Below are 54,623 nucleotides of genomic sequence, written 5' to 3'. Positions count from 1 at the left end.
GGCGCGCAGCTGGTGCGTCCGGCCGGTGAAGGGGCGCAGAGCCATCCAGGCGGCGCGGTGCGAGGCGCGGCTGATGGTGCTGAACGCCGTCTCGGCGGGTTCGGCGCGCGGGTCCTTGCGCTCGGCCGGACGCATCATCTCGAAGTCGTTGATGCCGGTCTTCTTCAGCGGCATGTCGATCTGGCCCGAATAGGGTTTCGGGTTGCCGATGACGATGGCCCAATAGGTCTTCTTGGCCTGACGCCGGGCGAAGGCGCCCGCCAGTCGCTTGGCCGCTTCCGGCCCCTTGCCCAGCAGCAGGACGCCAGACGTGTCGCGGTCCAGGCGGTGAACCAGGCGCGGGCGTTCCAGTCCTTCACCCCAGGCCGACAGCAGGCGGTCGACGTGGCGGCTGGTCTTGGTGCCGCCCTGAACGGCCAGGCCGTGCGGCTTGTTGATGGCGATGACCATGTCGTCTTCGTACAGCACCAGCGACTTGGCGAAGGCGATGTCCTTTTCAGACAGCGTGTGCACGTCCCCGGCTTGGCGCGAGGTGTCGTCGGGGATCGGCGGCACGCGCACGGCGGCCCCGGCGGTCAGACGGCCTTCGGGCTTGATGCGGGCGCCGTCCACGCGGATCTGACCGCTGCGGGCCATCTTCTGCACCTGGATGTTCGACAGGTGCGGCCAGCGCCGACGGAACCAGCGGTCCAGGCGGATGCCGTCTTCGTCCTCAGCGACATAGATGGTGAGAACTTCTCGCTTGGGGGCTTCTGCGGGCGGTTGGTCAGTCAAAGGGGAGCTCCAAAGGCGCGGCGGGCGATCATCAGGCCGACAAACAGGGCGACGATGGCCAGTACGACTGAGCCGACGACATAACAGGCCGCTAAGGCCAACTGACGGCGCTCGATCATCTGCGCCGCCTCAAGCGAATAGGAAGAAAAGGTCGTGAACCCGCCCAGCACGCCGACGGCGGCGAACAAACGGATCATTTCCTGATGCGCGCCGCCGCGGAAGGCCAGCCAACCGACCAGCAGCCCCATCAGCAGGCCGCCGATGATATTGGCTCCGAACGTCCCCAGCGGCCAGACGGCGTTGGGCGCCAGCCGACCAACGGCGACGCCCAGGCCATAGCGCGCCATGGAGCCGATGGCCCCACCCGCTGCAACGAGAAGAAAACGCGTCATTATGCGGCGCTATATACGCCGCTGGCGACGAAAGCGAAGGGCGGCTGTGATCAGCGCGGGATCGAACCCTGCACCGAGCGCGCATCATAGGCGTTTGGACGGTCAGGCTTTGGCCCGCGGCCCAGCACGATCTCCAGCGTGGTCGAGGTCGGCTGCGGTCCCGAGAAGTTCAGCCCCAGCCCGACGCCGACGCCCGATGCGGAATAGCCGCCGTAACGTCCCGTGCTGCCGCCGACCGAGACGCTGGGGCTGACGCCGCCTGCCCCGCCCGGTCGCCCATCAGTCCAGCTCTGGGTGATTTCGAACCAGTCGTAGCCCTGTTCGGTCGTCACGTCCGCAGCGCGCACCAGCGCCCAGTCCGCCACGCGGCCCGCAGCCCCCACGCCATTATAGGTGACGCGGTATCGGTTGTTTTCGATACGCTGTTCAGAATAGCCCTGTCCGCCTGCTCCGCGCTGCGCGCCATAGGGCGCCAGACTGGCGCAGGCCGTCAAGGCCAGCGCCGAAAGACCGGTCATCAAAATCGCCAAGCGTTTCATCACAGGCATCCTTTCATCGACATAGCGTCGCAGCGCCCCCGCTGTTCCCTACCTTAGACACCTGCCAGCAACGCGATCAAAGCCAATGCGGCCGGCAGGGCCTGAATGAACAATATCTTCCGGCTGGCCGTCGCCGCGCCAAACAGGCCCGCGATCACCACACAGGCCAGGAAGAAGACCTTGATCTGAAAACCGCCCGCGCCCAGCCACAGTCCCCAGATCAGACCCGCGACCAGAAACCCGTTATAGAGCCCCTGATTGGCGGCCAGAACCTTGGTGCGCTGAGCGTCCTCGACACTCATGCCGAAGGCCTTGCGACCGCGCGGCGTGGTCCACAGCACCATCTCCAGCACGACGATATAGACGTGGATCAGCGCCACCAGGGCGATCAGAATTGTCGCGACCATCAAGGCGCTCCAAAAAAGCTTCGACCGTCAGTCGATCACGCCGCGTCCACGTCGGCAAGCAGCGTGTTCTACAGACCCAATGCGGTTCGCAGCCTGGCGAAGTCTTCAGGCGGCGGCGCCTCGACCGTCGTGGTTCCCCCCTCTGGATGGGGGAAACTGAGCTTGGACGCGTGCAACATCAGGCGTGGCGCAGGACCGACTTCGGTCGTCAGGGCGCCGCCGTAACGCACGTCGCCGATCAGGGGCCGGCCCAGATGCGCCATATGCACCCGCAACTGGTGCATCCGCCCGGTCAGCGGCTCCAGTTCGACCACCGCACCCTGATCATTGGCCGCCAGCGTCCGGTATCGGCTCTGCGAGCCTTGGGCGCCTGGGGCGTCAAAGGCGACGACCCGCATATAGGATTCACGCCCGATCTCTTCGCGACGCAGGGGCGCGTCGATCGTGCCAGACGCCGGTTCGGGCGCGGCGGACAGCAGGGCCAGATACTGTTTCCTGAACCGTCGCATCTGCAGCGCCTTGCCCAGAAACCCGGCCGCAGGCTTGGTCTTGGCCGCCAGGATCACGCCCGACGTGTCGCGGTCCAGACGATGCACCAACTCCGGCCGCTTGCCGTTCGAGCGTGCAAACGCCCACAGCAGGTCGTCCAGAGTATGCGCCTTGATCCGACCGCCCTGACTGGACAGGCCCGAGGGCTTGGAGAAGGCGATGACGTGGGCATCCTCATGGATCACCCACGAACGGACGGCGGCGATCTCTTCTTCGGACAGGGCGACGGGCTGGCGGGTGGTCATCCGCCGCTTCTTAGACAGGCCCGCCGCCTTGGCCAGCGAAATAATGGCTTCAGGCGATCAGGTCGCGCGTGATCCCGGCGATGGTTTTGGCGCCCGTCAGGGTCATGGCCACGCGCATCTCCTTCTCGAACAGATCCAGCAGGTTCTCCACCCCCGCCTGCCCGCCCGCCGCCAGAGCATAGACGAAGGCCCGCCCCAGCATGACCGCATCCGCGCCCAGAGCAATCGCCCGCACCACGTCCAGACCATTGCGGACGCCTGAATCGGCCAGAATGCGGATGTCGCCCTTCACCGCATCAGCGATGGCGGGCAAGGCGCGGGCCGATGACAGAACCCCGTCCAACTGCCGTCCGCCGTGGTTCGACACCACGATGCCGTCGGCGCCGAAACTGACGGCGTCGCGAGCGTCCTGCGGATCAAGCACGCCCTTGATGATCATCGGCCCGTCCCAGAAGTCGCGGATCCATTGCAGGTCTTTCCACGAGATCGACGGATCGAAGTTGGCGCCCAGCCAGCCGATATAGTCGGCCAGCCCCGTCGGCTTGCCCAGATAGCGCGAGACATTGCCCAGATCGTGCGGCACGCCACGCAGCCCAACATCATACGCCCACATCGGATGGGTCATGGCCTGCACCATGCGGCGCAAGGGGGCGTTCGGACCGCTCATGCCCGAGTGGGCGTCGCGGTAACGGGCGCCGGGCGTGGGCATGTCGACGGTGAAGACCAGCGTCTTCACGCCCGCCGACCTGGCCCGCTCCAAAGCGTTCTTCATGAAGCCGCGGTCGCGCAACACATAGAGCTGGAACCACATGGGTCGGTCGATGGCGGGCGCCACCTCCTCGATCGGGCAGACCGACACAGTGGACAGGGTGAAGGGCACGCCGCGCGACGCTGCCGCCCTGGCCGCCTGCACCTCGCCGCGCCGTGCGTACATGCCGGTCAGACCGACCGGCGCCAGCACCACGGGCAGACGCAGCGTCTCGTCGAACAGCTTCGTCTCAAGGCTGAGGCTGGTCATGTCCTGCAGCACGCGCTGGCGCAGGGCGATGGCCTGATAGTCCTCGACGTTCCGTTTCAGCGTCTGCTCGGCGTAGGCGCCGCCGTCGATATAATGGAACAGGAAGGGCGGCAGCTTGCGGCGCGCGGCCTCGCGATAATCGCCGGGCGAGGAAATGATCACCGTCGCGTCCTATTGGAAGTTGGCGAAGGCGCCGCCGTCGACCAGCACGGCCGCCCCCGACATATAGCTGGCCATGTCCGACGCCAGGAAGGCGACCACCGAGGCGATGTCCTCTGGTCGGCCCAGACGGCCCAGCGGGATGCGCCCTTCCATATATTCGCGCTTGGCCGGATCGGCCAGGTCGTCCTTGTTGATGTCGGTGGCGATGGTGCCGGGCAGGACCGAGTTGCAGCGGATGCCGTGGCGGCCCAGCGCAACGGCGCACGACTGCATCAGGCTGTGCACCCCCGCCTTGGTCGGGGTGTAATGGGTCTGCATCTCGCCGCCGACCAAAGCCGAGATCGAGCTGATGGCGACAATCGAACCGCCGTCCCCTTGCTTGACCATCTGGTTGGCCGCCGCCTGCACCATGAAATAGGCGCCGTGCAGATTGACCTCCATCGTGCGGCGCAGCGTCTCGACCGGCATGTCGAGAAAGGCGTGGAACGGACAGATGCCCGCGTTGGACACGAACACATCCACCCGCCCCAGTGCGTCCACCGCAGCCTGCACGAACCCCGTCGCGCTATCTGGCTGGGCCACGTCAGCGTCGAACACCACGGCCTTGCGGCCCAGCGCCTCGATCTCGGCGACCACTTCGGCTGCGACCGCATCATCACGGAAGGTGTTGATGGCGACGTCGGCGCCCTGACGCGCGGCCTCGATCGCCGTCGCCCGTCCAATACCCCGCGATGCGCCCGTAATCAGGACGACCTTGTTTTCAAGCAGCATGGGGGCTCCGGTACTTTCAGGTTCAGTTCTTGGGCAGCCAGCCGAGGTCGGCGCTGATGGCGTTGGCGGCGTTGGTGACGGTCTTGGTCAGGTCCGACATGCGGGCGTCTGACATATATTGTGCGGCGGACGAGACGCTGAGGGCGGCGACGATATGGCCGTCCACCGAACGGATCGGTGCGGCGACGCAGCGGATCTGGTCCTCGTTCTCTTCCAGATCGAAGGCGTAGCCGTTGCGGGCATAGCCGCGCATCCGCTCCAGCCAGACTGTGCGCGCCGTCGAATCAAAGGCTGCGCCTTCGGGGGCGTAGAAGTCGATCCACTCGGCCTCGGTCTTGTCCAGGATCAGCGCCTTGCCCAGTCCGGTCGAGGCGATGGGGTGCCGTTCCCCCAGACGCGAGCCGATATTGATGCGCCGACGGCCCGCGACCTTGTCCAGATAAAGGGCCTGCCGACCATCCAGCACGCCCAGATGCACGGTGTCGTCAGTCTGAGCCGACAGTTGCTCCAGCCAGGGTCGGGCGATGCGCGGCAGATGCATCTGCTGGCTGGCGGCATGGCCCAACTCCAGCAGTTTCGGGCCAAGGCTGTAGCCTTCGCGTGGGCGGAACGACAGCAGGCGCCGCTCGACCAGGGCTGAAGCCAGACGGTGGGTCGTGCTGCGCGTAAGCTCCAGCTTTTCCGACAGTTCCGCCAGCGGCAGCGAGCCTTCCATCAGGGCGTCGATGACGTCCAGACCACGCAGCAGGGTTTGGCTGCCGGACGCCTTGGCGCCGACATCTTCTTCCCCATCGACCTGTGCGGTCTTGATTGACGGCGTTCGTCCCATTTCGTAGTCCTCATTCTCAGAATGTAGCAAAACGCGCAAGTCGCTCGGCCACACTGACCCGACTTTGCCGCTTCGCCCGGAGGAAAGCCAGTGAAATCCCGCATGATGGGAACCGATCACCAAATGCCGGTGATCGCCCAATGAGCCGCCTGCCGAAGATCAAGCACGTCCGCGCTTATGTTGTGAAAAACGACGGGACGGGCGGCGGGGCCGATTATCACGATCAGGGCGACGGGCACTGGATCGACGACCATATCGCCACCCCGATGGCGAAATATCCTGAATACCGCCAGAGCCGCCGCAGCTTCGGCATCAATGTGCTGGGCACGCTGGTGGTGGAGATCGAAGCCGAGAACGGCGTCATCGGTTTTGCGGTGACCACGGGCGGCGAACCCGCCGCCTATATCGTCGAGAAGCATCTGGCCCGCTTCCTGGAAGGCCGCGATCCGTCCGAGGTCGAGAAGATCTGGGACCAGATGTATTTCTCCACCCAGTATTATGGCCGCAAGGGTCTGGTGGTGAACGCCATCTCCGGCGTCGATCTGGCGCTGTGGGACCTGCTGGGCCGTCTGCGTCAGGAACCGGTCTTCGCCATGCTGGGCGGCGCGGTTCGCGATGAACTGACCTTCTACGCCACAGGCGCACGTCCCGACAAAGCCAAGGAGCTTGGCTTCATCGGCGGCAAGATGCCCCTGCATCACGGCCCCGCCGAGGGCGAGGAAGGCCTGCATAAAAACATCGCCGAACTGGAGGCCATGCGAAACGCCTGCGGCGACGACTTCTGGCTGATGTTCGACTGCTGGATGGCGTTGGACCTGAACTACGCCACCCGTCTGGCCCATGAGGCCCACAAGCTGGGCCTGAAGTGGATCGAGGAGGCGCTCAGCCCCGACGACTACTGGGGCTATCAGGCGCTGAAGAAACGAGCCCCTCCCGGCATGTTGGTGACGACCGGCGAGCATGAGGCCACCCGCTGGGGCTTCCGCATGCTGCTGGAGATGGAATGCTGCGACATCATCCAGCCGGACGTAGGCTGGTGCGGCGGCGTGACCGAACTGATCAAGATCTCCGCCATGGCCGACGCCAAGGGCGTGCTGATGATCCCGCACGGCTCATCGGTCTATTCCTACCACTTCGTCGTGACCCGCCATAACAGCCCGTTCGCGGAGTTCCTGATGATGGCCCCCGGCGCCGACGAGGTCGTGCCGATGTTCCATCCGCAGCTGATCGGCGAACCCGTCCCCGTGAACGGCCGCCTGAAGGTGCCGGATGCGCCCGGCTTCGGCGTCGAGCTGAACCGCGACATCGCCCTGCACCGCCCCTACGCGCGTTAAGACCGAAAGACCCCAATGAAACTGTTGCGTTACGGCCCCAAGGGCCAGGAAAAGCCAGGCACGCTGGATGCTGAGGGCCGCATTCGCGACCTGTCGGGCGTCATCGCCGACATCACCCCGGACCAGTTGCACGGCCCGGCGCTTGACGCCTTGAAGGCCATTGACCCGACGACCCTGCCGGTGGTCGAGGGTCACCCCCGCTATGGCGTGCCGGTCAACGGCGTGCGCAAATTCCTGGCCATCGGCCTGAACTATGCCGACCACGCGGCGGAATCGAACCTGCCCGTTCCGGCTGAACCGATCCTGTTCACCAAGGCCACATCGTGCCTGACCGGCCCCGACGACGAAGTCATGATCCCGCGCGGCTCGCAGAAGTCGGACTGGGAAGTCGAACTGGGCGTCGTCATCGGCGCCCGCGCCCGCTACGTCTCGGTCGAAAACGCCCTGGACCACGTCGCCGGCTATGTTCTGGTCAATGACGTTTCCGAGCGCGCCTTCCAGAAGGAAATGGGCACCCAGTGGGACAAGGGCAAAGGCTGCGACACCTTCGGCCCTGTCGGCCCGTGGCTGGTGACCTCTGACGAACTGGGCGATCCGCAGGACCTGGACATGTGGCTGGACCTGAACGGCCAGCGCATGCAGACCGGCAACACCCGCACCATGATCTTCGATGTGAAGACCCTGGTCAGCTACGTCAGCGAGTTCATCACCCTTGAGCCGGGCGACATCCTGACCACTGGCACGCCCCCAGGCGTGGGCGAAGGCAAGAAGCCGCAGGTCTTCCTCAAGGCCGGGGACGTCATGACCCTGGGCATTCAGAAGCTGGGCCAGCAGCGTCAGGTCGTCGTCGGCTGGACGCAGGAAGGTGCGGCATGAGCGCCTATCAGGGTCGTTTCGCGGGCCGCACCGCCGTCGTCACTGGCGGCGCATCGGGTCTGGGCAAGGCGTCCGCCGCGCGCATCGTCGCCGAGGGCGGCAAGGTCGTGCTGTGGGACCTGAACCCCGACGCGCTGAAGGCTGCGGCTGAAGACGTCGGCGCAACCCACGTCGTGGCGCTGGACGTGTCCGACGCCGACGCCGTCGCGGCCGCTGCGGAAGAATCGAACAAGGCGCTGGGTCGGATCGACATCCTCGTCGCCTCGGCCGGCATCACCGGCGCCACCACGCCCGTGCATGAGTTCCCGATCGACAGCTGGAAGCGGGTCGTCGACATCAATCTGAACGGCGTCTTCTACTGCTCGCGCGCCATCGTCCCCTATATGCTGGCCAACAGCTATGGCCGCATCGTCAACGTCGCCTCGGTCGCAGGCAAGGAAGGCAATCCCAACGCCAGCGCCTATTCAGCCTCCAAGGCGGGCGTCATCGGTTTCACCAAGTCGCTGGGCAAGGAACTGGCCGGCAAGGGCGTCATCGCCAACAGCCTGACCCCCGCCACCTTCGAAAGCCCGATCCTGGCTCAACTGCCGCAAAGCCAGGTCGACTACATGCGCTCCAAGATCCCGATGGGTCGTCTGGGCGAAGTCGATGAAAGCGCCGCCATGGTCTGTTTCATGGCGTCCGAGGAATGCAGCTTCACCACCGCATCGACGTTCGACACGTCGGGCGGGCGCACCACCTACTAGGGGCTGCCCGTGGGCTCCGACCTCCGCATCGTCGACAGCCACGTCCACCTGTGGGACCTGTCGCGGGCCCGCTACGGCTGGCTGCAGGATGATCCCCTGCCGAACAATCCGGCGGGGGACATGTCCCCTATCGCCCACAGGAACTATCTGCTGGACGACTATCTGGCGGACACCGCTGGCTGGCGCGTGGACAAGATCGTCCATGTCGAGGCCGGTCAGCCCATAGGCCAGCAACTGGCCGAGACCGACTGGCTGCAATCCATCGCCGACCAGCGCGGCTATCCCCACGGCGTCGTCGCGGGCGCCGACCTGCTGGACCCCGATCTGGACGCCCTGCTGGAGGCGCACGCCGCCCGCCCCAACGTGCGCGGCGTGCGCCAGATCGTCTGCTGGCATGAAGACCCGCTGAAGACCTACACCGACCGCGACCTGCTGCGTGACCCGCAATGGGTCGAGGGGTTCGGCAAGCTGGCCAAGCACGGCCTGTCGTTCGACCTGCAGCTCTATCCGTCGCAGATGGCCACCGCCGCCATTATCGCCGCGCGGCATCCCGACATCCCGATGATCGTCAATCACGCGGGCCTGCCGACGGACCGCAACGACATCGGCATGGAGCGCTGGCGCATCGTGCTGCGCCTGCTGGCCGCCCAGCCGCACGTCTCGATCAAGATTTCCGGCCTCGGCATCACCGACCGCAACTGGACGCAGGAAAGCCTCCGCCCCGTCGTTCTGGAGTGCATCGACGCCTTCGGGACCGAGCGCGCCATGTTCGCCTCCGACTTCCCGGTCGAGCGCGTCCACGGAAGCTTTGACGCCTTCTATTCCGCCTTCGACGCCATCACGGCGGGCTTCTCCGCCGACGAGCGCGACCGCCTGTTCGCAGGCAATGCCGAGACGATCTACCGCATCTGATCCTTCAACCGCCCAGACCGCATCAAGACGGCCGGGTCCATCCCAGGAATGACAACATGGCTATCGAGACCGACGCCGCCCACACGCCCGGCGGCCTTGCGAAACCCGGCGGGTCGCTGAAAGGCCCGCTGTCCTTCGCCATCGCCTGCTTCCTGATCTGGGGTCTGGCCTATGGACTGCTGGACGTGCTGAACAAGCATTTCCAGGAGACGCTGAGCATCAGCCAGGCCGACAGCGCCTGGCTGCAGATCGCCTATTTCGGGGCCTATCTGCTGCTGTCGATTCCGGCGGGCATGCTGCTGCACGCGCGGGGGTACAAGTTCGGCATCGTCACCGGCCTGGCCGTCACCGCCGTCGGCGCCCTGTTGTTCATTCCGGCGGCGGGCGCAGGCGCCTTCCTGCCCTTCGTCGGCTCCATGTTCGTCCTGGCCGCGGGTCTGTGCGTGCTGGAGACCAGCGCCGACACCTATGTCAACGTTCTGGGCGATCCCGCCAAGGCGTCACAGCGCCTGAACCTGGCCCAGTCGTTCAATGCGCTGGGCGTCTTCTTCGGACCCTTGATCGGCGGCGCGGTCTTCTTCAGCCCGACCACGACCGAGGCTCTGGGCGGGCCGACCCGTTCGATCCAGATCGTCTATGGCCTGATCGCCGTCGGCGTCGTGCTGTTCGCCATCGCCGTTTGGCGCGCGCGCCTGCCGGAAACCGGCCTGTCCGACCACGGCGGCGCCGTCGAAGGCGACGCGCCCGCCCTGCCCCTGTCCAAACAGCCCCACTTCGTCGCGGGCGTCATCACCCAGGCCCTCTACATCGGCGCCCAGGTCGGCATCGGCGCCTATTTCATCAATCTGGTGACCCATAACTGGGAAGGCCTGTCCTCGCAGAAGGGCGCCTTCATGCTGTCCCTGGCCGCAATCGGCTATCTGGTCGGTCGTTTCGCCGCCACCGCCCTGCTGCTGAAGGTCCGGCCGCGCGTGCTCCTGACCACCTATGGCGTCATCAACGTCATCCTGACCCTGATCGTGGCGGCGGGCGTCAACATCATCTCGCCGGTCGCCCTGATCGCCGTCTTCTTCTTCATGTCGACCATGTTCGCGACCATCTTCGCCCTGGGGACCACGGGCCTGGGCGCGGCGACCAAGAAAGCGTCTTCGCTGATGGTCATGGCCATCGGCGGCGGGGTTCTGCTGCCCTGGCCGATGGGCAAGATCGCCGACACCTATGGCGCCAACATCGCCTTCCTGCTCCCCGCCGCCTGCTTCGTCGTCGTCGCCTGGTACGGCTGGAAGGGCGCAGGCCTGGGGCAGAAGACGACCGCCATCTGAGCAAACTGCTTCAAAGCCGGGCTTCGACAAAAAAGAAGCCCGGCGGGGCCGCCGGGCGAAACTAAGGTTCGGTGATGGTGTTGTCCCGAAAAGGAACAATCCAGTCTATTTGCCGAATTGGTTACGCAGGCATTAACGAACCGGATCCGGCAGCCACGTCGACTGACGCCCGCCCGCCGCCACCGGCCAGGACAGACGCCAGCCCGCCTCGATCCGCTCCACCGAAAAGCCCGCCCCGCCTCCCGCGCCCGGATAGGCATAGGCGCGGCCATCAACCATGATCGTCGTCGCGGCCCCGCCGGACGCCATGGCCCGCCAGGTTCCCTTGCCTGCAAGAGGACGCACGGCTTCGCCGCCGATCTTCACATCGGGCGCGGCCTCTCCTCGGTGACCGGAGGCAATGATGGCGCTTCCGTCCGCATCCACGGCGTCCAGCGCATTCTGACTGTCCAGACGCAATGTCGGCTCTCCCGCCGCGATCAGAACCACCGGCCCCGCCCCGCCCTGAATGACCACCAGCGTCTCTGGAGAAACCGCCGTATCCTGCCCCAGTTGAACCTCTGGCGTGAACTGCACATCACCCGCCACCGGCGGCAGGCGCAGTTCGAACCGCCCCGCCGCATCAGCGCTGGCGGCGATGGCGCTGCCGTCCTGTCCGCGCAGGACCACGCGCGCGCTGGGCGCCGTTCCGCCACGCACCACCAGGCCGCCAGAATCCCTGACCACCCCGTCGATATGGGGCGGCTGGACCCAGGCCAGGGGCGCCGAACCGTTTTCCGCCGCCGCATCCTGTCTGACCGGGCTGGAGCAGGCCGAAGCCATCCCGGCCAGGGCGACCATGATGATGATCCGGCGTTTCATCCTGCGGCTCGACACTATATGGCTAGCGCCCCAATCGGCGCGGAAACTGTTTGCCTCGCCGACGCGTGTTTGGCCATGGTTGACCGCGTATTCGTTCTGTTAGAGGCCCCATGTCCCTGCCCCCGGTTTCGATCCTGCCTTTCGACGGCCCCTCCGTCTGCCTGTTCTGCGGCGCATCCGATGCGGCGGATCCCGCCTACACCCAGGCCGCGCGAGACTTTGGCAAGGCGACGGCCGAGGACGGCTGGCGTCTGGTCTATGGCGGCGGCGGCGTCGGCCTGATGGGCGCGGCGGCCCGTTCAGCCCATGCGGCCGGCGGCCGTGTCGTCGGCATCATGCCGGCCTTCCTGCGCAGCCGTGAACGTCTGTTCGACGACGTTGAAACCGTGGTCGTCACCTCGATGCACGAACGCAAGCAACTGATGTATGATCAGTCCGACGCCTTCGTGGTCGCGCCCGGCGGCATCGGCACGCTGGAGGAAGTGGTCGAACTGCTGTCGTGGAAGCGTCTGGACCTGCACCACAAGCCGGTCGTTTTTTTGAATCTGAATGGTTTCTGGAACGGCTTCTTTGAGCTGATGAAGCACAGCGTCGCCGAAGGCATGACGCCCGCATCCTTCCTGCAGGCCTGGACGGTGGCCGATACGGTCGAGGACGCCATGGCCCAGATCAAGGCCAGCGACGATGCGCCTCAGTTGCAACATGATCGTAGGTAAGTGATCAACTTTCACCAACGCAACCTGCGGCACGTGCTCCGCACTTGACAGTTTTCATAGAAAACTGACAGTGGCGAGAACGGCACGACGCCGTTCTCGCATTTTCGGAGAGTATCCATGCGCGCACTGCTTCTCGCCGCAGTTCTTTTTGCGGCTCCGGCTGTCGCTCAGACGCCTGCCGCAACCAGCCTGACCCTTGCCGACGCCTCCAAGGCCCCTGCCCGTCCGACCATCGTCGATGGCGCGCGCTGGTCGTGTGAAGGCGCCGTCTGCACCGCCTCGGGCGGTTCGGAACAGCCCGCACACCGCGCCTGCCGCCGCGTGGTTCAGAAGTTCGGTCCCGTGACCGCCTTCTCCTACAAGGGTGAAGCCCTGTCGGCCGAACAGCTCGCCGTCTGCAACGCCTGATCAGATTATAGGTTTTAGCGAGAGCCTGATCCCTCAGGCTCTCGCAACGGCCTTCAGGCCGCTTCGCCTTTCAGGCGCCGCACGATGGTCTCACGGCCGATCAACGGCGCCATGGCCGCCATGTCAGGCCCATGCGGTTGTCCGGTCAGCGCCAGACGCAGCGGCATGAACAGCCCCTTGCCCTTGGCGCCCGTCTCCGCCTTGACGGTGTTGGTCCAGGCCGACCAGGCGTTCTCGTCGATCACATCCGGAAGCAGACGCAGCGCCGCTTCCGCGAAGGCGGCGTCCTCGATCACCGGCGTGATCGGCCCCTTTACGATCTTCGCCATATCAACGACATCGGCGAACTTGTTCAGGTTACCCCTGACCGTGTTCCAGAAGCCTTCGCCCAGGTCTGCATCCGCTGCGGCCAGACGCGGCTGGGCCGTTTCATAGCTCATGACATGCAAAGCCTGCGCATTCAGACGGTCCAGGTCGGCGGTGTCGTAGCGCGCTGGCGAGCGGCCCATCTTGGAAAAGGCGAAACTGGCGCCCAGGGTCTGAACCGACTCAGCGACTTCGAGTGCGTCAGAGGTGCCGATCTTGCCCAGGTGGCTGGTGATGGCGATGGGCTCATAGCCCTGGTCGCGCATGTCGCTGATCGACAGCGACCCCAGACGCTTGGACAGGGCGGCGCCATCTGCGCCGACCAGCAGGGGCATATGGGCGAACCCCGGAACAGTCGCGCCCAGAGCTTCGAAGATTTCGATCTGCGCGCCGGTGTTGGTGACGTGGTCTTCGCCCCGGATGATGTGGGTGATCGCCATGTCGATGTCATCGACGACCGACGGCAGGGTGTAGAGGAACAGGCCGTCCTCGCGGATCAGCACCGGGTCCGACATGGACGCCGTGTCCACCTCGGCATGACCGCGCGCCAGGTCTTCCCAGGAGACGCGCTTGCCTTCCAGTTTGAAGCGCCAGTGCGGGCGACGGCCTTCCGCCTCGTAAGCGGCCTTCTGTTCGTCGGTCAGTTCCAGAGCGGCGCGATCATAGATCGGCGGCAGGCCGCGCGACAACTGCACCTTGCGGCGGCGATCCAGTTCGTCCGCCGTCTCATAGGCGGGATACAGACGACCCGAGGCCTTCAGGCGCGCCGCAGCTTCTTCATAACGGTCGAACCGCTTGGACTGGTTGTCGCGCTCGTCCCAGGTCAGGCCCAACCAGGTCAGATCGTCTTCGATCCCCTGCTCGAACTCGGGCGTCGAACGGGCCAGGTCCGTGTCGTCGATACGCAGCACGAACGAACCGCCCTGCCCTTTGGCGAACAGCCAGTTCACCAGAGCCGTGCGGACATTGCCGACGTGCAGCTTGCCGGTGGGCGACGGAGCGAAACGAACCTTGACGGACATGGGGGATCAACGACCTCAACAGCGAGGCGGCTAGGTCGCGCTCCAACCCGGCGAAGTCAAGGCGTAGAGGCGTCTTTCGCCTCAGTCGTCGCGGTGAACCCGCTCGCGCCGCTCGTGACGTTCCTGCGCCTCGACAGACAGGGTCGCCGTAGGCCGCGCTTCCAGACGTCCCAGGCTGATGGGTTCGCCGGTATCCTCGCAATAGCCGTAGGAGCCGTCTTCGATCCGACGCAGCGCATCCTCGATCTTGGAGATCAGCTTGCGCTGACGATCCCGCGTCCGAAGCTCCAGCGCGCGGTCGGATTCCGAAGATGCGCGATCGACGAGATCCGGATGGTTCTCCGTCTCGGCCTTCAGGTTCACGACCGTGCCCTTGGACTCGCGAAGGATGTCATCCTTCCAGTCCAGCAGCTTCTTTTTGAAATAGGCTAACTGCCGTTCATTCATGAACGGTTCGTCGTCAGACGGCCGGTATTGTTCGGCCGAATCTGCAGATAGGACAGACGCTAATGCGTTCATCGCACTCACGCTCAAATAGCACGCCCCCCTGTGGCGTAAGGGCCGTATAATCAGGAGTACGAGTCGCAGCAACGCGCATCGCGATTCCGTGATCGCTATTGTCTGGCCAAACGCCAATTCGTGACAATTCTCACGCAGTCGGCTTACGGCTAAGCTTTGAAATCCTGCGACTTTCTCTCAACAGGCGAAGTATCAGCCGCGACTGTTGCGCGGCTCCGCCTTGGCCAGTTCGACCTGGGCGCGCAGATCGATCTGATCCAGCAAAGCCGTCAGTTCGGCGTCGCTGTCGTCGGGCCGTTCTTCGCGCAGGACGCGAGCCAGGCGTTCAAGGGCCGGTCCGCCCGGCTCTCCGGACAACAGCGCCATCTTCAGCTCATCCAGCCGGTCCAGCAGGCCGCCGCCGCGCCTGACCGCGCGCCGACGCCGCTCCAGCGGGCCTTCGACCTCCTGAAGCGCCATCAGGGCTGAAACGCCAGCCATGCTTGATGTCGCCGCCACAGAGGCCGCCGCAGCAGGCGCCGCCGCCCCCGACGTCTGCCCCAGGGAAAAGCCGCTGGCCCCGCCGCGCGCGGCGCGCGAACCCGTGGCGGCGTTGGGACCGCCCGTGCCGACAACCTTCATGCTCGGATGCTCCGGATCATTACGATCATGCTTGAGCCCCCCGGGTGACTGTTTGGTTAACGGCCCGGCAAAAACTGCCGCTGAAACACCGCTGAACAGCCCTCGTCACGTTGATTCAAATGGACTTTTTTAACGGCACGATCCTCGCATCAGCAGGCGCGTTACGCTGCATGGACGTCTGACCGATGCAAAATCTGCTTGCCCGCCTTATCGCCCCCCTCGCCGCAACCCTTGCGCTGGGCGGATTGGCGAGCCCGGTTCTGGCCCAGTCGCGCATCAAGGACATCGCGTCGGTCGAGGGCGTCCGCACCAACCAGCTCGTTGGCTACGGTCTGGTCGTCGGCCTGAACGGCACGGGCGACAGCCTGCGCAACTGCCCCTTCACCCGCCAGTCGCTGGAAGGCATGACCGAGCGTCTGGGCGTCAATATTCGCGGCGCCACGGCAAACTCCAAGAATATGGCGGCCATCATGGTGACCGCGGACCTGCCCGCCTTCGCCACCCCCGGTTCGCGCATCGACGTGTCCGTCTCGTCCATGTGCGACGCCAAGAGCCTGCTGGGCGGCACCCTGCTGGTTACCGGACTGCAGGGCGCAGACGGTCAGGTCTATGCCGTGGCCCAGGGCTCGATCCAGACCGGGTCCGTCTCGGCGTCCGGCGCCTCGGGCTCATCCGTGACGCGCGGCGTTCCCACCGCCGGGCGCATCGCTTCCGGCGCCACGGTCGAACGCGAGACGGGCTTTGAACTGTCGAACATGAATGAGGTTCGCCTGAACCTGCGCAACCCCGACTTCACCACCGCCCAGCGGGTGGCGGGCGTCATCAACGCCTCCTTCCCCGGCTCGGCCCTGGCGGAAAGCGGCACGGTCGTAGCCCTGCGTTCGCCCGGCCAACTGGGGATGGCGGGCTTCATCAGCCGTATCGAGAACCTGCCGATCACCGTCGACACCCCCGCCAAGGTCATCATCGACGAAGTGAACGGCGTCATCGTCATGGGCGACGCCGTTCGCATCTCCCGCGTCGCCATCGCCCAGGGCAACCTGACCATCTCTGTCGATGAACAGCCGGTCGTCAGCCAACCCGCGCCGTTCAGCCGCGGTCAGACCGCCGTGGTCCCCAGCACCCAGGTTCGGATCGAAGAGGATCTGGGCACGGAGATGCGGCTCATCGACGGCGGCGGCAACCTGTCCACCCTGGTCCACGGCCTGAACACCCTTGGCGTCAGTCCGCGCGACATGATCAGCATCCTGCAGGCCATCAAGGCCGCAGGCGCCCTGCAAGCCGACATTCAGGTGATGTGAGCATGAGCGAACTGTCCGTCTCCGCCGACCTGCTGCGCCCGGCGCCCAGCCTCGGCGCCGCTGCCTCCGACCGGATCAAGAAGACCGCACAGGACTTCGAAGCCTCCTTCCTGTCCCAGATGCTCAAGCCCATGTTCCAGGGCCTCAAGACCGACGGCCTGTTCGGCGGCGGCCAGGCCGAAGAAACGTGGCGCAGCTTCCTCGTCGATGAAATGGCCAAGAAGACCGTCGCCGCCGGTGGCATCGGCCTGGCCGACACGGTCATGAGCGAAATGCTGAAAATGCAGGAGCAGGGACAATGAGCGATCCCGAACTGGCCCGCGCCCGCGTCCGCCAACTGCTGGACCTGACACAACGCCTGACCGAACGCCTTATGGTCGAGACGCGCGCCTTTGAGGACAGCCGACCACAGGACATCGTCGCCGGTCTGACCGAGACGCAGGACATGGCCAATGTCTATCGCCGCGATTCCGGTCATGTGAAGGCCAATCCTTCCCTGCTGAAAGACGCTCCGCTGGAAGACCGCAAGGCGTTGCTGGAGGCGACCGAAACCTTCAACACCGTGCTGGCCAACCATGCTCAGGCCGTCGAGGCCGCCCGCACCATTTCCGAGGGTCTGGTCCGCGCCATCGCCCATGAAGTCACCGCCGCGCGCACGCCTGCCTCTGCCTATTCCGCCGACGGACGCGCTGCTCAGGGCGACGGGCGCGCCGTCGCCCTGAACCGCATGGCCTGACGGTCAATCAGAAGACGCAGCACGCCCGCCTTGTTGCCGTTTCCTTAAGCGGACGCATGCAAGGGTTGCAGCATGTCGCTGACTACACGTCTTCTTGGTCTCGCCTTTGCGTCCGCCGATGCTCTTGTTGAGCTGACCCCACAGGGCGATGTGGTCTTTGCGATAGGCGCAGCCGCCCAACTCGGCCATGACGCAGGCGTGGCGTGGAAAAACAGGCCTTTCGCCGACGTGCTGCATGATGGTTCGTCGGCCATGGCGGCGATCCGCCACACCAGACCCGGCGCACGCTCGGCGCAGATGGACATTCTGATCGCCGCAGGGCCCGGTCAGGTTCGTCGCGCCTTTCTGCGGGCTTTTGTCCTGCCCGAACTGGCCCCGGCCATCTCCTGCGCCATCGCCTATGATGGTCCCGCCTTCTCGATAGCGGATCTGCAGCCGACTGCGCTGTTGGATGTGCAGGCCTTCCTGGCTGACGCCGGCCGCATCGTCGCCGAAACGCCCGGACTGTCGCTAGCCTTCCTCGATGTTCAGGGCGTCGCGGGCCTGTCTGGCGATGCAGCGGACCGGGTGCACCAGCGTATTCAGGCGACACTTCAGTCGGCGGCGGCTCAGGGTTCGTCCGCCGCCAAGATCACCGCCGAAAGGTTCGCGTTGCTGCGCCCAGCGGACGACCAACGCGACCTGGCCGCCGAGATCATTGAGGCCGGAAAGACGGAAGGCGTGGCCCTGAACGCCGAAACCTATGCCGCGCCCGTGCCCGAACAATCCGACAATCTCTGCGTCCTGCGGGCCATGCGTTTCGCCATCGAGGACTGCCTGAAGGACGGCGGTCTGGCCAATCCGCAGATTGCCTTCTCAGAGTCGTTGAAACGCACCCTGCGTGATGCGGAGTTGTTCCGTAACCTGGTGAAGGCGCGCGCTTTTCAGATTCATTACCAGCCGATTGTCGACCTCTCGACGCGGGCCGTGCACCATTTCGAGGCCCTGGCCCGTTTCAGCCCAAACAACAGCCCCGCCGACGCCATACGCATGGCCGAGGAGTTGGATCTGATCGAATCCTTTGATCTGGCCGTGGCGGAAAAGGTGCTGAAGCGGATGCGGCGGCCCGGCGCGGGCCTGCTCAAGATGGCCATCAATGTCTCGGGCGCATCACTCAGTTCCGACGCCTATGTCGAACAGTTGCTGCACATGACATCGGGCGCGCCAGAAGAGCGATCACGTCTGATCGTAGAGGTCACCGAAACAGCGGCCCTCGCCGACATCGAAGCCGCGAACCGCCGCATCGCCGCCCTGCGCGCCGCAAACATCAAGGTCTGCATCGACGACTTCGGCGCAGGCTCGGCCGCCTATGACTATCTGCGCAATCTGTCGGTCGATGCGGTCAAGATCGACGGCTCTCTGGTGCGCGACATCGACACTGACAACCGCGCCCGCACCATGTTGCGCAGCGTGACCCAGCTTTGCCAGTCGCTGAACCTCGAAACCATCGCCGAAATGATCGAGACAGAAGCGGTCGCCGCCCAGTTGAAGGCCCTGGGCGTCACCTACGGCCAGGGCTGGCTGTTCGGCCGCGCGGAGGCCGAACCCCGCACCAGCCTGACCACCGTGTCAGCCGCCCGCCGTCGCGGCGCCGTCGAGGCCTGGGGCTGACCTACAGCGCCACCACGCGTTCTATTCCTATGGCGTCGATGAAGTCCGGGTCGTGGCTGACCACGATCAACGCCCCGTCATAGGCCGCCAGAGCCGCCTCAACCGCCGCCACCGAATCCAGGTCGAGGTGATTGGTCGGTTCATCCAGGATCAGAAGCTGCGCCGGGGTCCGCCCTGTCATCACGCAGGCCAGGGCCGCGCGCAGCCGTTCTCCGCCTGACAGTTCGCCGACCTTGCGATGCGCCGCCGTGTTGCGGAACAGGAACCGCGCCAGCGCCGCATGGGCGTCGTTCGCCGTACCCTCAGGGTTCAGCCGACGCCACGCCTCGATCAAGGTTTCATCCGGTTTCAGGATCGCCGCCTCCTGATCCAGCAGGACCGCCGCCACAGGCCGCTCAACCGCCCCAGAGGTCGGCGCCAGATCGCCCGCGATCAGATGCAGCAGCGTTGACTTGCCTGCTCCGTTCGGGCCGGTCACCGCGACCCGTTCAGGCCCCACGATCTTGAGACTGATCGGCCCGATGGTCCGTCTTCCCTGCGGCGTCGACCATTCCAGATCACGCACGTCCAACACTGTGCGCCCTGCGGACAGACCAGTCGGCGGCATGGGGATCGACAGCGCCCGCACCCGCTCGATCCGCGCCTGCGCCGCCTCCAGCGTCGTCTGAGCCTCTTCAGCCTGACGCGAGGCCAGCAGCCGGTCGCGGCCTCCGGTGTTCTCGGCCCGCTCGGCCCGCGCGCCCAACAGGATTTTCGGCATGTCCCCCTTGCCCGCCTTGCGCCGTCCGGCGGCGTCGCGTCGCGCCTTGGCCTCGGCGCGGCGTTGGGCGTCGCTGGCGGATCGCGCCGCGCCCTTTTCCGCGTCAGCCAGTTCCCGTTCCGCCGCCTGCCGCGCCTCGGCCTTGCGTTCGGCATAGAGGTCGTAGCCGCCGCCGAAGACCTCGACGCCCAGGCTGGAGATTTCGATGATCCGATCCATCCGGCGCAGCAGTTCGCGGTCGTGGCTGACCACCACCGCCCCGCCCTGCCATCGTTCCAGCACCTGCGCGACCAGACGACGAGCATCGGCGTCCAGATGGTTGGTCGGCTCATCCAGCAGCAACAGATCAGGTTGCCTCAGCAACAGCCCCGCCAGTCTCAAACGCGTCTGCTCGCCGCCGCTGAGCCCATCCGCCTGTCGTTCCAGCGACAAACCCGTCAGCCCGACCTGATCCAGCACGTCGCCAATGCGCGCCTCCAGGGTCCAGTCCGCGACCGCCAGATCGTCTTCGCCGCCTTCGCCCGCCAGGATGCGGTCGATCACCGCCAGATCATCCGCCACGCCGAGCAGAACGGCAGTCGTCTCTCCCGGCGCCTGATCATGCCTCTGGTTCAGGACGCCGAGGCTCCCGACACGCGCAACAGCGCCTTCAGCGGGCGCCAGGTCGCCGGACAGCAGGCGCAATAAAGTGCTCTTGCCCGCGCCATTGCGACCGACGACGCCGGTGCGCTCAGGCCCAAACGTCAGGCTCAGATTGTCGAAGAGTATGGAGCCGTCAGGCGTCCTAGCGGCGACCTTGTCGAGTGTCGCGAACGCGGATGGGGACGGGCTTTGGCTTTGGCTTATTGGCATGGAGAATCGCGAGCAGCAGGGCGGAAAGGGCGAAACCGGTTCCCAGAATGCTGATCATGATTGTCGTGCCTCTTACTCGAAAAGCCGTCAGAACAGAGAGGATGGGTGCGAATGTTGCGATGCGCAACCCCGGCTGCGAACACGCCCGCGTGAAGACTGGTTAACAGCGTGGTCCCTCGACCCCACCGGCGGCGCGCGATAAACGGCGGTCATGCAAGTTCCCTTTCGCATCGAAGACGCCGCTGGCGCCGCTGCCCGTCGCGAAGCCGCCGTGCAGCAACTGCGTGACGAGACCGGCATTGACGAGGCGATGATCGACGCCCTGGTCGAGGGCTTCTACGCCCGCGTCCGAGAAGACGGCCTGATCGGACCGATCTTCGCCGCCCGCATCGCCGACTGGGCGCCGCATCTGGCCCAGATGAAGCTGTTCTGGTCGTCCGTCGCCCTGTCCACCGGCGTCTATCAGGGGCGGCCCATGCCCAAACATCTGCCCCTGCCCATCGACGCTCGCCATTTCGACCGCTGGCTGGAGATCTTCGTCGTCACCGCCAACGAACTGTGCCCGCCCGTCGCCGCCAAACACTTCATCGAACGCGCCCGCCGCATCGCCGAAAGCCTGGAGCTTGGCGTCGCCAACGCCAACAAGGTCCTGCTGGCCAAGGGCGAACGCTATGTCCGGCCCTTCGAAGGCTGGACGCCGGATCAGGGCTAGATTGTGGCCTCTGCGGGCGCAGCAGTCATCGTGATGTTCACGTTGAAGCCCAACACCTTCCAGCCGTCGCCTTCCTTGACGAAGTTGGTCTCCACATGCGCCACGCGGTCTGGATAGGCGTAATCCTGCTGCACGCGATAGAAACGCCCCTGCGTGCTGGTCACGCTTTGAAAACCGACCACTTTCGGTTCAGGTATCGGCGCATTCGCGATAATGTTGCGCAGCATGGGGATCTGAGCCCGGATCGCCCCAGCGTCGTTCTTGGACGACATCCGCGCCAGAAGCGCTTCGTCCTGCCCCGCCGCCAGATCGCCGTAGAAAGCCTGCGCCTCGGCGTTCAGCGCCGGATCGGACTTGGGCAGGTTCGCATTGAAGGTGCAGGCCGCCAGCGTAGAAACCGCCGCAACTGCGCCCAAGGTTCTGAGATACATGAAGGCTCCCTCGCGTCCGCCCGCAATCTATCGTCAGTCACGGTTCACACAACCCTGATTTCAGCCGCAATGTTCCCACAATGTTCTTGCTGAATCACACAAACTAATCCCCATATAGCGTCGTCGCACCGGACCTGTCCGGCCTTCCCCGCGTTCTCGGACTCCATGACTGAAAAGCACAACTTCATCCGCGTTCGCGGCGCCCGCGAGCACAATCTCAAAGGCGTGGACCTGGATATTCCGCGCGAGCAGCTGGTGGTGATGACCGGGCTTTCGGGCTCGGGCAAATCCTCACTGGCGTTCGACACCATCTACGCCGAGGGGCAGCGTCGCTATGTCGAGAGCCTGTCGGCCTATGCGCGTCAGTTCCTGGAGCTGATGGGCAAGCCCGACGTGGACCTGATCGAGGGCTTGTCCCCGGCCATCTCCATCGAACAGAAGACGACGTCCAAGAACCCGCGATCGACCGTCGGCACGGTGACCGAGATTCACGACTACATGCGTCTGCTGTGGGCGCGTGTGGGTGTCCCCTATTCGCCCGCGACGGGCCTGCCGATCGAAAGCCAGACCATCAGCCAGATGGTCGACAAGCTGACCGCCCTGCCTGGCGGAGAGCGCATCCTGCTGCTGGCTCCCGTCGTCCGGGGCCGCAAGGGGGAATACAAGAAAGAGATCGCCGAGTGGCAGCGGCAGGGATTCCAGCGCCTGAAGATCGACGGCCAGTTCTACCCCATCGACGAAGCCCCGACGCTGGACAAGAAATTCAAGCACGACATCGACATCGTCGTGGACCGGATCGTCACCAAGCCGGATCAGGAAGGCCGCTACGCCGACAGTCTGCAGACGGCGCTGAGCCTGGCCGACGGCGTCGCCAACGCCGAATGGGCCTCGACGAACGAGGGGGAAACCGCGCCCCGGACCATCCTGTTCTCTGAACGGTTCGCCTGTCCGGTGTCCGGCTTCACGATCTCCGAGATCGAGCCCCGCCTGTTTTCGTTCAACAACCCGTTCGGCGCCTGCCCGGTGTGCGACGGCCTGGGCGTCAAACTGGCCTTCGACGCCGATCTGGTGATCCCGGACCGCGACAAGACCCTGCACAAGGGCGCCGTCTCACCCTGGGCGCGCGGCCCCTCGCCTCTCTACACCCAGACGCTGCAGTCGCTTTCACTGCACTACGGCTTCTCGATGGATGTGGCGTGGCGCGACCTTCCGGCCCAGGCGCACAAGGCGATCCTGTACGGAACCGGCGCCGAGAAGATCAAATTCACCTACGACGACAACGCCCGCAAATATGAGGTGTCCAAGCCGTTCGAAGGCGTCCTGCCGAACCTTGAACGCCGCTGGCGCGAGACGGACAGCGCCTGGGTGCGCGAGGAGCTGGGCCGCTACCAGTCCGAAACCCCGTGCGACGCCTGCCACGGCAAGCGCCTGAAGCCCGAGGCCCTGGCGGTCAAGGTCGGCGGCGAGGACATCGCGGACATCTCCATGCTGTCGATCTCCAAGGCCTATCTGTGGTTCTCGACCATCGAAGAAAGTCTGACGGAGAAACAGGCCGAAATCGCCCGCCGCATCCTGAAGGAGATCTGCGACCGGCTGCGGTTCCTGAACAATGTCGGCCTGGACTACCTGAACATGTCCCGCTCCTCCGGCACCCTGTCGGGCGGCGAGAGCCAGCGCATTCGTCTGGCGTCCCAGATCGGCTCGGGCCTGACCGGCGTGCTCTACGTGCTGGACGAACCGTCCATAGGCCTGCACCAGCGCGACAACACCCGCCTGCTGGAAAGCCTGAAGGGCCTGCGCGACCTGGGCAACTCCGTGCTGGTGGTCGAACACGACGAAGAAGCCATCCTGACCGCCGACTATGTGATCGACATGGGGCCGGCCGCCGGGGTTCATGGCGGACAGGTCTGCGCGGAGGGCACGCCCGAACAGGTCATGGCCAATTCCAACTCCCTGACCGGCAAATATCTGACCGGCGAACGGGAAATCGAAATCCCGGCTGACGGGCGCCGCCCCATCGACCGCAAGCGGATGCTCAAGATCAGCGGCGCGACCGGCAACAATCTGAAGAATGTCACCGGCGAAATCCCGGTGGGCGTCTTCACCTGCATCACAGGCGTGTCGGGCGGGGGCAAGTCCACCTTCACCATCGAGACCCTGTACAAGGCCGCCGCGCGCCGGCTGAACAATGCGTCCGAAGCCCCCGCCCCCTTCGACCGGATCGAGGGGCTGGAGCAGTTCGACAAGGTGATCGACATCGATCAATCGCCCATCGGCCGTACGCCGCGTTCCAACCCCGCCACCTACACCGGCGCCTTTGGCCCCATCCGCGACTGGTATGCGGGTCTGCCGGAGTCCAAGGCGCGCGGCTATGGGCCGGGCCGGTTCAGCTTCAACGTCAAGGGCGGCCGCTGCGAGGCCTGTCAGGGCGACGGCGTCATCAAGATCGAGATGCACTTCCTGCCTGACGTCTATGTCACCTGCGACGTCTGCAAGGGCAAACGCTACAACCGCGAGACGCTCGAGATCGTGTTCAAGGGCAAGTCCATCTCGGACGTGCTGGACATGACAGTCGAAGAGGCCGCGACCTTCTTCAAGGCCGTGCCGCCGATCCGCGACAAGATGCTGACGCTGGAGCGCGTGGGCCTGGGCTACGTCAAGGTCGGCCAGCCCGCCACAACCCTGTCAGGCGGCGAGGCCCAGCGGGTCAAACTGTCCAAGGAACTGTCGAAACGCGCCACGGGCCGCACCCTGTACATCCTCGACGAGCCGACCACCGGCCTGCATTTCGAGGATACCCGCAAGCTGCTGGAGGTGCTGCAGGAACTGGTCGAGGCGGGCAACACCATTGTGGTGATCGAGCACAATCTCGATGTGATCAAGGTTGCTGACTACCTGCTGGACTTCGGCCCCGAAGGCGGCGACGGCGGCGGCGAGATCGTGGCGGTCGGCACGCCCGAACAGGTGGCGGACAACAAGGCCAGTTGGACCGGCAAATACCTCAAAGAGGTGCTGGACCGGCACGAGGCGCGCCGCAAGGCCCGCGTCGCGGCTCTGGGTGTTTCGGACGCCAAACCCGCCCGCAAGAAGGCGAAGGCGTCGGCTTAGGCCCAATCGACTTTCAGTACACCGCGCTCTTAATTCGTCATTCCGGGGCTGATCGGAGCGAAGAACCCGGAACCCAGAGAGATAATCTCGTCCCTGAGGGCGTTCGTCGCTGGATGTCCATTTCCTGGCTTCCGGGTTCGTCCTTCGGACGCCCCGGAATGACGGTTCGAGTCTTAACCTAAACCGGCGCCTTCTCTTCACCGACCACCACGGGCACCTTACTCACAACGCCGTAATCCTTGCTGCGCCAGCGCAACGCCAAGACGACACAGGCGAGCAGCAGCACAGCCGTCGTGACCACGCTGCCTTCCGGCCCAAAGGCGGCGCCGGTCAGCCACCAGGGCGCGCCTGTGCGGTCGGCAAGATCGATGATCAGCGGCGGCGTCTGGATCACCTGCCCCGACACCTCTAGCCCAAAGCCCAGGCCCAGCAGCCAGTTCCAGGCCGCGTGCCAGCCGCACACGCCCCACAGCGATCCCTCGCGCGCGGCGTAGAAGCCGATCATCACCCCGAACAACACCACATTGGCCACGCCGACCACCAGTTCCGGGGACGGCTTGATATTGCCTGCATGCAGCAACCCGAACAGGGCCGAACTCAACCCGATGCCCCAACCCAGACCGTGGCGTGACGCGATGACCTGCATCAGCCAGCCGCGCGTGACGATCTCTTCCGTCGAGCCCTGAATGATGAAGCCGATCAGCAGTACGACAATGGGAAACAGCGCGCCCAGCACGTTTGGCGTGGTGAAGGCCCCACCCGCTTCTATGCGATAGCCGCCCAGCGCCGCGATGAGGCCGACAACGGTCAGCAGGAAGGCCAGGCCGATGCCGTATCCGCGCAGGAAACGCTTCAGCCCCTGATCATTGAAGCCGATGGCGCGGATGCTGCGCCGCTCAAACAGGATCACCCAGCCGATGGTGATCACGGCGATGACCGCGAACCCGGCCAAGGTATAGGCCATGGCGCCCCAACCCTGGCTCTGGCCCTGCATGTCCACCCAGCCCAGCAGGATCGCCGGGATCATGGACAAGGTCTGCCCCAGGATGATGAACACCACCGCCAGGATCAGCGCCACAGCCGTCCACGTTCGGCGATGACGCGGCTCACGCGGTGCGTAGAGTTCAATACCCGCCATGGCCTGTTCTTCCCCGAGAAGACTGTTTCTTGGACTCAGCGGCCGCGAATGCCCAGCCACGCCGCCGAGAAGGGTGCATAGACCACAGCGATCTGCAATGCCGACAGGAAGGCGTTGACCACGGACCAGAGCAGGATGGGCAGCCAGGCCTGGGCCAGTATCTCCACCGATGACTGACCGCTGAACCGGGCCAGGCCTTCGATGCCGCCGCCCGCCAGATTGACAGCCGCACTGATGATGCCGCCCAGAATGCTGACGACCATGAACATTACGAAGGCCAGGATCGCCATGCCCAGCAGGGGCCAGAAGCGTCCCTTGGTCGCCTTGAAGGATTCCATGACGGCGATCTTGCCCGTGTCCACCGTGATCGGCACAGCAAGGCTGAGGCGCACGGCCAGCCAGATCACGCCGCCGATTGCAGCCAGTCCGGCCAGCAGCCCCGCCAGGGCCAGGATCGGCTGTCCCGACGCGGCCAGCGCCGTGACCACCGTCATCGCGATACCGCTGGCCAGACCAAGGCCAAGGCTGACGATCAGGGTGACGATCAGCACGCGAACCTCATCCATGCCCAGACGCAGATAGCCCCAGCGGGTCTGGTCAGGCCGCAGCACGGAGCGCGCTACAGCGGCGCTGAGCACCGCGCTCAGGATCAAACCCACCGGAATGATCCACGCGATCCCGCCGAACATGGCCGCATAGGCCTCGCCTATGCCTTCCAGTTGCGCCTGAGGCGACCCGGAGCCGCTCTGCAGGCTCTCGGCCGACGCCATGAAGGTCGCCCAGTGTCCGGCCCCAAGGCCGAACATCGCCAGGAACATCGCCAGATAGGCCACACCCCAGAACAGCGCGGCGGCGGGGTGGCGACGAACGACGCGAAAGCCTTCGAAGGCCGCTTCAGTAGCGGAAAAACTCATGTCGCACTCCAGCTCAGATTCGAAATGATCTTAGACCAATGCGCGCACGGCGTCCTCTGGCGCGCCATCCAGCAATTGTCGGGCCGCGGACACAAAGGGCGCCGACAACAGCGTCATCACCGAACCATAGAGGAAGGCGCCCGGCCCCACGGTCAGCAAGGCGACACTCCACATCACGGGCGCCGAAGGGAACAAGTCGCCGAATGTCACCGCGTCTCCGATTGCGGCCATATGGGCGAAGGCTCCGGTGGCGAACAGGATGATGATCACCACAAAGGCGATGATAAAATAGACCACAAGATAGACCAGCCAGGTGCAGACCAGCAGACCCAGCAGCGGCAGGGCTCGCTTCTTGCCGAGGTTCCAGCCTTCCACGAAGGCCAAACGCCCCAGGATCATTGTTGCAGGAGCAATCAGCGACAGTCGCGCCGTCGCCACGGCGACGAAGGCGACCAGCGCCAGAAACAGCACGATGCCGAGGACAAGCGCCACCGCCTGACTAACATGCCACACGATGGCGGTGACCAGCGCACCGATCACCACCATGATCAGCACGGCGAGATAGGCTCCAATGAACAGGGCGATCCCCACCACACCGACACGCAACTCATCCATGCCGACGCGTAGGAAGAACCATTTGTCAGGTCGCCCAATTCGCAGCGTCGCCCGCATGGTCGCCGCCCAGACCGCCACGGTCAGCACAAGCTGAGCGATATTCATCAGCATGGAAATGCCCTGCATCGCCATGATCTGACCCAGGAATTCAGGCGGAGGCTCCGCACCGTCACCCAGCGGAATATTCGCCAATGTCCCGAAGATCATCAGCGCCGCCAACACGGTGAACACAGCGACCACAAACCCCCAGACGAAAACGGCCGCCGGATGACGGCGGATCACGCGCAACGGCGTGGCCATGGCCTCGCTGATGGAAAAGCTCTCAGTCACGTGCGCCTCCTTGCGGCGTGTGGGATTCGACCTGGCGATAGACCGCCCCCAGATAGGCCAGGGCCAGCGGTCCTTGCACAAGATTCAGTACGACCGCCCAAACCACCCAACCGACTGCGCCCGTCAGCAGGCCTGTCGACCACAGGCTGATCAGCAGAAACTTCGGGACGGCGACGAGGATCAATCCCGCGAACAGGGGCCAGAAGACATCGCGCGTAAGGGCCATGCTGTTCAGCGACACCATATGTCCGCGCCCCACGGTCGCCGCTGCGAACAGCGACAGCCGCATGATCAGGGCCGCCACGGCGAACAGGACTCCAACCGTCAGCACGGCAAGCAAGACCAACTTCCATGCCGGTCCGACCGCCGCCCATTCACGCGCCTGAATGGCGCTGGCGTCCAGTCCCGCCATGCCGAACACCGCCAGCAGCACCAGGGCCACCACGGATACGATCATGGCCATGAAGACGGCGCACAGGGCCGCCGCCCCCGCCAGCCTCAACTCCGGCATCCTGAACTGCAGACCGACCGGACCCAGTCCCAGACGCCGGGCGTCCGCCTGATCCGCTGAAATCGAAACCCGCGTCAAAGCGCCCGTCAGCACCAACGTCGCCGCCACGGCGGCCAGAGTCCATGCCCAGACCAAGCCATCGGCGACGAACGGCCGCACGCCCCAGACGACAGCCCCAACGACCACCGCGCCCCACGCAGTCCTCCAGCCCCGGATCATCCCCGGAACCGTCGCTGACAAAGCATCGCCCAGTCGCAACTGTCTGTTTTTGCGCGTCATGCCGCCCCCTCTGAACGCGCGATATAGCAGGGGATCGTGACGCGCGGCCAGACGACGGCTATTAGGCCGCCATGACTGCTTCCACCACCTCTCCTTCACCCGTCCACGTCATCGGTGGCGGCCTCGCCGGATCCGAAGCCGCCTGGCAGATCGCCCAGGCCGGCGTGCCCGTCATTCTGCACGAAATGCGCGGCGTTCCGGGCATCAAGACCGACGCCCACCAGACGGACGGGCTGGCCGAACTGGTCTGCTCCAACTCGTTCCGGTCGGATGACTGGCAGTTCAATGCGGTCGGCCTGCTGCACGCGGAAATGCGCGCGTTGGATTCGGTGATCATGGCCTGCGGCGACATCAATCAGGTGCCCGCAGGCGGCGCCCTGGCCGTTGACCGCGACGCCTTCTCCCAGGCTGTCACCGCCAAGCTGGAAGCCCACCCGCTGGTGACCATCGTGCGCGAGGAGATCGCGGGCCTGCCGCCCGAAGAATGGCACAATGTCATCGTCGCCACCGGGCCGCTGACCTCCCCGGCGCTGGCCGAGGCTGTACTGAAGGCCACGGATCAGGAAAGCCTGTCGTTCTTCGACGCCATCGCCCCCATCGTCCACGCCGACAGCATCGACTTCGACATCGCCTGGCGACAGTCGCGCTATGACAAGGAAGGCCCGGGCGGAGACGCCGCCGCCTATGTCAACTGCCCGATGAACAAGGAACAGTATGACGCCTTTATCGACGCCCTGCTGAACGGCCCCAAGGCCGAGTTCAAGGAATGGGAGAACGTCCCCTATTTCGACGGCTGCCTGCCCATCGAGGTCATGGCCGAGCGCGGTCGCGAAACCCTGCGCCACGGCCCGATGAAGCCCGTCGGCCTGACCAATCCACGCGATCCGTTGGTCAAGTCCTACGCCATCGTCCAACTGCGTCAGGACAATGCGCTGGGCACCCTGTTCAACATGGTCGGCTTCCAGACCAAGCTGAAGCACGGCGTGCAGGCCGAGACCTTCCGCATGATCCCCGGCCTGCAGAACGCCCAGTTCGCGCGTCTGGGCGGCCTGCACCGCAACACCTATCTGAACAGCCCGGAACTTCTGGACAAGCAACTGCGGCTGAAGGCCATCCCCCGCCTGCGGTTCGCCGGTCAGGTCACGGGCGTCGAGGGCTATGTCGAAAGCGCCGCCATGGGCCTGTTGACCGGGCGTCTGGCGGCGGCTCAGGCCCTGGGTCGCGACCTGTCGGCCCCGCCGCCCGAAACGGCGATGGGCGCGCTGGTCGAGCACATCACGGGCGGACACATGGCTGGCTCGAAGTTCCAGCCGATGAACATCAACTACGGCCTGCTGCCCCCGCTGGAAGCGCCCAAGGTCGATGAAGAGGGCAAGAAGATTCCGCTGAAGGAACGCGGCCGCGCCAAGAAACGCCTGATGAGCATCCGCGCGCTCGACAGCCTGAAAGCTTGGCGCGACGCGGGCTGAACCGCATCGGCCGGGTCGTCTCAATGCAGTTTGGGAAGACCCGGCCGGAAGCCCAGGGTGACCACGGCCAGGATCAGAATTCCGACGCCCATGGCGACCCACGCCTGAGTCAGATCGGCGACATGATCTCGCAGCAGACCGGCGGCCAGGGGCGACAGGCTGGCGATGATGTAGCCGCCGCCCTGAACGAAGGCGAGCAGATCGCCTGAACGGGCCGGATCATCAATCTGGTCCATCGACAGGATCAGCGTCAGCGGGAAGATGGCGCCGATCCCCAGCCCCATGACCAGCACGACCGGAACCGCCAGGCTGACGGGCGCGACGACCAACCCCGCCAGACCGACCAACGCCAGAATCAGGGCGGTCAGGATTGGACCGCGACGGTCCGGGAAGCGCCCGATCAGAACCGACACCAGAAGGCCCGCCGCGACCTCTGCCCCCGTCATGGCGCTGAGCAGATAGCCCGCCGTCGCGCGCGGCTGCCCCAGATCGACATAGAAGGGCGGCAACCAGGCCAGAACCAACGTATAGGCTGACGTCCCCAGCCCCAGAACCAGGATCAGGCTCCACGCCCGCCCCTGTCTCCAGAAGGGGATTTCGGGATGCGTCGCTTCGGCGACCGCCAGTCGGTTGGGTTCTTCCGCCGCCGGGTCACGCGCCGCGCACAGCCACACGACCGCCGCCACAAAGGCCGGAACGCTCCACAAGGCCAAGGTTCCCGCCCAGCCGATCACCTCGGCCAGGCCCGCCGCTGTCGCCGCCGCTATGGCCGCGCCGCCCATGATGCCCGTGGTGTAAAGCGCCATCACTGTGCCGAACCGCGCCGGGAAGGCCCGCTTGATGACGACAGGCGCCAGGGCCTGAATCAGGGCGACGCCGACGCCGACGACCACCGCGCTGGCGATCAGGCTGGCTGTTTCCCGAAACAAGACCCGCACCAAACAAGCGACGCCGATCAGCAATGCGCCCAGCAGTATGCCCCGCCGCTCGCCCAACCGCCGTCGCAGCGGGCGGATGGACAAAGCCCCCACGCCGATCATCAACACCGGCAAGGTCGTCAACAGGCTGGCGGCGGTGGAATCCATCCCCGTCGCCGTTTCGATCAGATCCAGCAGAGGCCCAACCGCCGCCATGGCGGGGCGCAGATTCAGCGCCAGGGCCACGATGGCCGCCAACAGCAGCAAGGGCGCGCCGCGCGTCAATTCGCCGTTGGACCGTACGGTCATGGCAGAGGACTCCACTCAAAAACTGGGCTAGTATCTCGTCATTAAGTATCTCGATGTCAAGATAACCAATGACCGACAGAGCCTCACGCGCCGCTGCTGAATGGGCCGTCCAACGCCCCGACCTGGACATGCTGCCCATGGAGTTGCTGGGTCGCCTGAACGAAGCATCCCAGTTGATCGTGCGCGAGCGACAGGCGCCGATCTTCTCCGGCTACGGGCTTCAGCCTGGCGAGTTTGATGTTCTGGCGACCCTGCGTCGGGCGGCGCCGCAGACGGGTTTGACGCCCACCGCTCTGTTCGAGGCGACCATGATGTCGTCTGGCGGCATGACCGCACGCATCGATCGGCTGGAGAAAGCCGGTCTGGTCGAGCGAGGTCCCCATCCGAGCGACCGCCGCGCCACTCTGGTCAAGTTGACGGACAAGGGGTTCGATCTGATCGACGGCATGATGTCGATTCATGAACAGACGGCGCAGGAAATCCTGTCGCCCTTGTCACGAGAGGAGCAGACGCTGCTCAATGGCCTGTTGGCCCGACTGGTCAGCGGGTTAAACGCCTAGGTTCAGATGCGCCCGCGCAGAGCGGCCCAGATCAGGCGCAGGCGCTTGAGCGGTTCGGGCGTGTCCTGCCCCACTAGCGCCGCATGGGCCACGCCTGGGAAGGCGGCGGGCGGCAGGGATTTCAAGGCGCGATTGGCGGCGGGGCGCAGCGCCCTCGCCTCATCCGCCCGCCCGGTCTGCGAAAGCCCCCAGACCCGTCCGACGTCAGCGACAGCAGACGCATGACCCGGTCCGGTCAACACATGCACCGCCGTCTGCATCGGCCCGACATAGAAGGCGTCCAGGTCATGCGGCTCGCCGTGGACGCGACCGATATGCGCCTCGATCAGGGCGTCGAACGGTCCGCGCTCCAGTCCGTGGCGCGTCGCCATGTCGGACAGGGCCTCCAGCACCGGATGCCCCTTGCGCGGCACGCCGGTGAAGACGCCGTCCATCTGCTCGGCCCACCAGGTGTAGCGCATCTCGGCCAACAGGGGCTGGGTGACGCGTGTGGGTATGGCCAGCAGTTCCGCCTCGAAGGCGTAGAGGGCGATCAGGTCCGCGCGCGCACGGCCGTCCGAAACCAACCGACTGGACAGCCAGCGGTCGAGGTCGGCGGCGCGGACCTGGGCGTCCAGTTGTTCGGCGGGATCAGCCAAACAGGGTCTGGTACATGGCCATGGCCGTCAGCATCGGCAGCGATAGCAACAGATTGGTGCGGCTGCCCAGCATGGCGATGCGGGCGGCGCGGGCCTTCTTGTCGTCGTCGACGGCGACGATACCCAGTGCACGCTTCTGGTTCGGCCAGATCACGCCCCAGACGTTCAGGAACATGATGATCGCCAGCCAGACGCCCAGCCCCATCAACGCGAACTGCTGATCGCCCTGATGCAGACCGCCTGCGAAGCCGAAGCTCAGCACCTCGGCGGCATAGGCATGGCCGCGCAGGCCCATGACGGCCAGACCGGCCAGCACCGTCACCAGCGCCGACCAGCGGAACCAGAACAAGGCCTCGGGCGCGATGTATTTCGACACGGCGGGTTTCAGATCGCCGGGGATTTCCGGCATCTTACGGATTTGGACGAAGTTGAAATAGTAAAGCAGCCCGATCCACAGAATGCCCGCCACGACGTGCACCCAGCGCAGCGCCGCCTGCCAGAAGATCAGGTCGAATCCGCCCGGCGCGATGCGGCCGAAGGCGAAGATCATCACCGCCGCCAGCACGGCGCTGAGCAGGATGGTGTTGCGGAAATTGGCGAGCAGTCCGGACATGGCTTCAGCCCCTCCCCCGAGGCGTATTCGTTGAGATCACAGCTTGACTATAGGCGCAGTTCAGGCGGCGCGCGACACGGCGAAATCGGCCAGGTCTTCCAGCGCTCTGCGCCAGTCGCTGTCGGGCAGGATCGAAAGAGCGGCCTTGGCCTGATCGGCATAGTCGCCGGCCAGATCCAGCGTCGCATTGATAGCGCCCGAGCCGACCACCAGTTCGCGCGCGCGGGCGAAGTCGTCCGGCGTGCGTTCGCCCTTGGTCACGGTGCGGTCCCAGAAGGCGTCCTCGCGCCCCTTGGTGCGGGCCACCGCCAGCAGCAGCGGCAGGGTGGCCTTGCCCTCGTTGAAGTCGTCGCCCGCGTTCTTGCCCAGCGCCTCGGCGGTCGCGCCGTAATCCAGCGCGTCGTCGGCCAGTTGGAAGGCTATGCCCAGCGCCATGCCATAGTCCCGCAAAGCCTTCACGGCGGCGGCGTCCGCACCCGCGCCGACGGCGCCGGCCTCAGCGGCGGCGGCGAACAGCTCGGCGGTCTTGGCGGCGATGATCTGCAGATAGGTGGCCTGATCCAGGTTCAGGTCGTGGGCGCGCGTCAACTGCAGCACTTCGCCTTCCGAGATCACCCGCGACGCCGAGGCCAGAATGCCCAGCGCCTGCATCGAATCCGTTTCGACCATCAGCTCAAAGGCGCGGGCGAACAGGAAGTCGCCGACCAGTACGCTGGTGGGCGCGCCCCAGATCAGGTGGGCCGCGACCTTGCCGCGACGCAGTTCCGACGCATCGACGATGTCGTCATGCAGCAGGGTGGCCGTGTGGATGAACTCGACCGCAGCCGCCAGCTTCTTGGGCGACAGGATGTCTCCTTGCGTCCCGGCCGCGCGGGCGGCGGCGACCGTCAGCAACGGGCGCAGGCGTTTTCCGCCCGCCGACACCAGATGTTCAGCCAGCAGCGGGATGATCGGCACGTCAGACTGCATCCGATCAATGATCAGGGCGTCGACAGCGGCCATATCGACCTCGGCCAGCCGGACGAGGGCGTTCACGTCCCCCTTCGGGCGGGTAGCGGCGGCGATGGCAACGTCCAAGAGAAACTCTTTCACAGGGGCGCGGCGGACCGCGTCGAAGGATTTTGCAACCAGGCTGACTTGCCCCGGCGCGATGCGGCGCACAATGGTGTTCGCCCCTTTGGGGGTCAAGGAGATTGAGGCTTGGAAACCGCTGAAACAGCACGTCCTGAGGTGGTCGAGAATGGGCTGCTGAACGAACGAGTGCGCCTGCGGCAACCGGCGCGAGGCTATCGTGCAGGCATGGACGCCGCGCTTCTGGCGGCTGCGGCGTCCGTGGCGGCTGGCGAACGGCTGTTCGAGGCCGGATGCGGCGCGGGCGCCGTGCTGATGCAGATCGCGGCTCGACGAACGGAAACATTCTTGACGGGCCTGGAACGTGACGCGTCCATGGCGACGCTGGCGACGGAAAACGCCGCCCTGAACGGCGTTCAGGACCGCGTGATGATTCGCCAGGGCGATGTGGCGGCAGGCTTTCGTGCGTTGGACCTGCCCCCCTTCGACTGGGCCGTCTCCAACCCGCCTTTCTTCGATGACGCAGGGGCGTTGCGCGCCCCCGCCGAGGGCAAGCGCGGCGCCTGGATGGCCGACGACGGTCTGGCCGCCTGGACCGGTTTCCTGCTGAAGTCAGTGCGAGAAGGCGGGCGCATAGTGGTCATCCACCGCGCCGACCGCCTGGCCGATCTGCTGGCCCTGCTGGGTCAAAAGGCGGGGTCTTTCGCCATCCGGCCCATTCATCCCTTCGCGGATGAACCGGCCAAGCGCGTGCTGGTCCACGCCATCAAGACCGGCAGGGCGCCCTTGCGTCTGCTGCCGCCGCTGGTGTTGCACGACCGCACCGGCGGCAAACACACCCCCGAAGCCGAGGCGATCCTGCGGGGAGAGGCCGCGCTGGATTGGTGATGCATTCCTTCTCCCCGCAACGGGGAGAAGGATCGCCCCCCTTACGCCCAGTTCGGCTTGCGCTTGTCCAGGAAGGCGCGGACGCCCTCCTGCCCTTCCGCCGACACCCGTGCGCGCGCGATGCGTTTGGCGGTGTCGTCCAGCAGGCTGTTGTCCAGCTTGTGGTGCGCGATGTCGTTCACCAGACGCTTGGCGTCGCCCATCGCGCCGGGCGCATTGCCAGACAGGCTGTCGGTCAGCATGGAGATGAACTCGTCCACCGAACCTTCCGGCAGAACCAGATCGATCAGGCCCGCATGGGCGGCATAGTCGGCGTCGAAGCTGTTGCCGGTCAGGAACAGCTGGCGGGCGCGGCGGGCGCCGACGGCCTCGATGACATAAGGGGCGATGGTCGCCGGAATCAGGCCCAGCTTGACCTCGGAGAAGGCGAAGCGCGCGCCGTCGACCGCCACGGCCATGTCGCAGGCGGCGACGATACCCGCGCCGCCCCCCATGGCGTTGCCTTCGACCACAGCCACCGTCAGAGCCGGCACGTCATGCAGCGCCTTCAGCATCCGCGCCAGACCCAGTGCGTCGTCGCGGTTATCGCTCTCGGACCAGTCGGCGGCGTCGCGCATCCAGTTCAGGTCCGCGCCCGCGCTGAAGTTGCCGCCAGCGCCGCGGATGAAGACCGCCCGCACCCGGTCGGCGCCATGCAGGGTTTCGAACGCCTCATGCAGGGCTGCGATGACGGCGGCGTCAAAGGCGTTCTTCTTGTGCGGGCGGTTGATGGTGACGAAGACCACCCCGTCGACGGTCGAGTCGATCTGCACCAGATCATCGTTCGCATCCGGCGCGGGATCGGCCACCAGCGGGTGCGAGATGCGATTGATCTCCGCCGCCTCGGCGTCAGTGACGTCCAGAGCGTTCAGATCGGCTTCGTTGGGCGTTTCGGCCATGGTCTTATCCTTGCGGGCAGCGAATGACGACCTGGGGTTCGTCGCCATAGTTGAAGCTGAGCGTCTGTCGGTCGTTCGACAGCGTCAGGGTGCGTTCAAGACGACGGACTTCCCCGTCATTGTCATGATCGACCGTAAGCCTAACGCGCTCAGGTCCGATTTCGTTGACCGAGATCACAGCGTCAGAGGTTTCGGAATAGGTGATCTCCCTGGCGCCGATGGTCAGGCCCATCTTGCCGGTGCTTTCATCGGCCGCGCATTCCGCCAGATCGGCCGCCCATGCGCCGCGAAACGCTTGCGGGATCAAGGCGACGGCGGCGTCGGGCTTGGACGGCGCGACCACCTCTGCAGGCTCCGACGCAACGGCTTGCGGCGCAGTCGCAGGCTGGCGCGCGTCGCAGGCGGCCAGCGCCAGCACGGACACGACCGCACCCAGGCGGATAGACCTCACCCGGATCAGACCTTGTCGCAACGATGGGCCAGAACGGTCTCGCCCTTCTGTTCAATCCGCAGGTTGATGCCCGCCACCGGCGATAAGCGCAGCGTCTGGGTCAAGGTCACGTCGCCGTCTGACGACTGGTTGTCCAGGACGACGCGGATGGTCAGGTCATCCAGGGTTTCCAGCGCGGTCAGGGTGGAGGTGTCCTCATAGCCCTTGATCTGGTTGGCGGTGATGACAAACCGCGTGCTGCTTTCATCCTTGGCGCAGCCGTCGTCGCTGTAGTCCCAGTTGCCGCGGAACCCGACCGGGAAGACCGCGCGCGCCGACCGGCCAGCCATGGCGGCCTCTTCCTCCGCCGCCGAAACCGGCGCCGACGCGGACTGCTGGGGCGCCTGTTCAGCAACCGGCGCGGTGTCCGCAGGCGCAGCAGGCTTGTCCGCAGCGGGCGAACCGCAGGCCGCCAGAGCCAACGACAAAACCGAAGTCAGGGCGATTGCGGTGACAGTCGTCTTCATGATTCAGGCCTTACAGCGTTCGATCTTCAGGATCACAGAGGCCACAGTCTCAGGCCCAGCGCTTCTCTTCAAGCAGATTTTGAGCAGCGTATATTTCAACCCACTCGATTACATCCGGAAAACGCCGAAGGTGGTGTCGGGCACGGGCGCATTCAGGCTGGCGCTGATGGCCAGACCCAGCACGTCGTGCGTCTGGGCCGGGTCGATCACGCCGTCGTCCCAAAGGCGGGCGGTGGCGTAATAGGGATTGCCCTCGTCTTCGTACTTCTGGCGGATCGGCGCCTTGAAGGCCTCGGCCTCATCCGGCGTCCAGGTGTCGGCATCACGGTGAACGGTCGCCAGAACCGAAGCCGCCTGCTCGCCGCCCATCACCGAAATTCGGCTGTTCGGCCAGGTGAACAGGAAGCGCGGCGAATAGGCCCGTCCGCACATGCCATAGTTCCCGGCGCCGAAGCTGCCGCCGATCAGGATGGTGAATTTGGGCACTTCTGCCGAAGCCACCGCCGTCACCAGCTTGGCGCCGTCCTTGGCGATGCCGCCCGCCTCATATTTGCCGCCGACCATGAAGCCGGAGATGTTCTGCAGGAAGACCAGCGGGATCTTGCGCTTGCACGCCAGTTCGATGAAATGCGCGCCTTTGAGGGCGCTCTCGGAAAATAGCACGCCGTTGTTGGCTAGAATGGCGACCGGATAGCCCCAGATGCGGGCGAAACCGCAGACCAGGGTCGTGCCGTACAGCGGCTTGAACTCTTCGAACTCCGACCCGTCCACGACCCGGGCGATGACCTCGCGCACGTCATAGGGCGCGCGGACATCGTCCGGGATCAGGCCGTACAGCTCTTCGGCGTCGAACGCCGGCGCGCGCGGCTCGCGCACGTCCAGCGACACGGTCTTGACGCTGTTCAGATGGCCGACGATGCCGCGCACGATTTCCAGCGCGTGTTCGTCATTCTCGGCGACATAATCGACCACGCCGGACTTGCGGCCATGGGTCTCGGCCCCGCCCAGTTCCTCGGCCGAGATGACTTCGCCGGTCGCCGCCTTCACCAGCGGCGGCCCGGCCAGGAAGATGGTGCCCTGATTGCGCACGATCACCGTCTCGTCCGACATGGCCGGGACATAGGCCCCGCCTGCCGTGCAGCTTCCCATCACACAGGCGATCTGGGCGATGCCCCGCGCGCTCATCCGCGCCTGATTGAAGAAGATGCGTCCGAAGTGGTCGCGGTCAGGAAACACCTCGGCCTGGTGCGGCAGGTTGGCCCCGCCGGAATCGACCAGATAGACGCAGGGCAGATGGTTCTGCTCGGCGATCTCCTGGGCGCGCAGGTGCTTCTTCACCGTCATGGGGAAATAGGCGCCGCCCTTCACCGTCGGATCGTTGGCGACGATCATCACCTCGCGGCCCGAGACACGGCCCACGCCCGCGATGACGCCCGCGCCCGGCGCGTCGCCGTCATACATGCCGCCCGCCGCAAGCTGCCCGACCTCAAGGAAGGGCGAGCCGGGATCCAGCAGCCGTTCGACCCGGTCGCGCGGCAACAGCTTGCCACGCGCCACATGGCGCTCCCGCGACTTGTCGGAACCGCCCCGCGCCGCCTTGGCCACATGGTCGCGCAGTTCTGCGACCAGGGCGCTATTATGCGCGTGCAGGGACTTGTATTGCGGGCTTTGCGGATCGACCGCGGATGTCAGCTTCGGCATGGGCGTAAGGTGTAAGCAGGTCTGGCCGCCGGGAAAAGCCCTTCCTCATCCGCATCCCAAATAGCAGGATGACCGCAGCAGACGGCCACGCGCCGTCCATATATTGCAGCAAAGCTCGTGAACGCGCATTTTCGAGCCGGATCGCATGATTATGAGTGAGGAACCGCCGCCAGACCGGCGCAACCTTGCCTCCCCGCCCCTTTTCGCCTATAGGCTCCGCCTTTCCAGGGCTTCGGTCCTGTCGCGGAACGCCAAAGGGTTGGACAATCGGTCCCGCCGCCGCGCCAGGAGCCATCGTGGGATCGACTTACCCGGTCGTTGCCGCGCCGATGCCCACAAGGGAGACTACCGCATGGCTCTTTACGAGCACACGGTCATGACGCGCCAGGACATCTCGGCGCAACAGGCCGAAGCGCTGAATGACACCATCAAGGATCTGATCGTCGCCGGTGGCGGCTCGGTCGCCAAGATCGAATACTGGGGTCTGCGCAACCTGACGTACCGCGTGAAGAAGAACCGCAAGGCTCACTATTCGCTGCTGGCCGTCGACGCCCCTCCGGCCGCCATGGCCGAAGTCGAGCGTCAACTGGGCATCAACGAAGACGTGCTGCGTTGGCTGACCGTCCGCGTCGAGGAACTCGACCTGGAACTGTCGCCCCTGCTGGCCCGCCGCGAGCGTGAACGCGAGCGTGAGCGCGAGCGCACGCCGCGCGAAGACGCCGCCGCCGACGCCGAATAAGGAACCCGGAACATGACCGATACAACCGCCCCGACCCCGGGCGCTCCGGCCGGCTCCGGCTCGGCCGGCCGCCGCCCCTTCTATCGTCGCCGCAAGGTCTGCCCGTTCTCGGGCGCCAATGCGCCGAAGATCGACTACAAGGACGTGAAGCTGCTGCAGCGTTACGTTTCCGAACGCGGCAAGATCGTGCCTTCGCGCATCACCGCCGTCTCCCAGAAGAAGCAGCGTGAACTGGCCAAGGCCATCAAGCGCGCCCGCTATCTGGCCCTCCTGCCGTACGTGGTGAAGTAAGATGAAGGTCGTTCTGCTGGAACGCGTCGATAACCTCGGCGCCATCGGCGACGTCGTCACTGTCAAGGACGGCTTCGCCCGCAACTTCCTTCTGCCGCGCGACAAGGCCCGCCGGGCCACCGCCGCCAACCTGAAGGCGTTCGAACTCGACCGCGCCGCCATCGAGCAGCGCAACGAGAAGAACAAGTCCGACGCACAGAAGGTCGCCGACAAGATCGACGGCCAGACCTACGTCATGATCCGTCAGGCTGGTGAAACCGGCCAACTGTACGGATCGGTCGCCGGCCGCGACGTCGCCGAAGCCATCCAGGCTGAAGGCGGCAAGGTCGAGCGTTCGCAAGTCGTCCTGAACACGGCGATCAAGACCCTGGGCGTTCACGAAGTGCCGGTTCGCCTGCACGCCGAAGTCCGCGCTGTGGTCAAGATCAACATCGCCCGTTCGGCCGATGAAGCTGAGCGTCAAGCCAAGGGCGAAGACGTGATCCGCAGCCAGTTCGACAATGAGCGCCAGGCCGCCGAGCAATCGGCCCAGGAACTCATCGAAGGCGGCGCCGGTCAACAAGAAGGCTTCGGCGACGAAGCCTGATCCCACCGGATCAGCAAGACATGAGGGGCGCGTTCCGCAAGGGACGCGCCCTTTTTGCTGCGTCAAATCCGGGATCCATTAGATTTCCTAAATCCGCCTATAGCAGAAGTCGCCGCCCGCCTGATTGACCCCGCCATGATCGCGCCCTTGATATGGCGATGACCGCGAGCCCCCTCCCCCTTTCTCGCGGACGGAGACCCCCATGCTAAACGGCCCGCCGAACAAGGCGTGCTCGGCAGTCGGCAGGCGATGTCGCGGCTGAGCCGTCAATCGCACCGTCAAACTGCCGCCTTCAAAACGCCGGACGCCAAAGGCGACGGCGTGCGCCCAACGCGCCAATAACAAAACATCAGGAAATCTCTCCAATGCGCATCTCCCCTGTCCGGAACGCCTCCCCCGTTCTGTTCGCCACTGCCTCGGCCATCGCCCTGCTGACCGCAGCGCCCGCCTTCGCCCAAACCACTGAACAATCCGCCGAGACCGTCAGCGACATCGTCGTCACCGGCACCCGGGCGCCGAACCGTTCGCGCCTCGACACCCTGGCGCCCGTCGACGTGGTGACGGCCCAGAACCTGCAGAAGACCGGCACGACCGAGTTCGCGACGGCTCTGGCCCAGGCCATCCCGTCCCTGACCTTCCAGCGCCCGTCCGCCAACGACGGCACGGACTCGGTGCGCCCCATCACCCTGCGCGGCCTGTCGCCGGATCAGACTCTGGTTCTGGTCAACGGCACGCGGCGTCACGCCTCGGCCCTGGTCAATGTCAACGGCACGGTCGGGCGCGGCTCGGCTGCCGTCGACCTGAACACCATCCCGACAGGCGCCCTGGACCGGGTCGAAGTGCTGCGTGACGGCGCCTCGGCACAATATGGTTCGGACGCCATCGCCGGGGTCGTGAACCTGCGCCTGAAGGAAGCCTCCAGCGGCGGCGGCGCCAGCGTCACCTACGGCCAGTATCTGACCACGGTGAAGACCGCGCGCGGCGAGCGCGACGAACACGACGGCGCCACCGTGACCGCATCCGCCTGGCAGGGCTTTGCGCTGGGCGACGACGGCTTCCTGACTCTGTCAGCCGAATATCTGAACCGTGACAGCACCAACCGCGCGGACTATGACCCGCGCGCCGCCGCCAACGGCGGGATCACCGCCCGTTTCGGCGACCCGGATGTCGAGCAATGGACGGTGTTCGCCAATGCGGGCAAGGGTCTGGGCAACGGCTGGAAGGCCTATGGCTGGGCAGGCTACCAGGACCGCGACAGCACCGGCGCCGCCTTCCCGCGCCTGTCCGACAACATCAACAACGTCGCCTCCATCTATCCCAACGGCTTCCTGCCCAAGGTGGCGATCAACTCCAAGGACGCCTCGGTCGCCGGCGGCCTGCGCGGTGAAGTCGCTGGATGGAATGCGGACATCAGCCTGACCTATGGCCGCAACGCCCTGGACTTCCGCACCAAGGATTCGCTGAACTCGACCTATGGCGCCAACTCGCCGACCGACTTTGATTCCGGCAGCCTGATCTATGACCAACTGGTGCTGGGCGCCGACTTCAGCCGCGCCTTCGATGTGGGCTTGTCCGCCGGTCCCCTGAATTTCGCCTGGGGTCTGGAGCAACGCTGGGAGAGCTATCAGATCAAGGCGGGCCAGGCTGAAAGCTACAACCGCGGCCCTCTGGGCGCTGACACCCGGCTTGCTGGCGGCGCCCAGGGCTTCGTCGGCTTCCAACCCTCGAATGAGGTCGATGTCGATCGCAACAACTTCGCCGCCTACGCCGACGTGGAAATCCCGCTGACCGACAAGCTGACGGTCGATGGAGCCGTGCGGTTCGAAGACTATTCCGACTTCGGCACGACCCAGACAGGCAAGCTCTCGGCCCGCTATGACTTCAACCATAGCTTCGCCCTGCGCGGCTCGATCTCGACAGGCTTCCGCGCGCCGTCGCTGCAGCAGTCGTATTTCACCTCGACCCAGTCGGTCATCCAGAACGGCGCCGTGGTTGAAACCGGCACCTTCCCGGCGACCAGCGCGGTGGCGTCGGCCCTGGGCGCGCGCCCGCTGAAGGCGGAAACCTCGACCAACTATTCGTTGGGCGGCGTGCTGCGTCTGGGCCGCTTCGACCTGACGGTCGACGCCTACAAGATCGACATCGACAACCAGATCGTTTTGTCGGAACTGATCAACCGCAGCTTCTCACCCCAGGTCGCAGGGCTGCTTGACCCGCTGGGCATCCAGGCTGCGCGCTTCTTCCTGAACGGCGTCTCGACCTCGACCGAAGGCGTGGACATCGTGGGCCGCTATCGCCTGCCGACCGAACGCCTGGGTGATTTCGACTTCACGGTCGCCGCCAACTTCAATGATGTGAAGGTCAACAAGCTGCCGAACTCATCGTCGGTGCTGAACCCGGTCCCGACCCTGTTCGCCCGTCAGCGCATCCTGACCATCGAAGACGGCACGCCCGACACCAAGGTCTCGGCTGCCGCGGACTGGGGCCTGAACAAGTTCGGCGCCACGGTTCGCGCCACCTACTATGGCGACGTGCTGCAGGCAGGTTCGACTCCCGGCGGCGATTATTCGACCGGCGCCAAGACGGTCATTGATCTGGAAGGCCGTTATCAACTGACCGACCGGATCGGCGTCACCGTCGGCGTGGACAATCTGTTCGACGAATATCCGGACTACGTGCCGATCAGCAACGCGGCGTCCGCCCCTGGCACTGACCTGACGTCCAACGGGGTTCTGGGCTTCCCCTACTACTCGCCGTTCGGCTTCAACGGCCGTTACGCCTACGCGCGCCTGAGCGTGAAGTGGTGATCCGACAAACCGGATGACAGGACGACGAAGGGCGCTCTGCGGAGCGCCCTTTTTCTTTGGTGAAGAACGGGCCTGCCCCGCCTGATCTTCATTGGGAAAATTGGGTTCGCCCACAGGGGGGACGATCTGTCCACGGTCTAGTCCGCGTCCCCATCTGACGCAGACGCGCGTCAGGGGTAAAGCGTTAAGACAATGAACGCCTTCGCCCCCATGCCCTATTCGTCCGCCCCGTCGGATTCCGTCAGCGTCAGCTCGATGCCCCACAACCTGGAGGCCGAGCAGGCCCTGCTTGGTTCGCTGATGTTCGACAACGGGGTGTTCGAGCGCCTCAGCGACCGCCTGCGCGGCAGCCATTTCTACGAACCCTTCCACCAGCGCCTGTTCGAAGCGATCGAGGACCACATCCGCCAGGGCATGCTGGCCGAGCCGACCATCCTTATGGAGCGGTTCAAGCAGGACCCGGCGTTTCATGAGTTCGGCGGCCTGCGTTACCTCGCCGACCTGGTGGACCGTGCGCCGCCCGCCGCCAACGCCCCAGACTATGCCCGCGTGGTCTATGACCTGGCCCTGCGCCGCGACCTGATCCGCATTGGCGGCGACATCATCAAGGAGGCGCCCAACCCCGAGACGCCCGCCGACGAACAGATCGAACAGGCCGAACAGACCCTGTATTCGCTGGCCGAAACGGGCAAGCCGTCATCCGGCTTCGTCAGTTTCTCGCACGCCCTGTCCGGCGCTGTGCAGATGGCGGCGGAAGCCTATCAGCGTGAAGGCAAGCTGGCGGGCCTGGCCACCGGATTGAACGACCTGGACCGCAAGCTGGGCGGCCTGCACCCCTCTGACCTTCTGATCCTGGCGGGACGTCCGTCGATGGGTAAGACCGCACTGGCCACCAACATGGCCTTCAACGTGGCCCGCGCCTATCAGTGGGAGCCGACGCCCGAGGGCCGCAAGACCGTCAACGGCGGGGTCGTCGCCTTCTACTCGTTGGAAATGAGCGCCGAACAGCTGGCCATGCGTATTCTGGCCGACGCGTCGGGCGTGTCATCGGACAAGCTGCGCAAGGGCGAGATCGACGCCTCGGACTTCGGCAAGCTGCGCGATGCGGCGGTCGAGATCGGCGAAAGCCCCCTCTACATCGACGCCACCGGCGGCATCTCCATCTCCAAGCTGTCGGCCCGCGCACGGCGCCTGAAGCGGATGGAGCATGGGCTTGATCTGATCATCGTCGACTATCTCCAGCTGGTGACGACAGGCGAAGGCGGCGGCCAGAAGAACCGCGTGCAGGAAGTGTCCGAAATCACCGGCGGTCTGAAGGCCCTGGCCAAGGAGTTGTCGGTGCCGATCATCGCCCTGTCGCAGCTGTCGCGTCAGGTCGAACAGCGCGACGACAAGCGCCCGCAACTGTCCGACCTGCGGGAATCCGGCTCTATCGAGCAGGACGCCGACTGCGTAATGTTCGTCTATCGCGAAAGCTATTACCTGGGCCGGGCCGAACCGCGCGAAGGCACCGAGGAACACCTGCAATGGCAGCAGGACATGGACCGCCTGCAGGGCCAGGCCGAAGTCGTCATCGGCAAGCAGCGCCATGGCCCCATCGGCATCGTCAAACTGGCCTTCGACGCCGACACCGTCCGCTTCGGCAACCTGGCGCACGGCTATGAGGAAGTCAGCTACGAATAGGGCGGCGCACGCCGCCCTGTCCGTTCGTCAGGCCGCAGTGACGGTGATCTGAACGTCAATATTGCCGCGCACAGCCTTGGAATAGGGGCAGGTGCGGTGGGCCTCTTCGACGATGGCTTCGGCGGTCGGTTGGTCGACGCCGGTGATGGTGACCGCCAGGGCAACGGACAGGGCCACGCCGCCGTCATCCTGCTGGTTCAGGCCGACCGAGGCGGCGATCGCGACCTGATCGTCAGCCACCTTGTGCTTGCGCCCCGCCACATGGATCACCGCGCTGCCGAAACATCCGGCATAGCCCGCCGCGAACAGTTGTTCCGGGTTGGTCGCATTGCCGCGTCCGCCGATGGCGGCGGGTTGCGCCAATTTCAGATCCAGAAACCCGTCATCGCTGTGCGCTGTGCCATTGCGCCCGCCGACGACGTTCACTGTGGTTGAATAGAGGGTCTTCATCCGCGTCATCTCCCTGCGGAACAAATAGGATGCGCCGAACCGTCCGCCTTTGAACGGTCCGGCGCGGTCTGGGCGTCAGGCGGTTATGCCGCCATCGACAGTGATCTCCGCCGCCGTGGTGTAGCTGGCTTCGTCCGAGGCCAGATAGACGATCATATTGGAGACCTCCTGCGGGTCCGCCAGACGCTTGACCGGAATGCGGCTGTTGATTTCGGCGACGCGCTCAGGATCGGGCTCGTCCACCATGGGGGTCTGGATGATGCCGGGCAGGACGGTGTTGACGCGGATGTTCTCTTCCGCGAACTCCAGAGCGGCGACGCGGCTGAGGCCGTGAATGGCGATCTTGGCGGCGGTGTAGGCCGAGTTGCCCTTTACCCCGCGATAAACCGCCGCCGACGAGACGTTGACGATGGAGCCCACGCCCGCACGGCGCATCGACGGCAGCACCGTCTTCATGCCCAGAAAGACGCTGTTCTGGTTCACGGCGATGACCTTCGAATATTCCTCGAACGTCAGGTCCGCGATTTCCTTCAGCAGGACGATGCCGGCGTTGTTGACCAGCACGCTGACCGGACCGAACGCCGCCTCTGTCTCGGCGACCACGCGCTCCCAGTCCTGGGGGTTCGACACATCATGCTGGATGAACAGGGCGTTTTCGCCCAGTTCGGCGGCCAACTCCTGGCCCAGTTCGACCCGAACGTCGGTGAAGGCGACCTTGGCGCCCTCCTTGATGAAGGCGCGAACGTGCGAGGCGCCCTGCCCGCGCGACCCGCCCGTCACGATCGCCACCTTGCCTTGAAGTCTTCCGGTCATGGTCTTCTCCTGCCCCTGCGGCCGCACCGCATCGAGGCCTCTGAAATCAGGTTCACAATCGTCCTTCTGGCGGCGGTGGGGAGCCCGAGCGTCATGTGGACAACGTCAACATGAGAAGCGAAGTTGACGTTGTCAACATGGTCCGGCAGGGTGCGGTCTATGGCTTCATCACGGTTTGACGATCTGTTGGCGGCGGCCGCCGTTCTGCTGGATGGCGCAGGATCGACCGCGGTGACGCTACGCGACGTGGCCGCCGCCGTCGGCGTGTCGCACAACGCGCCATACCGCCATTTCTCCAGCAAGCAGGATATCCTGGAGGCCCTGATCGCGCGCGAGATCGTGGCCATGTGCCAGACTGCCGAACGCGCCGAAACGCCCCTCAGCGTACAGGCCCTGACGCTTGTGTTCGCCAAATGGGCGCTGACGCACACCGAACGGTTTCGGCTGCTGATCCAGCAATGGCCACATGGAGAGCGCGAAGACTTGCTTCAGGCGATGGACCGCTGGGACGTCATCTACACCCGCGCCACACAGGCCGATCAGCAGATCGGCGCCCTGCCCCCTGGCGACCCACAGCGTCTCAGCTATCTGATCCGCTCGACCACCCTGGGATCAATTCAGCATTATCTGGCGGCGGGACGCACGGACGCGCCTGAACCTGCTCAGATCATCGACGACCTGTTTCATCACCTTGGCCGAAGCGCGCAGGCATAAACCGCTTCCATCACGGAAAACTTGGCGCATAACGGGCGGATGCTGACCCCTGCTGTCCTCTCCGTCGATCTGAACGCTCTGGCGCGCAACTATCATACGCTGGAGGCCCTCACCGGCGTGCCAGTGCATCCGGTGGTCAAGGCGGACGGGTACGGGCTGGGCGCCGCACCCTGTGCAAAACGGTTGATGGCCGAAGGGGCGCGGACCTTCTTTGTGGCGCGGGCCGCCGAGGGGCTGGCGCTCAGGACGTCACTGGGCTCAGAGCCGACCATCTATGTGCTGGACGGCTGCCACGGGGAAATCGCGGGCGCGCTGAAGGCGGCGAACGTGCGCCCCGTCCTGAACCAGCCCGCACAGATGGCGGCCTGGGCGGCGGCGGGCGGCGGCGCCTGCGGATTGCAGATCGACACCGGCATGAACCGCATCGGCTTCCGGCCCGAAGATGCGCCCGAGATGTTCGAGGGGCTGGAGCTGGTTCTGACCCACCTGGCCTGCGCCGACGAACCGGCCAATCCGATGAACCGCCAGCAGCGCGACCTGTTTGCGGTTTTTGTCCAGCGCTATCCGGGTGTGACCCGCTCGTTCGCCAACTCCAGCGGCTGTTTCCTGGGCCGTGACTTCCAGTTCGACACCGCCCGCCCCGGCGTCGCCCTGTTCGGCGGCGGGCCCGAGGGCAAGCCCGACACACGCATCGCCCCGGTGGCGACCCTGCTGGCGGATGTTCTGCAGGTGCGGGACGTGCCTGCGGGCGAAAGCGTCGGCTACGGACGCGGCTTCATCGCCGATCGCCCTGTGCGGGTGGCGACGGTGGCGACAGGTTATGCCGATGGCGTGATGCGGTCCTACAGCCCGCGCGGCGAGGTCTGGATCGCAAACGAGACCCGACCGCTGCTGGGCCGGGTCTCGATGGACGTCTGTGCTGTCGATGTGACCGGACTGGATGTCTCGGTCGGCGACAAGGCCGAGCTATTCGGCCCGAACAGACCGGTGGATGCGGCAGCGGCGGCGGCCGGGACCATCAGCTATGAGCTTCTGACCTCGATCACCACGCGCGTGCCGCGGGTCTATTCTCAGTAACCGCTGGCGCCGAGCGCCGCGACGCTGGCCGTCGAGAGCACGAAGATTGCAGCGACAGCGCCGACGATGGCGCCCAGGATCACGCCCAGCACGATGCCGGCCAGCAAGATCACGACGTAATAGACAACCTTCTTGTCCTCCGGCACCTTCATCAGGATCGGCAGGCCAAAGAACAGCAGGACCAGACTGTAGATCGCGCCGATCAGGGCGATCAAACCGCCAGCAACCGGAATCAGGTTGGCGATGCCCGCGACCCAGGCCGCCGTATAGGCATAAACAGCCAGTTTCTGAGCCTGGACCGGGTTGGGCGTGGCGCCGAAGCTGGAGGCCAGAGCATTGATGATGACGCCCAGGATGAAGACGCCGGCCAGACCCAGCACATAAGACAGGATCGCCAGGATCAGGGCGCCGACGATGCCTTGATGCAGGAAGACCAGGCTGGCGATCAGGGTGGCGATCGGTGCGATCGCCGCCAGGATCATGGCATAGCCCGTATAGAGGCTCTTGGTCGTGGCGAATTCACGATCAATGATCTGCCACTCCAGCTTGGGCTGAAGCAGGATGCCCTTTACGCGGGCGACGAGCGCCGGATTTACGGCGGGTTGCGACGAGTCGGACATAGGTGTGGCAGGCCTTTATGGGGATGCGATGTTGAATATTGACGTTACGTCACATCAAGAAGCAAGCGCTTGTGCGACAAAGTCTCAATACCCACCCAAGGCAAAGGTTGCGTGTACGTCCGAGAGTGGCGTGGATAACCCGCAAACGCCGTCAGACAGGCGGTCCAATCGCCCGGTCTGCTAAGGAAGCTCATGGCTCGCGATTCTGTTCTTTACGTCTGTCAGTCCTGCGGCACGGTTCACGGCAAATGGTCGGGACAATGTTCGTCCTGCGGCCAGTGGAACACCCTGAGCGAAGAGAGCAAATCCGCCCCGCCCGGCGCGATCAAGCCCTCGGCGTCGGCGGCGGCGCGCGGTCGCGGCATCCAGTTCGAGACCCTTCAGTCCGACACGCCGGAACCCCCGCGCATAACAACCGGCGTCGCCGAATTCGATCGCGTCTGCGGCGGCGGCGTGGTGCCGGGATCGGCCATCCTGCTCAGCGGCGATCCCGGCGTGGGCAAGTCCACCCTGTTGCTCGAAGTGGCGGCCAAGGCGGCGCTGCGCGGCGCGCGCGTGGCCTATATCTCGGGCGAAGAGGCGGTTGAGCAGATCCGCGCCCGAGCCAAGCGGATGGGTTTGGCGGATGCGCCGGTCAATCTTGCGGCGGCGACGGCGCTGCGTGACATTCTCGGCACCCTGAAGCGCGACAAGTTCGACATCGTCATCATCGATTCCGTCCAGACCCTGTGGTCGGACGTCCACGACAGCGGCCCCGGCTCCATCACCCAGGTCCGCGCCTGCGCCAGCGAACTGGTGCGACTGGCCAAGAGCGACGGCCCCGCCATCATCCTGGTCGGCCATGTGACCAAGGACGGGCAAGTCGCCGGCCCCCGCGTGGTTGAACACCTGGTCGACGCCGTCATGACCTTCGAGGGCGAGCGCGGCTATCCGTTCCGCATTCTGCGCGCGGGCAAGAATCGTTTCGGCGCCACCGACGAAATCGGCGTGTTCGAAATGGGCGACAGCGGTCTGCGCGAGGTGGCCAACCCGTCTGCCCTGTTCCTGGGCGAAGGAAAGGAGCGCGCGCCGGGGGCCGCCGTCTTCGCCGGGATCGAGGGCTCCCGCCCGGTGCTGGTCGAGATGCAGGCGTTGGTGTCCAAATCGGCCTATGGCACGCCGCGCCGGGCGGTCATCGGCTGGGAGACAGGACGACTGGCAATGGTGCTGGCCGTGCTGGAGGCGCGCTGCGGCTTCGGCTTCGGCGATCAGGACGTCTATCTGAACGTGGCGGGCGGTTTGCGCATCAATGAACCCGCGGCGGATTTGGCGGCTGCGGCGGCCCTGATCAGTTCGGCGACCGGCGTCTCCCTGCCGCAGGGCTGTGTGGTCTTTGGCGAGATCGGCCTGTCGGGCGAGGTCCGCAGCGTGGGTCGCGCCGAGGCGCGACTGCGCGAGGCGCAGAAACTGGGCTTCGATCAGGTGCTTGGTCCCACGCTTCAGGCCAAGACCAAGGGGGTCAAGGTCACGTCTGTAACCCGCCTGAATGATGTGGTCGAACGAATCTCCCAGAACCGCTACTAGCTGTCCTGCAACAACCGCCCAGGCCAACGTGACCGGCTACGACGTCTTCATCATCATCGTCCTGCTGTTCTCGGCCGCCGCCGGGTGGCTGCGCGGGGGCGTGCGCGAAGTCATCACCCTGCTCAGCGCGGCGCTGGCGGCGCTGGTCGCCCTGATCACCCTGCCTTGGACGGCCATTCCGGGGCGGGCGCTGGTCAATCCGGACTGGGCTGGGACCATTCTTGCGGCGGTCGTCACCTTCTTCGTCATCTATTTCGGCCTGCGCCTGATCGGGTCGATGATCTCCAAGAGCGCCCAGAACAATCCAGCCCTGGGGTTCGCCGACCGCCTGTTCGGCCTGCTGGTCGGCAGCGGCCGCGCCGTCCTGCTGATCGGTGCGGTTCACCTGGTGATCGTTGCGGCCCTGCCGGGCGAACAGACCCCGCGCTGGCTGTCGCAGGCGACCTTCTACAAGGTTAGCGCCGTGGGGGCCCGCGCCATCCAGATCATCCTGCCCGGAATCGGCAAAGGCGCCGATGCGATCACGCCCGTGGTCGATTCCTCGGTACGCAGAGGGTTTTCCGACGACGAAGCCTTGCCCCCGACGCATTCCAAGACTAACTCGCGCCGCGAAGCCGCCCCTTAAGTTTCCCCCGGTCATCGGAGCCCTACGATGCGCCATCATATCGCCGATCCCGTCGTCCACCGCGAACACTGGCGTGAGCCGGAGGATGACCAACTCCGACTTGAGTGCGGCGTCTGCGGCGTCTGGGGCGCGGACGAGGACGAAGGCTCGGCCATCGTCGCCCTGGGCCTGCACGCTCTGCAGCATCGCGGCCAGGAAGCCTGCGGCATCGCCAGCATCAAGGACGAACGCTTCTACACCGAGCGTCATCAGGGTCTGGTGGGCGAGGCCTTCGGCGGCGGCGACCTGACCAAACGGATGCCGGGCCGCGCGGCGGTGGGTCACACCCGTTATTCGACCGCAGGCGGCAGCTTCCTGCGCAACATCCAGCCCATGTTCGCCGATCTGGATCAGGGCGGCATCGCCCTGGCCCACAACGGCAACCTGACCAACTTCAAATTCCTCCACAGCCAACTGGTCAGCGAAGGCGCCATCTTCCAGTCCACATCGGATTCGGAAGTCATCCTTCACCTGATCGCCCGCAGCCGTAAGGCCAAGATCGTCGACCGCTTCATCGACGCCCTGGCGCGTATCGAAGGCGGTTACGCCCTGGTCGCCCAGACCCGTTACAAGATGATCGGCGCGCGTGATCCGCTGGGCATTCGCCCGCTGGTTCTGGGACAGATCGGCGAGGCCTGGGTGCTGGCGTCCGAAACCTGCGCCCTGGACATGATGGGCGCCACCTTCGTGCGCGATGTCGAACACGGCGAGGTCGTGGTCATCGACAAGAACGGCCTGCGCTCGCTGAAGCCCTTCCCCGCCCGCGCCGCCCGTCCCTGCCTGTTCGAATACGTCTATTTCGCCCGCCCGGATTCGGTCGTGAACGGGCGCTCGGTCTATGAGGTCCGCAAGGAGATGGGCCGGGGTCTGGCCCGCGAACTGGGCGTCGAGGCCGACATCGTCGTGCCCGTGCCCGACTCGGGCGTTCCGGCGGCCCTGGGCTATGCTCAGGAAAGCGGCATTCCCTACGAAATGGGCATCATCCGCAGCCACTATCTGGGGCGCACCTTTATCCAGCCCAGTCAGGGCGCCCGTCAGAAGGGCGTGCGCATGAAGCACAGCCCCAACAAGGCGGCGCTGGAGGGCAAGCGCGTCGTCCTGATCGACGACTCCATCGTGCGCGGCACCACCTCGGTCAAGCTGGTCCGCGCCGTGCGCGCGGCCGGCGCCAAGGAGGTTCACCTGCGTTCGGCCAGCCCGCAGATCCTGTACCCCGACTTCTACGGCATCGACATGCCCGAACGGGCGCAACTGCTGGCCGCCAATAAGACGTTGGAGGAAATGCGCGAGATGCTGGAGGTCGATTCGCTGGGCTTCCTGTCGATCGACGGCCTGTACCGCGCCATGGGCGAAACGGGCCGCAACAACGCACATCCCCAGTTCACCGACCACTATTTCACCGGCGACTACCCCACCCGCCTGCTGGATCGCGAGATCGAGGAAGGCGGTCGGGAGTTCGGCGCCAAGCAGCTTTCCCTGCTGGTCAGCGCATAAAGCGAACCTGACGCGCGCGCGGCGCTTGGCCTTACGGTCAAGGCCGCGCTATCAGGCCCCATGTCCGATCTTCCTCTGAACGACCGTATCGCCCTTGTCGTCGGCGCCTCGCGCGGCATCGGCTATGAAAGCGCGCTGGCGCTGGCCAAGGCTGGCGCCCATGTCGTCGCCACCGCCCGCACCCAGGGCGGTCTGGAGGAACTGGACGACGCCATCTTCGCCGCCACAGGCAAGCACGCGACGCTGGTTCCGTTCGACCTGGTGGACGGCGGCGCCATCGACCGTCTGGGCGGCGCCATCTTCGAACGGTTCAAGAAGCTGGACATCTGGGTCCACGCCGCCGCGACCATGGGACCGTCAGGCCTGACGCCGGTGTCCCACGCCGACCCGCGTGAGTTCGCCAAGATCGAGAAGACCAACTTCACCGCCGTCTATCGCCTGATCCGCTCGCTGGAGCCGCTGCTGCGCGCCTCTGACGCCGGCCGGGCCGTTCACTTCACCACCAGCGTGGCGGCCAATCCCCGCGCCTTCTGGGGCATGTACGCCGCGACCAAGGCGGGCGCCGAGGCGCTGGTGAAGGCCTGGGCCGACGAGATCGAAAGCACCCCTGTCCGCGTCAGCATCGTCGATCCGGGCCGGATGCGCACGGCCATGCGCGCCCAGGCCTATCCGGGTGAAGACCCGTCGGTTCTACCCCATCCCTCCGAGATCGGCCCTATGGTCGTCGACCTGGTCCGCCCAGACGCCACGCCGCCCCTGACCATCAAGTTTCAGGAGTGGAAATCCGGCCCCTCGATCGAAGCCCTGATCTGAGGCCCCAAAACGGGAGATCAGCCGCGCCTATCGCGATGCGGTGCTGGGAACGCGGCGCCGGACAGCGCCTTAAGGCAGATAGGCCAGGACCTTCAACCAGCCCTGCGCCTGGGCCGCGTCGATCAGTTCGAACAGCGGGATCGCCAGCAGGAAGACCAGACCATCGCGGATGGTGGTCAGGAAGAAGGACGGACGCACCGAAAGCTCCCTCTCATCTCGCCACAGCGAGAAACGCGGCATGAAACGCGGCGTGCGGGCCTTGTAGGCTTCATAGTCGGGGCCGAAGGTTGCGCCCAGCCAGGCCTCCTCGCGGCGCACCGTCAGGAAGAAGACGCCATAGGACGCCAGCATGAACAGGGCGGCTATGGTCAGGCTGCCGCTCTGCGCGCCGACGCCGAACGCGCCAAAGAAGCTGAAGACATACAGCGGGTTGCGCGTAATCGAATAAGGTCCGCGTGAAACGATCTCGGCCTTCTTTCGCCCGCCGATATAGAGGGAACACCAGGCGCGCCCGACGATGGCGAAAACGATGGCGGCCAGACCGACAGCCTCAACGCCCTCATGCAGTCGGCTCTCCAAGCCCGTCGCCGATTGCGACACCAGCGTCAGCCCGGTCAAGCCGACCAGCGCCGCCAGCACTGCCGCCTTGCGCACCTTCTGAACCGCCTGAAGGTCAAAGCTCTGGATCGTCGTCATGAGGATGGCTTCCTGACAGAATGTCGCAGGGACAGGCCACTAAGGCGTAAAAAGCGCCGCTTGTCATCCCCCCGCTTTCAGCCATTTTCGGACCAGAATGCGATTGAAAATCAGTGCGCTAGGGAAGGCAGGCTCTCAACGATTTCCGCCAGATCATCGGGCCAGATGGTTTCAGCTGACGCACGAATATCGGCCACGCTCCACCAACGGTGCTCGGCCAGGACGCCGCGCTCTTCTTCAGTCCATCCCTGCGACGACAGATCGAAATCGTCGCTGCGCAACAGAAAGAAGCGTTGATCGACCCGCGCCATGCGCCCGTCCGGCAGGCGGAAGCACTCGATCCGCTGCGCCACCTCGGGTCCGGGATCGGTGACGACCAGACCGGTTTCTTCGAACAGTTCGCGACGCGCAGCATCGGCATAGGTCTCGCCCGGGTCGCAGCCCCCGCCGGGCGTGGCCCAGAAGCCGGTCCCCGCCAGAGGCCCGTCCGCATAGTCAAAACGGAACAACAGCACCCGCCCCTGCCCGTCCACGATCAGCCAACGCGAGGTCGGCCGATCAGGCAGGTCGGCGGGGGCGGCGTGGTTCATGGCGTCAGCGCTTGGCGCCGCCCTTTTGCCCGGTACGGACGCGGCCAGAACGCGAGACTTGCCGCGCGCCGCCACGTGCGCCTTTCTGGACCGCCACGGACGATCCGGCCTTCTTGGACGCGCTGGACTTCAGGCCGCCCAGGACCTTGGGCTGCGCCTTGCGCGTCTTCTTCTGCTCCAGCGCCTTGCCGGGCAGCTTGGACAGAGCCTCTTCCTTCTCGGCCTTCTTGACGCGG

General features: G+C 65.4%; 59 protein-coding genes (2 of these 59 running past the window's edge). 27 read left to right on the top strand and 32 right to left on the bottom strand.

What is annotated here, in order from left to right; all coding sequences use genetic code 11:
• The 8 genes from JKF87_RS13115 to JKF87_RS13080 all read right to left on the bottom strand — a co-directional run.
• Positions 1-774, bottom strand: partial view of an RluA family pseudouridine synthase gene (locus JKF87_RS13115; RefSeq protein WP_201100341.1) — the 5' portion only. The gene continues 249 nt to the left of window position 1, outside the view; only the first 774 of its 1,023 coding nucleotides appear in the window; it begins with the start codon at positions 772-774; the stop codon falls past the left edge of the window.
• Positions 771-1,166, bottom strand: coding sequence for a fluoride efflux transporter CrcB (crcB, locus tag JKF87_RS13110; RefSeq protein ID WP_201100340.1), 396 nt, complete (start codon positions 1,164-1,166; stop codon positions 771-773). Before crcB ends, JKF87_RS13115 begins: the two co-directional genes overlap by 4 nt.
• A 50-nt stretch (positions 1,167-1,216) precedes the next feature.
• Complete coding sequence (locus JKF87_RS13105) at positions 1,217-1,684, bottom strand: CC0125/CC1285 family lipoprotein (protein WP_236261364.1); 468 nt, start codon at positions 1,682-1,684, stop codon at positions 1,217-1,219.
• 74 nt (positions 1,685-1,758) lie between these two features.
• Positions 1,759-2,112: a DUF1304 domain-containing protein gene (locus JKF87_RS13100; RefSeq protein WP_201100338.1), complete on the bottom strand. Its 354-nt coding sequence runs from the start codon at positions 2,110-2,112 to the stop codon at positions 1,759-1,761.
• Between the two features lie 68 nt (positions 2,113-2,180).
• Entirely contained in the window at positions 2,181-2,906 is a 726-nt protein-coding gene (locus JKF87_RS13095) for an RluA family pseudouridine synthase (RefSeq protein WP_201100337.1), read from the bottom strand.
• Between the two features lie 49 nt (positions 2,907-2,955).
• A complete protein-coding gene (lldD, locus tag JKF87_RS13090) occupies positions 2,956-4,086 on the bottom strand; it encodes an FMN-dependent L-lactate dehydrogenase LldD (protein ID WP_201100336.1) in 1,131 nt (376 codons plus the stop codon).
• Between the two features lie 9 nt (positions 4,087-4,095).
• On the bottom strand, positions 4,096-4,857 hold the full coding sequence (locus JKF87_RS13085; protein ID WP_201100335.1) for an SDR family NAD(P)-dependent oxidoreductase: 762 nt from the start codon (positions 4,855-4,857) through the stop codon (positions 4,096-4,098).
• 22 nt (positions 4,858-4,879) lie between these two features.
• Positions 4,880-5,686: an IclR family transcriptional regulator gene (locus tag JKF87_RS13080; protein ID WP_201100334.1), complete on the bottom strand. Its 807-nt coding sequence runs from the start codon at positions 5,684-5,686 to the stop codon at positions 4,880-4,882.
• A 140-nt stretch (positions 5,687-5,826) separates the two neighbouring features.
• Here JKF87_RS13080 and rhmD point away from each other — a divergent pair, with 140 nt between their 5' ends.
• Genes rhmD through JKF87_RS13055 form a run of 5 tightly spaced genes read left to right on the top strand, consistent with a single transcriptional unit; the run spans position 5,827 to position 10,876 of the window.
• On the top strand, positions 5,827-7,020 hold the full coding sequence (gene rhmD, locus JKF87_RS13075) for an L-rhamnonate dehydratase (protein ID WP_201100333.1): 1,194 nt from the start codon (positions 5,827-5,829) through the stop codon (positions 7,018-7,020).
• Positions 7,021-7,035: 15 nt separating this feature from the next.
• Positions 7,036-7,896, top strand: coding sequence for a fumarylacetoacetate hydrolase family protein (locus tag JKF87_RS13070; protein ID WP_201100332.1), 861 nt, complete (start codon positions 7,036-7,038; stop codon positions 7,894-7,896).
• A complete protein-coding gene (locus JKF87_RS13065) occupies positions 7,893-8,642 on the top strand; it encodes an SDR family NAD(P)-dependent oxidoreductase (RefSeq protein WP_201100331.1) in 750 nt (249 codons plus the stop codon). The genes JKF87_RS13070 and JKF87_RS13065 overlap by 4 nt, the downstream gene beginning before the upstream one ends.
• Positions 8,643-8,651: 9 nt before the next feature.
• On the top strand, positions 8,652-9,554 hold the full coding sequence (locus JKF87_RS13060) for an amidohydrolase family protein (protein WP_201100330.1): 903 nt from the start codon (positions 8,652-8,654) through the stop codon (positions 9,552-9,554).
• Positions 9,555-9,610: 56 nt separating this feature from the next.
• Entirely contained in the window at positions 9,611-10,876 is a 1,266-nt protein-coding gene (locus JKF87_RS13055; protein ID WP_201100329.1) for a sugar MFS transporter, read from the top strand.
• A 132-nt stretch (positions 10,877-11,008) separates the two neighbouring features.
• On the opposite strand, the gene JKF87_RS13050 is transcribed toward JKF87_RS13055, so the two are convergent.
• Entirely contained in the window at positions 11,009-11,737 is a 729-nt protein-coding gene (locus JKF87_RS13050) for a hypothetical protein (protein ID WP_201100328.1), read from the bottom strand.
• A 110-nt stretch (positions 11,738-11,847) separates the two neighbouring features.
• On the opposite strand from JKF87_RS13050, the gene JKF87_RS13045 reads away from it, so the two are divergent.
• Both JKF87_RS13045 and JKF87_RS13040 read left to right on the top strand, forming a co-directional pair.
• Positions 11,848-12,453, top strand: a complete 606-nt coding sequence (locus JKF87_RS13045; protein ID WP_201100327.1) for an LOG family protein — start codon at positions 11,848-11,850, stop codon at positions 12,451-12,453.
• 117 nt (positions 12,454-12,570) lie between these two features.
• Entirely contained in the window at positions 12,571-12,861 is a 291-nt protein-coding gene (locus JKF87_RS13040; RefSeq protein WP_201100326.1) for a CC_3452 family protein, read from the top strand.
• Positions 12,862-12,914: 53 nt separating this feature from the next.
• Here the strand turns inward: JKF87_RS13040 and gltX are convergent, their stop codons facing one another.
• The 3 genes from gltX to JKF87_RS13025 form a co-directional block, all read right to left on the bottom strand.
• A complete protein-coding gene (gltX, locus tag JKF87_RS13035; protein ID WP_201100325.1) occupies positions 12,915-14,249 on the bottom strand; it encodes a glutamate--tRNA ligase in 1,335 nt (444 codons plus the stop codon).
• 81 nt (positions 14,250-14,330) lie between these two features.
• A complete protein-coding gene (dksA, locus tag JKF87_RS13030) occupies positions 14,331-14,768 on the bottom strand; it encodes an RNA polymerase-binding protein DksA (RefSeq protein ID WP_201100324.1) in 438 nt (145 codons plus the stop codon).
• A gap of 192 nt (positions 14,769-14,960) precedes the next feature.
• Positions 14,961-15,389, bottom strand: a complete 429-nt coding sequence (locus JKF87_RS13025; protein ID WP_201100323.1) for a flagellar assembly protein FliX — start codon at positions 15,387-15,389, stop codon at positions 14,961-14,963.
• A gap of 185 nt (positions 15,390-15,574) precedes the next feature.
• Between JKF87_RS13025 and JKF87_RS13020 the strand changes: the two genes are divergently transcribed.
• From JKF87_RS13020 to JKF87_RS13005, 4 genes are all read left to right on the top strand, one after another.
• Positions 15,575-16,690, top strand: a complete 1,116-nt coding sequence (locus JKF87_RS13020; protein ID WP_201100322.1) for a flagellar basal body P-ring protein FlgI — start codon at positions 15,575-15,577, stop codon at positions 16,688-16,690.
• Positions 16,691-16,692: 2 nt separating this feature from the next.
• Positions 16,693-16,992 (top strand): rod-binding protein, encoded by a 300-nt coding sequence (locus JKF87_RS13015; RefSeq protein WP_201100321.1) that lies wholly within the window; start codon positions 16,693-16,695, stop codon positions 16,990-16,992.
• Positions 16,989-17,426 carry a flagellar basal-body protein FlbY gene (locus JKF87_RS13010; RefSeq protein WP_201100320.1) on the top strand — a complete coding sequence of 146 codons (438 nt, stop codon included), beginning with the start codon at positions 16,989-16,991 and terminating at the stop codon, positions 17,424-17,426. Before JKF87_RS13015 ends, JKF87_RS13010 begins: the two co-directional genes overlap by 4 nt.
• Before the next feature lie 72 nt (positions 17,427-17,498).
• On the top strand, positions 17,499-19,076 hold the full coding sequence (locus JKF87_RS13005) for an EAL domain-containing protein (protein ID WP_201100319.1): 1,578 nt from the start codon (positions 17,499-17,501) through the stop codon (positions 19,074-19,076).
• Between the two features lies 1 nt (position 19,077).
• Here JKF87_RS13005 and JKF87_RS13000 read toward each other — a convergent pair whose 3' ends face one another.
• A complete protein-coding gene (locus JKF87_RS13000; protein WP_201100318.1) occupies positions 19,078-20,688 on the bottom strand; it encodes an ABC-F family ATP-binding cassette domain-containing protein in 1,611 nt (536 codons plus the stop codon).
• Between the two features lie 211 nt (positions 20,689-20,899).
• Here JKF87_RS13000 and JKF87_RS12995 point away from each other — a divergent pair, with 211 nt between their 5' ends.
• Positions 20,900-21,400, top strand: coding sequence for a group III truncated hemoglobin (locus tag JKF87_RS12995; protein WP_201100317.1), 501 nt, complete (start codon positions 20,900-20,902; stop codon positions 21,398-21,400).
• Here the strand turns inward: JKF87_RS12995 and JKF87_RS12990 are convergent.
• On the bottom strand, positions 21,397-21,831 hold the full coding sequence (locus tag JKF87_RS12990; protein WP_201100316.1) for a hypothetical protein: 435 nt from the start codon (positions 21,829-21,831) through the stop codon (positions 21,397-21,399). The two genes, JKF87_RS12995 and JKF87_RS12990, sit on opposite strands and share 4 nt — an antisense overlap.
• A gap of 165 nt (positions 21,832-21,996) precedes the next feature.
• Between JKF87_RS12990 and uvrA the strand changes: the two genes are divergently transcribed.
• Entirely contained in the window at positions 21,997-24,939 is a 2,943-nt protein-coding gene (uvrA, locus tag JKF87_RS12985; protein WP_201100315.1) for an excinuclease ABC subunit UvrA, read from the top strand.
• Positions 24,940-25,117: 178 nt separating this feature from the next.
• Here uvrA and JKF87_RS12980 read toward each other — a convergent pair whose 3' ends face one another.
• From JKF87_RS12980 to JKF87_RS12965, 4 genes are read right to left on the bottom strand one after another with little or no spacing between them, the layout of a single operon-like run.
• Positions 25,118-26,077: a CPBP family intramembrane glutamic endopeptidase gene (locus JKF87_RS12980; RefSeq protein ID WP_201100314.1), complete on the bottom strand. Its 960-nt coding sequence runs from the start codon at positions 26,075-26,077 to the stop codon at positions 25,118-25,120.
• Positions 26,078-26,112: 35 nt separating this feature from the next.
• On the bottom strand, positions 26,113-26,991 hold the full coding sequence (locus JKF87_RS12975) for a hypothetical protein (RefSeq protein WP_201100313.1): 879 nt from the start codon (positions 26,989-26,991) through the stop codon (positions 26,113-26,115).
• A 30-nt stretch (positions 26,992-27,021) separates the two neighbouring features.
• Positions 27,022-27,906: a hypothetical protein gene (locus JKF87_RS12970; protein ID WP_201100312.1), complete on the bottom strand. Its 885-nt coding sequence runs from the start codon at positions 27,904-27,906 to the stop codon at positions 27,022-27,024.
• Positions 27,907-27,928: 22 nt separating this feature from the next.
• On the bottom strand, positions 27,929-28,726 hold the full coding sequence (locus JKF87_RS12965) for a hypothetical protein (RefSeq protein ID WP_201100311.1): 798 nt from the start codon (positions 28,724-28,726) through the stop codon (positions 27,929-27,931).
• Between the two features lie 71 nt (positions 28,727-28,797).
• On the opposite strand from JKF87_RS12965, the gene trmFO reads away from it, so the two are divergent.
• Positions 28,798-30,195, top strand: a complete 1,398-nt coding sequence (trmFO, locus tag JKF87_RS12960) for a methylenetetrahydrofolate--tRNA-(uracil(54)-C(5))-methyltransferase (FADH(2)-oxidizing) TrmFO (protein WP_201100310.1) — start codon at positions 28,798-28,800, stop codon at positions 30,193-30,195.
• 20 nt (positions 30,196-30,215) lie between these two features.
• Here the strand turns inward: trmFO and JKF87_RS12955 are convergent, their stop codons facing one another.
• Complete coding sequence (locus tag JKF87_RS12955; RefSeq protein WP_201100309.1) at positions 30,216-31,421, bottom strand: MFS transporter; 1,206 nt, start codon at positions 31,419-31,421, stop codon at positions 30,216-30,218.
• Between the two features lie 68 nt (positions 31,422-31,489).
• Between JKF87_RS12955 and JKF87_RS12950 the strand changes: the two genes are divergently transcribed.
• Positions 31,490-31,981 (top strand): MarR family winged helix-turn-helix transcriptional regulator, encoded by a 492-nt coding sequence (locus tag JKF87_RS12950; protein WP_201100308.1) that lies wholly within the window; start codon positions 31,490-31,492, stop codon positions 31,979-31,981.
• A gap of 2 nt (positions 31,982-31,983) precedes the next feature.
• Here the strand turns inward: JKF87_RS12950 and JKF87_RS12945 are convergent, their stop codons facing one another.
• Genes JKF87_RS12945 through JKF87_RS12935 form a run of 3 tightly spaced genes read right to left on the bottom strand, consistent with a single transcriptional unit; the run spans position 31,984 to position 34,267 of the window.
• The gene (locus JKF87_RS12945) at positions 31,984-32,619 is read right to left on the bottom strand and encodes a squalene/phytoene synthase family protein (RefSeq protein ID WP_201100307.1); all 636 of its coding nucleotides are present in this window, start codon (positions 32,617-32,619) and stop codon (positions 31,984-31,986) included.
• Positions 32,612-33,232, bottom strand: coding sequence for a hypothetical protein (locus JKF87_RS12940; protein WP_201100306.1), 621 nt, complete (start codon positions 33,230-33,232; stop codon positions 32,612-32,614). Before JKF87_RS12940 ends, JKF87_RS12945 begins: the two co-directional genes overlap by 8 nt.
• A gap of 60 nt (positions 33,233-33,292) precedes the next feature.
• Entirely contained in the window at positions 33,293-34,267 is a 975-nt protein-coding gene (locus JKF87_RS12935) for a polyprenyl synthetase family protein (RefSeq protein WP_201100305.1), read from the bottom strand.
• A 165-nt stretch (positions 34,268-34,432) separates the two neighbouring features.
• On the opposite strand from JKF87_RS12935, the gene JKF87_RS12930 reads away from it, so the two are divergent.
• On the top strand, positions 34,433-35,191 hold the full coding sequence (locus JKF87_RS12930; protein WP_201100304.1) for a tRNA1(Val) (adenine(37)-N6)-methyltransferase: 759 nt from the start codon (positions 34,433-34,435) through the stop codon (positions 35,189-35,191).
• Between the two features lie 41 nt (positions 35,192-35,232).
• Here the strand turns inward: JKF87_RS12930 and JKF87_RS12925 are convergent, their stop codons facing one another.
• The 4 genes from JKF87_RS12925 to JKF87_RS12910 form a co-directional block, all read right to left on the bottom strand.
• Entirely contained in the window at positions 35,233-36,129 is an 897-nt protein-coding gene (locus JKF87_RS12925; protein WP_201100303.1) for an enoyl-CoA hydratase-related protein, read from the bottom strand.
• A gap of 4 nt (positions 36,130-36,133) precedes the next feature.
• Positions 36,134-36,580 (bottom strand): hypothetical protein, encoded by a 447-nt coding sequence (locus JKF87_RS12920; protein ID WP_201100302.1) that lies wholly within the window; start codon positions 36,578-36,580, stop codon positions 36,134-36,136.
• A 5-nt stretch (positions 36,581-36,585) separates the two neighbouring features.
• Complete coding sequence (locus tag JKF87_RS12915; protein WP_201100301.1) at positions 36,586-37,086, bottom strand: hypothetical protein; 501 nt, start codon at positions 37,084-37,086, stop codon at positions 36,586-36,588.
• Between the two features lie 108 nt (positions 37,087-37,194).
• Complete coding sequence (locus JKF87_RS12910) at positions 37,195-38,787, bottom strand: carboxyl transferase domain-containing protein (protein ID WP_201100300.1); 1,593 nt, start codon at positions 38,785-38,787, stop codon at positions 37,195-37,197.
• Positions 38,788-39,139: 352 nt separating this feature from the next.
• Here JKF87_RS12910 and rpsF point away from each other — a divergent pair, with 352 nt between their 5' ends.
• The 5 genes from rpsF (at position 39,140) to JKF87_RS12885 (ending at position 44,893) form a co-directional block, all read left to right on the top strand.
• Complete coding sequence (rpsF, locus tag JKF87_RS12905) at positions 39,140-39,526, top strand: 30S ribosomal protein S6 (RefSeq protein ID WP_201100299.1); 387 nt, start codon at positions 39,140-39,142, stop codon at positions 39,524-39,526.
• 12 nt (positions 39,527-39,538) lie between these two features.
• The gene (gene rpsR / locus JKF87_RS12900) at positions 39,539-39,817 is read left to right on the top strand and encodes a 30S ribosomal protein S18 (RefSeq protein WP_054766014.1); all 279 of its coding nucleotides are present in this window, start codon (positions 39,539-39,541) and stop codon (positions 39,815-39,817) included.
• Position 39,818: 1 nt separating this feature from the next.
• Positions 39,819-40,403, top strand: a complete 585-nt coding sequence (rplI, locus tag JKF87_RS12895) for a 50S ribosomal protein L9 (RefSeq protein WP_201100298.1) — start codon at positions 39,819-39,821, stop codon at positions 40,401-40,403.
• A gap of 365 nt (positions 40,404-40,768) precedes the next feature.
• The gene (locus JKF87_RS12890) at positions 40,769-43,210 is read left to right on the top strand and encodes a TonB-dependent receptor plug domain-containing protein (RefSeq protein WP_201100297.1); all 2,442 of its coding nucleotides are present in this window, start codon (positions 40,769-40,771) and stop codon (positions 43,208-43,210) included.
• A gap of 192 nt (positions 43,211-43,402) precedes the next feature.
• Positions 43,403-44,893 (top strand): replicative DNA helicase, encoded by a 1,491-nt coding sequence (locus JKF87_RS12885; protein WP_201100296.1) that lies wholly within the window; start codon positions 43,403-43,405, stop codon positions 44,891-44,893.
• A 27-nt stretch (positions 44,894-44,920) separates the two neighbouring features.
• Here the strand turns inward: JKF87_RS12885 and JKF87_RS12880 are convergent, their stop codons facing one another.
• Both JKF87_RS12880 and JKF87_RS12875 read right to left on the bottom strand, forming a co-directional pair.
• On the bottom strand, positions 44,921-45,343 hold the full coding sequence (locus JKF87_RS12880) for an organic hydroperoxide resistance protein (protein WP_201100295.1): 423 nt from the start codon (positions 45,341-45,343) through the stop codon (positions 44,921-44,923).
• Between the two features lie 75 nt (positions 45,344-45,418).
• Complete coding sequence (locus JKF87_RS12875) at positions 45,419-46,156, bottom strand: SDR family NAD(P)-dependent oxidoreductase (protein ID WP_201100294.1); 738 nt, start codon at positions 46,154-46,156, stop codon at positions 45,419-45,421.
• 159 nt (positions 46,157-46,315) lie between these two features.
• Between JKF87_RS12875 and JKF87_RS12870 the strand changes: the two genes are divergently transcribed.
• Together JKF87_RS12870 and alr are read left to right on the top strand one after the other, a co-directional pair.
• Positions 46,316-46,870, top strand: coding sequence for a TetR/AcrR family transcriptional regulator (locus JKF87_RS12870; protein ID WP_201100293.1), 555 nt, complete (start codon positions 46,316-46,318; stop codon positions 46,868-46,870).
• 39 nt (positions 46,871-46,909) lie between these two features.
• Positions 46,910-47,947 (top strand): alanine racemase, encoded by a 1,038-nt coding sequence (gene alr / locus JKF87_RS12865; RefSeq protein ID WP_201100292.1) that lies wholly within the window; start codon positions 46,910-46,912, stop codon positions 47,945-47,947.
• Here the strand turns inward: alr and JKF87_RS12860 are convergent.
• The gene (locus tag JKF87_RS12860; protein ID WP_201100291.1) at positions 47,941-48,567 is read right to left on the bottom strand and encodes a Yip1 family protein; all 627 of its coding nucleotides are present in this window, start codon (positions 48,565-48,567) and stop codon (positions 47,941-47,943) included. The genes alr and JKF87_RS12860 overlap by 7 nt on opposite strands.
• A 192-nt stretch (positions 48,568-48,759) precedes the next feature.
• Here JKF87_RS12860 and radA point away from each other — a divergent pair, with 192 nt between their 5' ends.
• The 4 genes from radA to JKF87_RS12840 are packed head-to-tail and all read left to right on the top strand — an operon-like array spanning position 48,760 to position 53,101.
• Entirely contained in the window at positions 48,760-50,130 is a 1,371-nt protein-coding gene (radA, locus tag JKF87_RS12855) for a DNA repair protein RadA (RefSeq protein ID WP_201100290.1), read from the top strand.
• 28 nt (positions 50,131-50,158) lie between these two features.
• Positions 50,159-50,755, top strand: a complete 597-nt coding sequence (locus tag JKF87_RS12850) for a CvpA family protein (RefSeq protein ID WP_201100289.1) — start codon at positions 50,159-50,161, stop codon at positions 50,753-50,755.
• Between the two features lie 27 nt (positions 50,756-50,782).
• Entirely contained in the window at positions 50,783-52,288 is a 1,506-nt protein-coding gene (gene purF / locus JKF87_RS12845) for an amidophosphoribosyltransferase (RefSeq protein WP_201100288.1), read from the top strand.
• Between the two features lie 60 nt (positions 52,289-52,348).
• Positions 52,349-53,101, top strand: a complete 753-nt coding sequence (locus tag JKF87_RS12840) for an SDR family NAD(P)-dependent oxidoreductase (protein ID WP_201100287.1) — start codon at positions 52,349-52,351, stop codon at positions 53,099-53,101.
• A gap of 69 nt (positions 53,102-53,170) precedes the next feature.
• Here JKF87_RS12840 and JKF87_RS12835 read toward each other — a convergent pair whose 3' ends face one another.
• From JKF87_RS12835 to der, 3 genes are all read right to left on the bottom strand, one after another.
• On the bottom strand, positions 53,171-53,797 hold the full coding sequence (locus tag JKF87_RS12835) for a methyltransferase family protein (protein WP_201100286.1): 627 nt from the start codon (positions 53,795-53,797) through the stop codon (positions 53,171-53,173).
• Between the two features lie 110 nt (positions 53,798-53,907).
• Positions 53,908-54,387, bottom strand: a complete 480-nt coding sequence (locus JKF87_RS12830; protein WP_201100285.1) for an NUDIX hydrolase — start codon at positions 54,385-54,387, stop codon at positions 53,908-53,910.
• 4 nt (positions 54,388-54,391) lie between these two features.
• Positions 54,392-54,623: the 3' end of a ribosome biogenesis GTPase Der gene (der, locus tag JKF87_RS12825; RefSeq protein WP_201100284.1), read on the bottom strand. It continues 1,388 nt past the right edge of the window; only the last 232 of its 1,620 coding nucleotides appear in the window; its start codon lies beyond the right edge, outside the window; its stop codon occupies positions 54,392-54,394.

Origin of the sequence: Brevundimonas nasdae, assembly GCF_016654005.1 — a bacterium.
Classification (GTDB): domain Bacteria; phylum Pseudomonadota; class Alphaproteobacteria; order Caulobacterales; family Caulobacteraceae; genus Brevundimonas; species Brevundimonas nasdae.
This window is presented reverse-complemented; position numbering and strand designations above follow the sequence as displayed.

Excerpts from the sequence above, each read along its gene's own strand:
- crcB (WP_201100340.1), bottom strand. The coding sequence starts at position 1,166 with ATGACGCGTTTTCTTCTCGTTGCAGCGGGTGGGGCCATCGGCTCCATG.
- JKF87_RS13105 (WP_236261364.1), bottom strand. The coding sequence starts at position 1,684 with ATGACCGGTCTTTCGGCGCTGGCCTTGACGGCCTGCGCCAGTCTGGCG.
- JKF87_RS13100 (WP_201100338.1), bottom strand. The coding sequence starts at position 2,112 with ATGGTCGCGACAATTCTGATCGCCCTGGTGGCGCTGATCCACGTCTAT.
- JKF87_RS13095 (WP_201100337.1), bottom strand. The coding sequence starts at position 2,906 with ATGACCACCCGCCAGCCCGTCGCCCTGTCCGAAGAAGAGATCGCCGCC.
- JKF87_RS13085 (WP_201100335.1), bottom strand. The coding sequence starts at position 4,857 with ATGCTGCTTGAAAACAAGGTCGTCCTGATTACGGGCGCATCGCGGGGT.
- JKF87_RS13080 (WP_201100334.1), bottom strand. The coding sequence starts at position 5,686 with ATGGGACGAACGCCGTCAATCAAGACCGCACAGGTCGATGGGGAAGAA.
- rhmD (WP_201100333.1), top strand. The coding sequence starts at position 5,827 with ATGAGCCGCCTGCCGAAGATCAAGCACGTCCGCGCTTATGTTGTGAAA.
- JKF87_RS13070 (WP_201100332.1), top strand. The coding sequence starts at position 7,036 with ATGAAACTGTTGCGTTACGGCCCCAAGGGCCAGGAAAAGCCAGGCACG.
- JKF87_RS13065 (WP_201100331.1), top strand. The coding sequence starts at position 7,893 with ATGAGCGCCTATCAGGGTCGTTTCGCGGGCCGCACCGCCGTCGTCACT.
- JKF87_RS13055 (WP_201100329.1), top strand. The coding sequence starts at position 9,611 with ATGGCTATCGAGACCGACGCCGCCCACACGCCCGGCGGCCTTGCGAAA.
- JKF87_RS13050 (WP_201100328.1), bottom strand. The coding sequence starts at position 11,737 with ATGAAACGCCGGATCATCATCATGGTCGCCCTGGCCGGGATGGCTTCG.
- JKF87_RS13045 (WP_201100327.1), top strand. The coding sequence starts at position 11,848 with ATGTCCCTGCCCCCGGTTTCGATCCTGCCTTTCGACGGCCCCTCCGTC.
- JKF87_RS13040 (WP_201100326.1), top strand. The coding sequence starts at position 12,571 with ATGCGCGCACTGCTTCTCGCCGCAGTTCTTTTTGCGGCTCCGGCTGTC.
- gltX (WP_201100325.1), bottom strand. The coding sequence starts at position 14,249 with ATGTCCGTCAAGGTTCGTTTCGCTCCGTCGCCCACCGGCAAGCTGCAC.
- dksA (WP_201100324.1), bottom strand. The coding sequence starts at position 14,768 with ATGAACGCATTAGCGTCTGTCCTATCTGCAGATTCGGCCGAACAATAC.
- JKF87_RS13025 (WP_201100323.1), bottom strand. The coding sequence starts at position 15,389 with ATGAAGGTTGTCGGCACGGGCGGTCCCAACGCCGCCACGGGTTCGCGC.
- JKF87_RS13020 (WP_201100322.1), top strand. The coding sequence starts at position 15,575 with ATGCAAAATCTGCTTGCCCGCCTTATCGCCCCCCTCGCCGCAACCCTT.
- JKF87_RS13015 (WP_201100321.1), top strand. The coding sequence starts at position 16,693 with ATGAGCGAACTGTCCGTCTCCGCCGACCTGCTGCGCCCGGCGCCCAGC.
- JKF87_RS13010 (WP_201100320.1), top strand. The coding sequence starts at position 16,989 with ATGAGCGATCCCGAACTGGCCCGCGCCCGCGTCCGCCAACTGCTGGAC.
- JKF87_RS13005 (WP_201100319.1), top strand. The coding sequence starts at position 17,499 with ATGTCGCTGACTACACGTCTTCTTGGTCTCGCCTTTGCGTCCGCCGAT.
- JKF87_RS13000 (WP_201100318.1), bottom strand. The coding sequence starts at position 20,688 with ATGCCAATAAGCCAAAGCCAAAGCCCGTCCCCATCCGCGTTCGCGACA.
- JKF87_RS12995 (WP_201100317.1), top strand. The coding sequence starts at position 20,900 with ATGCAAGTTCCCTTTCGCATCGAAGACGCCGCTGGCGCCGCTGCCCGT.
- JKF87_RS12990 (WP_201100316.1), bottom strand. The coding sequence starts at position 21,831 with ATGTATCTCAGAACCTTGGGCGCAGTTGCGGCGGTTTCTACGCTGGCG.
- uvrA (WP_201100315.1), top strand. The coding sequence starts at position 21,997 with ATGACTGAAAAGCACAACTTCATCCGCGTTCGCGGCGCCCGCGAGCAC.
- JKF87_RS12980 (WP_201100314.1), bottom strand. The coding sequence starts at position 26,077 with ATGGCGGGTATTGAACTCTACGCACCGCGTGAGCCGCGTCATCGCCGA.
- JKF87_RS12975 (WP_201100313.1), bottom strand. The coding sequence starts at position 26,991 with ATGAGTTTTTCCGCTACTGAAGCGGCCTTCGAAGGCTTTCGCGTCGTT.
- JKF87_RS12970 (WP_201100312.1), bottom strand. The coding sequence starts at position 27,906 with ATGGCCACGCCGTTGCGCGTGATCCGCCGTCATCCGGCGGCCGTTTTC.
- JKF87_RS12965 (WP_201100311.1), bottom strand. The coding sequence starts at position 28,726 with ATGACGCGCAAAAACAGACAGTTGCGACTGGGCGATGCTTTGTCAGCG.
- trmFO (WP_201100310.1), top strand. The coding sequence starts at position 28,798 with ATGACTGCTTCCACCACCTCTCCTTCACCCGTCCACGTCATCGGTGGC.
- JKF87_RS12955 (WP_201100309.1), bottom strand. The coding sequence starts at position 31,421 with ATGACCGTACGGTCCAACGGCGAATTGACGCGCGGCGCGCCCTTGCTG.
- JKF87_RS12950 (WP_201100308.1), top strand. The coding sequence starts at position 31,490 with ATGACCGACAGAGCCTCACGCGCCGCTGCTGAATGGGCCGTCCAACGC.
- JKF87_RS12940 (WP_201100306.1), bottom strand. The coding sequence starts at position 33,232 with ATGTCCGGACTGCTCGCCAATTTCCGCAACACCATCCTGCTCAGCGCC.
- JKF87_RS12925 (WP_201100303.1), bottom strand. The coding sequence starts at position 36,129 with ATGGCCGAAACGCCCAACGAAGCCGATCTGAACGCTCTGGACGTCACT.
- JKF87_RS12915 (WP_201100301.1), bottom strand. The coding sequence starts at position 37,086 with ATGAAGACGACTGTCACCGCAATCGCCCTGACTTCGGTTTTGTCGTTG.
- JKF87_RS12910 (WP_201100300.1), bottom strand. The coding sequence starts at position 38,787 with ATGCCGAAGCTGACATCCGCGGTCGATCCGCAAAGCCCGCAATACAAG.
- rpsF (WP_201100299.1), top strand. The coding sequence starts at position 39,140 with ATGGCTCTTTACGAGCACACGGTCATGACGCGCCAGGACATCTCGGCG.
- rpsR (WP_054766014.1), top strand. The coding sequence starts at position 39,539 with ATGACCGATACAACCGCCCCGACCCCGGGCGCTCCGGCCGGCTCCGGC.
- rplI (WP_201100298.1), top strand. The coding sequence starts at position 39,819 with ATGAAGGTCGTTCTGCTGGAACGCGTCGATAACCTCGGCGCCATCGGC.
- JKF87_RS12890 (WP_201100297.1), top strand. The coding sequence starts at position 40,769 with ATGCGCATCTCCCCTGTCCGGAACGCCTCCCCCGTTCTGTTCGCCACT.
- JKF87_RS12885 (WP_201100296.1), top strand. The coding sequence starts at position 43,403 with ATGAACGCCTTCGCCCCCATGCCCTATTCGTCCGCCCCGTCGGATTCC.
- JKF87_RS12880 (WP_201100295.1), bottom strand. The coding sequence starts at position 45,343 with ATGAAGACCCTCTATTCAACCACAGTGAACGTCGTCGGCGGGCGCAAT.
- JKF87_RS12875 (WP_201100294.1), bottom strand. The coding sequence starts at position 46,156 with ATGACCGGAAGACTTCAAGGCAAGGTGGCGATCGTGACGGGCGGGTCG.
- JKF87_RS12870 (WP_201100293.1), top strand. The coding sequence starts at position 46,316 with ATGGCTTCATCACGGTTTGACGATCTGTTGGCGGCGGCCGCCGTTCTG.
- alr (WP_201100292.1), top strand. The coding sequence starts at position 46,910 with ATGCTGACCCCTGCTGTCCTCTCCGTCGATCTGAACGCTCTGGCGCGC.
- JKF87_RS12860 (WP_201100291.1), bottom strand. The coding sequence starts at position 48,567 with ATGTCCGACTCGTCGCAACCCGCCGTAAATCCGGCGCTCGTCGCCCGC.
- radA (WP_201100290.1), top strand. The coding sequence starts at position 48,760 with ATGGCTCGCGATTCTGTTCTTTACGTCTGTCAGTCCTGCGGCACGGTT.
- purF (WP_201100288.1), top strand. The coding sequence starts at position 50,783 with ATGCGCCATCATATCGCCGATCCCGTCGTCCACCGCGAACACTGGCGT.
- JKF87_RS12840 (WP_201100287.1), top strand. The coding sequence starts at position 52,349 with ATGTCCGATCTTCCTCTGAACGACCGTATCGCCCTTGTCGTCGGCGCC.
- JKF87_RS12835 (WP_201100286.1), bottom strand. The coding sequence starts at position 53,797 with ATGACGACGATCCAGAGCTTTGACCTTCAGGCGGTTCAGAAGGTGCGC.
- JKF87_RS12830 (WP_201100285.1), bottom strand. The coding sequence starts at position 54,387 with ATGAACCACGCCGCCCCCGCCGACCTGCCTGATCGGCCGACCTCGCGT.